This window comes from Exiguobacterium sp. s101 (assembly GCF_018617835.1).
Taxonomy (GTDB): Bacteria; Bacillota; Bacilli; order Exiguobacteriales; family Exiguobacteriaceae; genus Exiguobacterium; species Exiguobacterium marinum.
Genome location: NZ_JACSKX010000016.1, coordinates 1 through 53,521, shown reverse-complemented (window position 1 = coordinate 53,521; position 53,521 = coordinate 1). Strand labels below are relative to the sequence as shown.

Sequence of the window (53,521 nt, the reverse complement as noted above, 5' to 3'; positions counted from 1 at the left end):
CGTCCTGAGCCAGGATCAAACTCTCCAAAGAATTTGATATAGCTCTTAAATTGACGAAGCTTGCGCTTCATTCAAAAATTGTAAAACTTTTTTTGCCTCATCGTTCAGTTTTCAAAGACCAAATCGTTGTCGTGTTAGCGACTTTTTAATAATAGCGATTTGACTTATGAAAGTCAACCACTTTTTATTATTTTTTTACTCCCTGATGTTTTTCTGCGTGAACAACATCAGCGACGTTTATTAATATATCAGTATCCTAAAAAATCGTCAACAATTTTTCTAAAAAAACTTTATTTTTTTTGCATCCACTTAATCAAAACACAAAATCGGTCGCTGAATCGCTCCAAATGACAAAGAACGATCCACGACCGATTAAATTTTATGATGACTTAGACGGCATCTGTTTTTTCGTTTTTTTCTTCGCCACTTCAGACGAAGCCGGTTCAGTAACTTGCCCCGTCTGTTGAAAGCGATGAAGCATCAATACTTGATAGGCATTCGCGAACACTAATGTTGCAAGGGCCGGCCAGAGTAATGGAATTTCATCCGTTGTTTGAAGGGCCGGAATCCATTCAATCAAAGTAATGACGGTCATTAAGAAAAGTGTCGGGATGAAAGCACTCATATTCGTTTGTTTCGCTTTACTCGCAGCAACTACCCAAGCGACAATTAATAACACAAGCATCTCGCCGATATAACGCCACATGTGATCATTTCCAAATGCGAGCATCCGTAAATAGACGGCATCAAAGATCGCAAAGGCGATTAACAACACCTGGACGCGATTCCATAGACGTGGCCCTCGGAATAAATCAAGACCGACCCGATGGATGATCAAATAGGCGAAGAAGCCCATCATACTGATCCCGGTCCATGTGCTCGAGTAACTAAGCGCAGTGACAATTGCCTCCCAAGACTGACTGACTAAATAACCCGGGTTCGCTAACAAGTTCATAAGGAACCCGAACAACGTCCCAAAAACGAGCGTTGTCCAAAACAAACGTAAAAATCCTTGTACTTTCATCTCTCACCGATTCACCCTTCTATTTGTTTAATGACTGCTTGCGCTAACTCGTCATACGTATGCTCAAATGGATGACCATCCCGATAGACAGAAGGTGCGAAGTCCTCTTCATTATCATACGGTTGGCCAAGCGGAATTTGAGCAAGCAACTTACTCTTCAGTGCTTCTGATAGTTTTTCTCCACCACCATAACCGAATACGTATTCTTTTTCGCCTGTCAGTTTACTTTCGAAATAAGCCATGTTCTCAATGATACCTAGTAGTTTATGGTTCGTTTTAATCGCCATTGCCCCAGCACGAGCAGCAACGAAAGCAGCTGTCGCGTGAGGTGTCGTCACAATCAACTCCTGGCATGATGGGAGCATCGAATGGATATCAAGTGCGACATCCCCCGTTCCTGGCGGTAAGTCGAGCAATAGATAGTCTAGGTCGCCCCACTCGACGTCATTGAAGAAGTTATTTAACATTTTTCCGAGCATCGGTCCACGCCAGATAACGGGTGCATTGTCTTCAACGAAAAAGCCCATTGAAATGACCTTCACACCGAAACGCTCGACTGGAATGATCTTTTCGCCGCGAACAACTGGTCGTTCTTCGATGCCAAGCATATCCGGAACACTAAATCCGTAAATGTCCGCATCGATCAATCCAACCTTCTTGCCCGCTCGCGCAAGCGCGACCGCTAAGTTGACAGACACTGTAGATTTCCCTACGCCACCCTTACCTGAAGCGATGGCGATAAATGTCGTCCCTGAATTCTCACGAAGAATCGCCGGCTTTGTCGCTTCCTTCAAACTTTCGTCGTTCAATGCTTCAAAGCGAAGTCCAACCGTCTTAAAGCCTTTCCCCTTGAGCAATGTGACAATCTCTTGTTGTAATTGAAGCTGTTCCCCGCTCCCTGTTTGTCCGAGTGCCACTTTTACACTGACATAATCTTCTTTAATGCGGATGTCTTTTACCCCCGCTGTATCTCCAAGCGTTCGGTTGATCGTTGGATCAACGAGCCCCGCCAATTCCTCGCGTACTTGCTCTACTGTAAGCATATCGCTTCCCCCTTCTAACTGTTTCGATATCAGTATATCAAAAAAAGCGTTTTCTTGACGGCTTCGGAATCGACTATTTCAAACAAAAAACTCTCCACCCGAAAGGATGGAGAGTTCGAACCACACCGCGAAGATTAACGCTTCGAGAATTGTGGTGCGCGACGTGCTGCTTTAAGACCGTATTTTTTACGTTCTTTCATACGAGCGTCACGAGTTAAGAAGCCTTTTTCTTTGAGGCTTGGACGGAATTCTGGGTCCGCTTGAAGAAGCGCACGTGATACACCGTGGCGAATCGCTCCAGCTTGTCCAGTATATCCACCACCGTTAACGTTAACGATTACATCGTATTTTCCTTCTGTTTCAGTCAATACGAGTGGTGATTTAGCCATCATGATCAAAGTCTCATGACCGAAGTATTCTGAGATATCGCGGCCATTTACAACAACTTTACCGTCACCTGCAACGAGGTGAACGCGAGCCACCGAGTGTTTGCGGCGGCCTGTTCCGTAGTAACGTACATCTGCCATCGTTTAGTTCCTCCCTGTGTCTCGATTAACCGCGAAGTTCGTAAACTTCTGGTTTTTGTGCTTCATGCTTGTGTTCAGTTCCAGCGTAAACGTGGAGTTTGTTGAATTGTTGACGACCGAGTGATCCTTTTGGAAGCATCCCTTTGATCGCGAGTTCAAGCATACGCTCTGGACGTTTTGCGAGAAGCTCTTTTGCAGTTTGTGATTTCAAGCCGCCTGGATGACCTGAATGACGGTAGTAGATCTTGTCATTCAACTTGTTACCAGTCAATTTGATTTTCTCAGCGTTGATGATGATGACGTGGTCTCCGCAATCAACGTGTGGTGTGAAAGTCGGCTTGTGCTTACCGCGAAGAAGTGAAGCTACTTCACTAGTCAAACGACCAAGTGTTTTGCCTTCTGCGTCGATAAGGAGCCATTTGCGTTCTACTTCAGATGCTTTAGCCATGAATGTTGTGCGCATGTGGAATACCTCCTAGAAATGTCTGTTCACTTAATTTTTTGATGCTTTATCATAATCCTAGTTTACGGGGCTAAGATTGTGGTTCATCTCTAAATTTGAAAATGAAATGCCAATGAATATAATACGATTTTATAGAAGGAATGTCAATCTACTTTTTCATAATTCACATTCCACAAATATAAACCATGCGGGGGCGCGGTTATTCCCGCCATACGGCGGTCTCTCGCCTCCAACATTTGTGCGATGTCGGCAGGCTCATACTTGCCTCGCCCTATCTCGATGACTGTCCCTACCATAATTCGCACTTGATTGTACAAAAAGCCAGAACCCACGAAACGAAATATGATCTCATCATCTACTTCTAACACTTCCGTTTCATAGATAGTACGAACACGATCCTCGACTTCCGCCTTCGTCACTGAGAACGAAGTGAAGTCATGTGTTCCTACTAACAGCTTCATTGCTTGACGCATCGACTCTAGGTTTAGCGTGTAAGTAACGGTCGCAGCATAGTGTCGTCGAAACGGGTCCTCGGTCTTACGAATATAGTAGCGATATTCTTTTCGCTTGGCCCCGTAGCGAGCATGGAACATAGCATCAGCCTCTTCAGCCTGTTTGACATGGATATCATCCGGCAACATCGCGTTTAGCGCTTTGACGAATCGTTCCGCAGGCATCTGTAGCGACGTATCAAAGTGAATCACTTGTCCTAAGGCATGGACGCCGGCATCTGTACGACCTGAAGCGACGATTTTTACCGGTTGACGATGCATGCGTGCTAACACCGTCTCAATCTCAGCCTGAACCGTATTGCCGTTCGGTTGTACTTGATATCCCGCATAGTTGGTCCCGTCATAGGCAACTGTCAATTTAATTCGTCTCATCCAATCCCTCTCAATCCAAACAATATGAGTGTCAGTAAGACAAAGATAAACAACACCATCGTGTCACGCGTATGCCACTCCATCTCGCGCAATCTCGTCCGTCCTTCACCCCCACGGTAGCCACGCGCTTCCATAGCTGTAGCGAGGTCCTCAGCACGCTTAAACGCTGAGATGAATAATGGGATTAGTAACGGAATAACTCCTTTCAATCGAGACTTCCATGGACCGCTCGTCAAATCGACGCCCCGTGCTTGTTGCGCTTTCATAATGCGGTCCGTCTCGTCCGCAAGAGTCGGTAGGAAACGGAGCGAGATGGAGAGCATTAATGCAATCTCATGGGCAGGCACACGAATCCGTTCGAATGGCCGGAGACCTGCTTCAATCGAGTCGGTTAATTCCATCGGTGTCGTCGTCAATGTCACGAGCGTCGTCAACATGACGAGATAGAAGAATCGGAGCGAGACGATCAGGCCCATGCGAACCCCTTCCGAATAAATTGCAACCGGTCCGAATTCGAAGAGGAGGGTGCCGTCACGATTGAATAACAACTGCAAGACCAATGTGAAGACGATTAAAAATAAAATCATGCGTAGCCCGTTCCATAAGTAGCGCCACGATAACTGCGATAGTTTGACCACAAACAACGTGAAAGACAGCAGAAACAAGTTCGTCCATAAATTATCTGCTAAAAAGACGACCGGGATGAACCCTAAAATGAAGAGCGTCTTCGCACGTGCATCGAGTGAGTGGAGCCACGAATGTCCCGGTATATATTGACCGATAATCATGTCGCTCCCCCTTTCAACCGTTCCGCGACCCAATCCGCCAGTTCGCTCTCAGTGCGTACGAGTGGAATTACAGTTTCTCCAAAAGCCGGTGCCATATCGCGGGCGAATCGTAAAACGTGCGGGATGTCGAGCTGGAGACGTCGCACGAGCGTCTCGTCTTGGAACAGGTCAAACGGATCTCCGTCAAACGCCACCTCGCCGCGCTCCATCACCACGACGCGTTCCGCATAGGCGAGCACATCATCCATATCGTGCGAAACGAGAATAAGTGTCAGATTCAATTCTTCTCGTAACCGTTTGAATAAGGCAAGCATATCCCGTCTTCCAATCGGATCGAGACCTGCTGTCGGTTCATCGACGATAAGGACGTCAGGACGACTCGCCAAGACCCCTGCAATCGCAACACGGCGCATTTGTCCGCCCGAGAGATCAAATGGGGAACGTTCCCAAAGTGATTCATCCAAACCAACGAGGCGAAGGGCTTCATGGGCACGTTCTTTCGCTTCGGCATCTGTCGCGCCAAAATTGCGCGGACCGAACATGACGTCGCGTTCGACCGTCTCTTCAAACAATTGATGTTCGGGATATTGAAAGACGAGCCCAACGCGACGCCGAAGCGGCAAGAGATTTTGCTTTTTATCACGACGCGAACGAATCGGTGTGACGGTGATGTCATCGACTACCACACGCCCGTCTGTCGGTCGTAATAATCCGTTCATATGTTGAACAAGCGTCGATTTCCCTGAGCCTGTATGCCCAAGAAACGCAACAAGCGCTCCCGACGGAATGGTTACATTCACATCGCGCAGCGCGGTTCGTTCAAACGGAGTATTGATTTGATATTGATATGTTACTTCTTCAATGCGTATCGGCATAGATGGTTCACCAACTCCGAATGTTGTAGCATCAAACGATCGAGTGGAATGCCACGCTCCTTCAGTTCGAGTTGCATCCGAACGATAAACGGGACATCTAATTGGATGTCACGAAGCGCATCTGGATGTTGAAACACGTCTTCAGGTGTACCGGTCATCGCAATCTTACCTTTCGATAATGCAATGATACGGTCGGCAAACAACACTTCGTCGAGCTCGTGTGTAATAGCGACAACCGTCATCCCTTCCGAGACGAGCTGTCGTACCGTTTGTAATACCTCTTGTCGCCCGATTGGGTCGAGCATCGAGGTCGCTTCATCGAGCACGAGGACACGCGGGCGCATTGCGAGAGCCGCAGCTATCGCAACGCGCTGCTTTTGTCCACCGGATAACTGATGCGGTTCACGGTCCGCTAGTTCCGATAATCCAACGCGCGCTAGACTGTCATCAATTCGACGAACCATTTCTTGACGTGGAAGTCCCATGTTTTCGAGAGAAAATGCCACATCATCGCGCACGGTCGCCCCAACAAATTGATTGTCGGGATTTTGAAAGACGACCCCAATCCGCGTCCGAACGTCCCACACGTCTGCGGCGTTCGACGGATCGAGTGTCTCGACGTGGACTTCCCCCTGTTCAGGAATGAGAAGTCCGTTCCACAATTTCGTTAGTGTCGACTTGCCAGAACCATTATGGCCGACAATCGCAAGCCATTCCCCTTTGTACACATCGAGCGATAGGCCGTTAAGTGCCGGCTCAGATTGTCCAGGGTAATGAAATACGACATCCCGTACCATAATTTGTGCTTCCATAGGTCGACTCCTTTCTTATGTGGAAACAGGGCACTACGTCACCGCATGCCCTGTCGACTGCCTAATGAATTAGACGAGTTCGATGATTACAACTTCTGCACCATCACCGCGGCGTGGGCCGACTTTCATGATGCGCGTGTATCCACCTTGACGTTCAGCGTAGCGTGGTGCCACGTCTTCGAACAATTTTTGGATAGCGTCTTTTTCTCCAGCGTTCTCTTTACGAACGAATGAAGCTACTTGACGACGGGCATGAAGATCGCCACGTTTCCCAAGAGTAATCAATTTTTCAACGACTGGGCGAAGTTCTTTCGCTTTTTGTTCAGTTGTTTGAATGCGCTCGTTGATGATTAGGTCAGTTGCAAGATCACGCAAAAGCGCCTTGCGTTGCGAGCTTGTACGGCCAAGTTTCGAATAAGCCATTACATTTCCCTCCTTCGGTTGAACTTAGTCTTCTTTACGCAAGCCCAAACCGAGTTCGTCCAACTTGTGTTGAACTTCTTCGAGTGATTTACGTCCGAGGTTACGAACTTTCATCATCTCTTCCTCTGATTTGTTTGCGAGTTCTTGAACAGTGTTGATGCCAGCGCGCTTCAAGCAGTTGTACGAACGAACTGAGAGATCGAGTTCTTCAATCGTCATTTCGAGTACTTTTTCTTTTTGGTCTTCTTCTTTCTCGACCATAATTTCTGCATTGAGAGCTTCATCTGTCAAACCAACGAAGATGTTCAAGTGTTCCGTCAAAATTTTAGCCCCTAATGATACAGCTTCTTCCGGACGAATTGAACCATCTGTCCACACGTCTAATAAAAGCTTATCGAAGCTAGCGTCTTGACCGACACGTGTTTTGTCTACTTCGTAGTTCACGCGTTGAATCGGTGTATAGATCGAATCGATTGGAATGACACCAATCGGCATATCATCACGTTTGTTATCTTCTGCCTGGACGTAACCACGACCACGGCGAGCAGTCAAACGCATGCGAAGCGTCGCATTGTCAGCGAGAGTCGCGATGTAGAGCTCAGGATTCAAGATTTCAACGTCGCTATCATGGGTAATGTCTGCCGCAGTGACAGCACCGGCACTTGAAACGTTAATCTCAAGCGTTTTCTCTTCTTCCGAGTACACTTTTAGTGCTAACTTCTTGAGGTTTAGTACGATTTGAGTGACGTCTTCGACGACACCGTCAATCGTAGAGAACTCGTGAAGCACGCCATCGATTTGAACCGCTGTTACCGCTGCACCTGGGAGCGATGACAATAGAATTCGACGTAGTGAGTTACCGAGAGTAGTGCCATATCCACGTTCAAGCGGTTCTACTACGAATTTACCAAACGTAGCGTCCTCGCTGATTTCGACCGTTTCGATCTTTGGTTTTTCAATCTCGATCATCTGAACCCCTCCTTGAGTATATCCTGCCGTGCAGTTTGAACTGCTAAAGTATATGCTGTCGTGCTAGGTAAACCCTTCACACGTTCAAGCGATTATACGCGGCGACGTTTCGGAGGGCGGCAACCGTTGTGCGGAACTGGAGTTACGTCACGGATTGCAGTAACTTCAAGACCAGTAGCTTGGAGTGCACGGATAGCCGCTTCACGTCCAGCACCAGGACCTTTAACGTTAACTTCTACTGTACGCATACCGTTGTCCATTGCAACTTTCGCTGCAGTTTCAGCAGCCAATTGTGCTGCGAATGGAGTCGATTTACGTGATCCTTTAAATCCAAGGTTACCAGAAGTAGCCCATGAGATCGCGTTACCTTGCGTGTCAGTGATTGTGATGATTGTGTTGTTGAATGTAGAACGGATGTGTACCACACCGACTTCAACATGTTTTTTAACTTTACGTTTAGAACGTACGTTTTGCTTACGTTTCGCCATTGTTCAATTCCCTCCTTTACTTCTTCTTGTTCGCTACTGTACGGCGTGGGCCTTTACGAGTACGCGAGTTGTTCTTCGTGTTTTGACCGCGAACAGGGAGACTACGGCGATGACGGATACCGCGGTATGCGCCGATCTCGATCAAACGTTTGATGTTAAGTGAAACTTCACGACGAAGGTCACCTTCAACTTTGATTCCGTCAATTGCTTCACGGATACGGTTGAGTTCATCTTCAGTAAGGTCGCGTGTGCGTGTCTCTTCAGAAACGTTAGCTGCCTTCAAAATTTCTTGTGCTTTTGTTTTACCAATACCATAGATGTATGTGAGCGAAATAACGATACGTTTTTCGCGTGGAATATCTACACCAGCAATACGTGCCATGTGTGCACCTCCTCTGAAATTAACCTTGTTTTTGTTTGTGTTTCGGGTTTTCGCAAATTACCATTACTTTACCCTTACGACGAATGACTTTACATTTTTCGCAAATCGGTTTTACCGACGGTCTTACTTTCATGAGTATACCCTCCTCCTGGAAAAATCGGAGTTACTTATAACGGTACGTAATCCGCCCGCGAGTCAAGTCGTATGGAGACAACTCAACAGTTACGCGGTCACCTGGAAGGATCCGAATGTAGTGCATCCGAATTTTCCCTGAGACGTGCGCGAGCACCGTGTGGCCGTTTTCTAACTCCACTTTAAACATTGCGTTCGGAAGTGGTTCGACAACAGTGCCTTCCACTTCAATGACATCTTGTTTCGCCATCATTTATTCCCCTTTCTATATGAAAATCTTTAGGAGCACAGACGATCTATTGCCATCTACTGTGAGAGAAGGATCCTTGACGGATCAGTATGGAACAATAGAGCCTCATTCACCGGAATCGAGTGTCGTTAAAATCTCGTATCCATCGTCTGTGATGGCGATGGTGTGCTCAAAGTGGGCGCACATGCTACCGTCCACTGTGACAACTGTCCAGTTATCAGTCAGTGTTCGAACATAGCGTTGACCAGCGTTCACCATTGGTTCAATGGCTAACGTCATCCCAGTCTTCAGGCGCGGCCCTTTCCCCGGTGGACCATAGTGTGGAATTTGCGGCTCTTCATGCAAATCTTGTCCAACACCATGACCGACGTATTCGCGGACGACAGAGAAATCATTTGATTCAACATATGCTTGAATCGCATGCGAAATATCTGTCAATCGCCCTCCAGCCTTGGCGTGCTCCAATCCTTTATACAGACTTTCTTCGGTTACGTCAAGTAGCCGCTGTGTCTCTTCTGAGATTGTTCCCACTGGATAAGTCCAAGCGGAATCTCCATGATATCCATTGTAGTAGGCACCGATATCGATTGAGATGATATCTCCATCTTTCAATACCCGTTTTCCTGGAATGCCATGAACAAGCTCTTCGTTCACCGAAGCACAAACACTACCGGTAAAACCGTTGTAGCCTTTGAACGATGGTGTCGCACCTTGGCTGCGAATGTAATCTTCCGCAATCCGGTCGAGCTCAAGCGTCGTGATTCCTGGTTTAATGTGCTGTTTGAGCACCTGGTGCGTTCGAGCAACAATTTGCCCAGCCTCACGCATAATCGCAATTTCACGAGGCGTCTTCGTGATGATCATTCAGTATCACCAAGTAATGCTTTGACATCGGCATACACGACATCGATTGGACGATCTCCATCCAATGTACGAAGATACCCTTTTTCAGCGTAAAAGTCAATGAGTGGTTTCGATTGCTCGATGTTGACGTCAAGGCGACGGCGAACCGTTTCCTCTTTATCGTCTTCACGTTGCATAAGAGCCGACCCATCCACATCACAGATGCCTTCCACTTTTGGTGGGTTGAAGATCACATGATATGTCGCGCCACACGTTGGGCAGATCCAACGACCTGTCAAGCGTGGAACGAGAATTTCCGCATCCACATCGATGTTGACGACGTGGTCAATCTGTTTCCCCAAATCTTTAAGCAAACTTTCGAGTGCCTCTGCTTGAGCAACAGTACGCGGGAATCCATCGAGTAAGAAACCTTTTTCTGTGTCATCTTGACTAAGACGTTCCCGTACGATTCCGATTGTTACCTCATCCGGTACGAGTTCACCTTTATCCATGAATGACTTAGCTTCTTTACCGAGTGGCGTTCCGCCTTTGATTGCCGCACGAAACATGTCGCCTGTCGAAATGTGAGGGATTTGGTACTCTTCTACAATTTTAGCAGCTTGAGTCCCTTTCCCAGCACCCGGTAAGCCCATGAGTACTAGATTCATCTCGGTTAGCCTCCAGTTTTGATTTTCACGAAGATCTCGTAAACACGACAGGAAGGAAGGGTTGACCCTTCCTTCCGCTTTAACGGATAAAGCCTTTATAGTGTCGTTTTACAAGTTGACTCTCGATTTGTTTCATCGTTTCGAGGGCTACCCCGATGACGATCAATAAGCTCGTTCCTCCGATTTGAACGGAAGTTGGAAGACCGGCAAGCTTAATGAAGATTGTCGGCATGATCGCCACGAACGATAAGAAAATCGCTCCGAAGAAAGTCAATCGATACAGCAACTTCGTGATGTACTGTTCTGTTTGCGCCCCAGGACGAATCCCAGGAATATAACCACCTTGCTTCTGCAAGTTTTCTGCCATCTGCTCTGGATTCACCTGAACAAATGTATAGAAGTAAGAGAACGCAATGATTAACGCAACATAAATCGACATTCCGATTGGCGCCGTCGTGTCAAAGTACGTTTGTAATTTTTGCGTTGTCTCTGGAGAAGCAATGAAGCTTGCAACAGTTGGCGGTGTTACCATGAAGGAAATCGCGAAGATTACCGGGATAACACCTGCTGCGTTTAGCTTGATTGGCAAGTGCGTCGACTGTCCGCCCACTGGGGTACGGTTTGCCGTGCGTTTTGCATATTGGATTGGGATTTTGCGTGCCGCTTGTTGAACATAAATGATCCCAACCGTCACGGCCAAAATCACAAGGGCCAATATAACCAAGTAAACGATATTAATGAACAATGCATCTCCAGCGTTTTGGAGTTTTGTTTCATAAACCTGCGTAAAGATTCTTGGGAACCCGGCGACGATACCCGCGAAGATGATGATGGAAATACCATTCCCAACACCTTTCTCCGTTGTCATTTCACCAAGGAACATCAAGAACGCTGTACCCGCAGTGAGTACAATCGCGATCACAAAGTAAGTTGCCGTTCCCCATGTCTCATTGACGAGACCTGGGTACAGGCGGTTAAATCCAAACGACAATGATGTCGCTTGAACAAAGCCTAAGATGATCGTCCCATAGCGCGTGACCGTCGCTAACTTTTTACGGCCCGCCTCTCCTTGTTTGGCCCATTCGGCAAACTTTGGAACGACGTCCATTTGTAAAAGTTGCACAACGATCGATGCCGTGATGTACGGCATGATCCCCATTGCGAACAAGGAGAAGTTCTGTAAAGCATTTCCTCCAAACAAGTTCAAGAAGTCAAGAAGACCTCCTGAGTCAAAACGCAACACATCCGTATTCACCATCGGCACCGGGATATGAGCCCCGATGCGGAAAATGATGATGATTGCGAGTGTGAAGAGAATACGCTGTCGAATATCTTTCACGCGCCACATATTGGAGATCGTCTGAAACATCAGATCACCTCAACTGTACCGCCAGCTGCTTCGATCGCTTCTTTCGCTGCACCCGAGAACTTGTTGGCTTTTACAGTCAATTTAGTTTCAAGCTTGCCGTTGGCAAGAACTTTGATTCCGTCTTTAGCAGAGCTGACAACACCAGTCTCAATTAAGAGTTCTGGAGTAACTTCAGTACCTGCTTCGAAACGGTTAAGCGTGTCTAGGGAAACAACCGCATACTCTTTACGAGTTGGGTTGTTGAAACCGCGTTTTGGAAGACGACGGTAAAGTGGATTTTGTCCACCTTCAAATCCTGGACGAACGCCACCGCCCGAACGAGCTTTTTGACCTTTGTGTCCACGACCAGAAGTTTTACCGTTACCAGTCGCCATTCCGCGACCGACACGGTTACGTTCGTGACGTGAACCTGGAGTTGGCTTCAATTCATGGAGTTTCATAGTGGCACCTCCTTATTTATTAAAATCTTTATTATTCGTTGATTTCTTTTACAGTCACAAGGTGCGACACTTTGTTGATCATACCGCGCATCGCGACGTTGTCAGGGACAACGACCGTTTGATGCATTTTACGAAGACCGAGTGTACGTACAGTAACACGCTGACCTTCCGGACGACCAATAGTGCTGCGTGTGAGGGTGATTGCGAGTTTCGCCATGTCTAGTTCCCTCCCTTAGTTAAGAAGTTCTTCTACGCTTTTACCACGTAGTTTAGCAACTTCCTCTGCTTTTTTGAGCTCTGTCAAGCCTTGAACCGTCGCACGGACGATGTTGATCGGTGTGTTTGAACCTAACGATTTCGAAAGGATGTCACCTACACCTGCAAGTTCGAGCACCGCACGAACTGGACCACCAGCGATAACCCCAGTACCTTCAGAAGCTGGTTTCATGAATACACGACCTGCTCCGAATACTCCTGTGATTTCGTGTGGAATTGTTGTACCAACCATAGGTACTTGTACCATGTTTTTCTTAGCGGCTTCAATAGCCTTGCGAATCGCTTCTGGCACCTCTTGTGCCTTACCTGTACCGAAACCGACGTGACCATTTTTGTCACCTACGACTACGAGAGCAGCAAAACGGAAGCGGCGGCCACCTTTTACGACTTTCGCGACGCGGTTTACGGTAACAACGCGTTCTTCAAGTTGTTCCATGTTAACGTCTAACTGGCGCATCGAGTGTCCCCTCCTTTTTATTAGAATTTAAGACCTGCTTCACGAGCTGCTTCTGCAACAGCTTTGACGCGGCCATGATAGAGGTATCCACCACGGTCGAACACAACTGTGTCGATACCTTTCTCGAGTGCACGTTCTGCAGCAAGTTTACCAACAGCTTTCGCTGCTTCAACGTTACCGCCATTTGTAAGATCGAGAGCTTTATCTTTCGAAGATGCAGACACAAGCGTTGTTTGTGCCGCGTCATCGATAAGTTGAACGTAAATGTGTTTGCTCGAACGGAATACGTTCAAACGTGGACGAGCTGCCGTCCCCGTGATCGTACGACGTACGCGAGCATGACGCTTTTTACGAACTGCATTTTTATCTGCTTTTGTGATCATTTATGCCACTCCTTTCCGTTCATTTCGTGACGAATTACTTACCAGTCTTACCTTCTTTACGGCGAATACGTTCATCAGAGTAACGAACACCTTTACCTTTGTAAGGTTCTGGAGCACGGTACGAGCGGATTTGAGCAGCAACGTGACCGACGCGCTCTTTGTTAATCCCTTTTACGATGATTTGCGTGTTTGAAGGAACTTCGATTTCGATACCTTCCTCAGCAACGTACTCGATTGGGTGCGAGTAACCGAGGTTGAGGACGAGTTTGTTACCTTGCTTCGTAGCACGGTAACCAACCCCCGAGATCTCAAGTGTTTTTTGGAATCCGTTCGACACACCTTGTACCATGTTGGCAATAAGGGCACGTGTCGTACCGTGAATTGTACGGCTTTCTTTCGATTCGTCTGGACGAACAACCGTCAATTCGTTCTCTTCAATTTTGATTTCCAATGCCGGGTTAGCTGAAAGCGAAAGTTCACCTTTAGCACCTTTTACTGTGACCGTGTTGTCATTAGCAACTGTTACAGTAACGCCAGCAGGAATCGTAACTGGTTTTTTACCAATACGTGACATTGATTACACCTCCGTTCTTGTTAGAAAAGTGACTTACCAGATGTAGGCGAGCACTTCGCCGCCGACTTGTTGTTGGCGAGCTTCTTTATCAGTCATAAGACCTTTAGATGTCGAAAGAACTGCGATTCCGAGTCCTCCGAGTACTTTTGGTACTTCATCAGCTTTTGCGTATACACGAAGACCTGGTTTCGAAATACGTTTGAGACCAGTGATTACACGTTCGTTGCTTGCTCCATATTTAAGGAAAAGACGAAGTGTACCTTGTTTAGCGTCCTCGATATATTCAACATCGCGAATGAAACCTTCACGCTTAAGGATTTCAGCGATCTCACGTTTAATGTTCGAAGCTGGGAGCTCCATTTTTTCATGGCGAACCATGTTAGCGTTACGGATACGTGTAAGCATATCTGCAATAGGGTCTGTCATTACCATGCGATGTACCTCCTTTCACACTGTTAGTGGATTACCAGCTTGCTTTTTTAACACCAGGGATTTGACCTTTGTATGCAAGATCACGGAACTTGATACGGCTGATCCCGAATTTACCCATGTAACCATGCGGACGACCTGTGATGCTGCAACGGTTGTGCAAGCGTACAGGTGACGAGTTACGTGGCAATTTGCTGAGTCCGATATAATCGCCTTCAGCTTTCAACTTCGCACGCTTTTCAGCGTACTGGGCAACGAGTTTCTCGCGTTTAAGTTCGCGATTCACCATTGACTTTTTAGCCATGTTGTCGACCTCCCTTTAGATTATTTTTGGAATGGCATACCGAGAAGTGTGAGTAATTCACGTGCTTCTTCGTCTGTGTTTGCTGTTGTAACAACAACGATGTCCATACCGCGTACTTTAGATACTTTATCGTAATCGATCTCAGGGAAAATAAGTTGCTCTTTCACGCCAAGCGTGTAGTTACCGCGTCCGTCGAATGCTTTCTTCGATACACCGCGGAAGTCACGTACACGTGGAAGTGAAACAGTTACCAATTTGTCGAGGAAATCGTACATACGCTCGCCACGAAGTGTAACCTTCGCACCGATTGGCATACCTTCACGAAGCTTGAAACCAGCGATTGATTTCTTCGCTTTCGTTACGAGTGGTTTTTGACCAGAAAGAATTGATAATTCTTCCACTGCCATGTCAAGTGCTTTCGAGTTCGAAACAGCATCACCTACACCCATGTTGATGACGATCTTTTCGATTTTCGGTACTTGCATGACTGAGTCATAGTTGAATTTATCCATCATCGCTTTCACGATGTCGCTTTTATACTTCTCTTGCAAACGGTTCATAGTCGAATGGACCTCCTTTCGTCACGTTCTTCTTATTTATCGAGTACTTCGCCCGATTTCGCGACACGAACTTTTTTACCATCGACTACTTTGAAACCAACACGAGTTGGTTTGCCAGTTTTAGGGTCGAGTGGCATTACGTTCGAGACGTGAATTGGTGCTTCGATCTCAAGGATCCCGCCTTGTGGATTCGCTTGTGATGGTTTCGCGTGTTTTTTCATCACGTTTACACCTTCAACCAATACGCGGTTCTTGCTTGGCATAGCTTTGAGGATAACCCCTTGCTTGCCTTTATCTTTACCAGACATTACCTGGACTGTATCGCCTTTTTTAACATGCATCGTTTGCGCACCTCCTTATAGGATTGAAATTGGAAATTAAAGTACTTCCGGTGCCAACGAAACGATCTTCATGAATTCTTTTTCACGAAGTTCACGTGCAACTGGCCCGAAGATCCGTGTGCCGCGTGGGCTCTTGTCATCTTTGATAATGACTGCTGCGTTCTCATCGAAACGGATGTACGAACCATCTTTACGACGAGCGCCGCGTTTTGTACGAACGACAACTGCTCTGACAACGTCACCTTTTTTAACAACGCCACCTGGTGTTGCTTGTTTTACCGTTGCGACGATAACGTCACCGATGTTTGCAGTCTTACGACCAGAACCACCGAGAACCTTAATTGTCAACAGTTCACGCGCGCCAGAGTTGTCTGCTACTTTCAAGCGAGATTCTTGTTGAATCATGCGAGTGTACCTCCCTCCGGATGTTTAATAAATCCGAACTGTTATTAGATGATTACTGATTCTTCTACTACTGTTACAAGACGGAAACGTTTGTCTTTAGAAAGAGGACGTGTTTCCGCGATGCGAACGATATCGCCCACTTTAGCGACGTTGTTCTCATCGTGTGCTTTATATTTTTTCGTGTAGTTTACACGTTTGCCATAAAGTTTATGACGAACCTTTGTTTCTACTGCGACGACGATCGTTTTGTCCATTTTGTCAGACACGACGCGACCAGTGAACACTTTACGGTTGTTGCGTTCCATGAGTGTTACCTCCTCTCAAGAATCCGATGTAATTAGGCGTTGTTGATGCCGAGTTCGCGTTCACGAAGAATCGTTTTAGCACGCGCAATCGACTTGCGTACTTCACGGATACGAGCAGGATTCTCAAGCTGACCTGTAGCAAGTTGGAAGCGCAGGTTAAAGAGTTCTTCTTTCCACTCGCCCACTTTACCGTTGAGCTCTTCAGTTGTTGATTGACGGAGATCAGTTGCTTTCATTCGTATCACCACCATTTTCTTCACGTTTCACGAACTTACATTTCACTGGAAGTTTGTGCGATGCAAGACGAAGTGCCTCACGTGCCACTTCCTCAGATACACCTGCGATTTCGAACATTACTTTGCCAGGCTTAACTACAGCTACCCAGCCTTCTGGAGCACCTTTACCCGAACCCATTCGGACTTCGAGAGGCTTTTTAGTGTAAGGTTTGTGTGGGAAGATCTTGATCCACACTTTACCACCACGTTTCATATAACGTGTCATTGCAATACGTGCTGATTCGATTTGACGGTTTGTAATCCAGCTCGCTTCGAGAGCTTGGAGACCGAACTCACCGAAGTGTACAGTTGTGCCGCGTTTAGCGTTCCCGCGCATTTTACCACGGTGTACACGACGATATTTCACGCGTTTAGGTAACAACATAGTGTGTTGCCTCCTTCCTGAAAGAGTGTTTATTATTCAGCGTTTTTCGCTGTGTTGTTTTTTGTTGGAAGAACTTCACCGTGGTATAACCAAACTTTTACGCCGATTTTACCGTAAGTTGTGTCAGCTTCAGCTGTTCCGTAGTCGATGTCGGCACGGAGTGTGTGAAGTGGAACTGTTCCTTCCGAGTATTTCTCTGAACGAGCGATATCAGCGCCACCAAGACGACCAGAAACTTCTGTTTTGATCCCTTTGATGCCTGTGCGCATCGAACGTTGAATTGATTGTTTCATTGCACGACGGAATGATACACGACCTTCCAATTGACGAGCAATGTTTTCTGCTACAAGCTTCGCTACAGCGTCAGCATTTTTCACTTCAACAACGTTGATGTGAACGCGTTTTCCGTCAGCGAGTTTTGTGATGTGTTTACGGAGTGATTCAATTTCAGAACCACCTTTACCGATTACCATACCTGGCTTCGCAGTGTGAAGCGAAATGTTCACGCGGTTTGCAGCGCGTTCGATTTCAACTTTAGAAACACTAGCATCCTTCATTTTGTTTTCGATGTATTCACGAATAACGAAGTCTTCATGAAGGAGATCAGCGTAGTCTTTCTCAGCGTACCAACGCGAATCCCAGTCTTTGATAACACCAACGCGAAGACCGTGCGGATTTACCTTTTGACCCACTACATATCCCTCCTTATTTCTCAGTTACCACGATGTGGATGTGGCTTGTGCGTTTGTTAATGCGGCTTGCGCGACCCATCGCACGTGGGCGGAAGCGTTTGAGTGTTGGACCTTCGTTGACAAAAGCTTCTGTTACAACAAGGTTCTCAATGTTCATATCGTAGTTGTGCTCTGCGTTAGCAATCGCTGATTTTAATACTTTCTCAACGACTGGCGATGCTGCCTTGTTTGTGTGAGCAAGGACAGAGAGCGCTTCGCCGACTTGTTTCCCGCGAATTAAGTCTACAACGAGACGTGCTTTGCGAGGAGCAAGACGGACCATATTAGCTGATGCTTTAGCTTGCATGGATTTGACCTCCCCTCAAATTACCGTTTCGTTTTCTTGTCTGATCCGTGACCTTTGTACGTGCGTGTTGGAGCGAATTCACCAAGTTTGTGACCAACCATGTCTTCTGTCACGAATACTGGTACGTGTTTACGACCATCGTGTACACCGAACGTGTGACCCATGAATTCTGGGAAGATCGTCGAGCGACGTGACCAAGTTTTGATGACTTGCTTCTCACCAGATTCGTTGATTTTATCAACTTTAGCGAGCAAGTGGTGATCTGCGAATGGACCTTTTTTCAAGCTGCGACCCATGTTAGAACCTCCCTTTGGAATGATTCGGGAACGGCCCTTTCGAACCGCCCGAGAATCATGTAGTAATTATTTCTTACGGCGACGAAGGATGTACATGTCGCTCGATTTGTTTTTCTTACGAGTTTTAAGACCAAGAGCTGGTTTACCCCAAGGAGTAAGTGGGCCCGTACGACCGATTGGCGCACGACCTTCACCACCACCGTGTGGGTGATCAACCGGGTTCATTACAGAACCACGTACTGTTGGGCGTTTGCCTAACCAACGTGAACGTCCTGCTTTACCGATGTTTACGAGTTCGTGTTCTTCGTTACCAACTGAACCGATTGTCGCGCGGCAAGTGCCGAGGAACAAACGTGATTCACCTGATTGAAGACGAACGATGACGTACTTGCCGTCACGTCCTTGGATTTGTGCCGATGCACCAGCCGCACGAACTAGCTGACCGCCTTTACCAGGCTTAAGCTCGATGTTGTGGATTGTTGTACCGACAGGGATGTTTACGAGTGGAAGAGCGTTCCCCACTTTGATATCCGCTTCAGGACCAGACATGATTTCCATGCCCACTTTGATGCCCTTAGGAGCGAGGATGTAACGTTTCTCACCATCTACATAGTTGATGAGTGCGATGTTAGCTGAACGGTTTGGATCGTATTCGATCGTTGACACACGTCCTGCAACGCCATCTTTGTTACGTTTGAAATCGATGATACGGTATTTACGCTTGTGACCGCCACCTTGGTGACGAACAGTCAAGCGACCTTGGTTGTTACGTCCGCCTTTTTTCGAAAGCTTTTCAGTTAACGATTTTTCAGGGCGATTCGTTGTAATCTCTGCAAAATCAAGAGATGTCATGTTACGACGACCGTTAGTGGTCGGCTTAAACTTTTTGATTGCCATCGAGGATTCCCTCCTTTTCTTCTAAGGTAGTTAATTAACCGAGGAAGTCGATTGTGTTGCCTTCAGCAAGAGTTACAATCGCTTTTTTACGGCGAGCTGTGTAACCAGCGTGACGACCGACACGTTTCGCTTTCGGTTTGTAGTTCATTGTGTTTACCGAAGCAACTTTCACGTTGAAGATTGTTTCGATAGCGTGTTTTACTTGCGATTTAGTCGCTTTTACGTCGATTTCGAAAACGTATTTGTTAGCTTCCATGAGGCTAACTGAACGTTCAGTAATGATCGGACGTTTGATGATATCGTATGCTTGTGCCATTATGCAAGCACCTCCTCTACCTTCGCAACCGCATCTTTAGTGAAGATGACTTTGTCGTTAGCAACGAGGTCAAGAACGTTTACGCCTGCTGCGTCGATCACAGTCACTCCTGGGATGTTACGAGCTGCGAGAGCGATAGTCTCATTGTAGTCCGCTGTGACTACAAGAGCCTTACGTTCTACTGATAAGCTGTTGAGTACAGCAGCCATATCTTTTGTTTTTGGTGCATCGAAAGCAAGGCCTTCGAGGACGATGAATTCGTTGTTTTGTACTTTCGACGAAAGTGCCGAGAGAAGTGCTAAACGACGAACTTTCTTAGGAAGTTTGTAAGAGTATGAACGTGGTGTTGGACCGAAGACTGTACCACCACCAACCCATTGTGGTGAGCGGATAGAACCTTGGCGCGCACGACCAGTTCCCTTTTGTTTCCATGGTTTACGGCCGCCACCGCGTACTTCCGAGCGACCTTTCGTATCGTGAGTACCTTGACGGCGTGATGCTTGTTGCATGACGATTGCGTCGTAAAGTACTGATTCGTTTGGCTCGATTCCGAAGATGGCTTCTGCCAATTCGATTTCGCCAACTTGTGAACCTGTTTGGTTAAGCAAAGCTACTTTAGGCATTCGTAATTCCTCCTTTCCGTGCAGTTAATTAGTTACCTTTGACCGCTGTTTTGATGATAACGTTCGATTTACGAGCGCCTGGAATAGCACCTTTCACGAGGAGAAGGCCGCGTTCCACATCAACTTTAACGATTTCAAGGTTTTGAATTGTTTTACGCTCTCCACCCATTTGACCAGGAAGAAGTTTCCCTTTGAATACGCGGTTAGGAGCGACAGGACCCATCGAACCAGGACGACGGTGGTAGCGCGAACCGTGAGCCATTGGTCCACGTGATTGTCCGTGACGCTTGATCGCACCTTGGAATCCTTTACCTTTCGATGTACCTGTAACGTCTACTAATTCACCTGCAGCGAAAATGTCTGCCTTAATCTCTTGACCGATTTCGTATCCTTCTACTGAAGTACGAACTTCTTTGATGAAGCGCTTAGGTGTCGCGTTTGCTTTCGCAGCGTGACCTTTTGATGGTTTGTTTTGACGTGATTCTTTGATGTCTCCGAAACCAAGTTGAACTGCTTCGTAACCGTCTGTATCAACTGTTTTAAGTTGAAGAACGACGTTACCTTCGACAGCAACTACTGTTACCGGTACAACTTCGCCTGCTTCGTTGAAGATTTGAGTCATACCAAGTTTTGTTCCTAAGATTCCTTTAGCCATGAGATACACCTCCTGTTAATAATTAATTGTCTCTTCTGGCTAGTATCTACTATATGAAGAATTAAAGTTTGATTTCGATGTCTACACCTGATGGTAACTCGAGACGCATAAGCGAATCGACTGTTTTCGGTGTTGGGTTTACGATGTCGATCAAGCGTTTGTGTGTACGCATTTCGAACTGCTCACGAGCATCTTTGTACTTGTGGACCGCACGAAGGATCGTGTAAATCGATTTTTCAGTTGGGAGCGGGATTGGACCCGATACCTTTGCACCTGAACGCTTCGCAGTTTCAACGATTTTCTCAGCTGATTGATCGAGAACGCGATGGTCATATGCTTTTAAACGAATACGAATTTTTTCATTTGCCATGTTTATTTCCCTCCTTTGTCGCCTACTTTAAAAATAGACAATTCTCCGCGGAAATTTCCACACCGGCCATGGCAATGCTGCCTGGCGTGTCATAACCTCCCGCTTCAACGCAGCGTGCTTGTGTCAGCAGAGGCATCCGATCATTGCAAATCAACGATTGGACCCATGTTCTGCTGTAAAGTCTCTCACCACTCGCACAAACACTTAATCATTATATCTAATCTGGTCATGGAATGCAAGATTAGATTTTTGAAGTCGCCGGTTGTCTGATGAGTTGCTCAACGTTCCCTAATGTAACAAGATTTACGAGCTTTTGCAAGTAAAAATTCATTCTTTTATTGAACTATTTTTTAAACGAACTCCTATGTCAACTCTACCTAGCGTTTCATTAACTCGCCAAACCGCTCTGTTACCTCTTCTATGACCGATTGCGGGGCTCGTTTCAAACAGTCTTTGACAATTCCTTCATTAATAGAGTTTATCTTGAAATAGCTGACCAATGACGCTAGTTTATCCTCACGCCCGATGACCGTGTAAAGGACGACCCACTCCTCTAGGTGCATCCATTGCCCATCTGGTTCAATGAAAGGATGCGTATAGATTCCGTCTGTGCACTTCATCCGGAAACTAGAGATGACGTCCACATCCGTTCTCTCGAATACGTACTCTCCAAAGTAGGTGGTTACGTATGTCTCGTGTGGGTCAGAGACTTTCTTCTCCCCGGCGCGACTTAGTATGCAATCGATCTTTTCAAACTGATCCGGTTCAACAAAGACATCGATGTCATTCGTTACCTCGACGATGCCATGGTGCTTTAACAGATGTGAGCCACCGATGCGATACTCAATCCCATTCAGGCGACAAATTGTCTCCAATTGTTTCAGCATGACGTCACTCCTTTCTCATATGCCTCATCTTACCATGTCATCATGAAAACACAAAAAAGCAGCCCGCATATTGCGGACTGCTTGAAGTTGTTCAGATGAGTCAATCGATTACTCGATGATTTCTGTTACTGAACCAGCACCTACAGTACGGCCACCCTCACGGATAGAGAAACGTGTACCGTCTTCGATCGCGATTGTAGAAATCAATTCGACCGTCAACTCGATGTTGTCTCCTGGCATTACCATTTCAGTACCTTCTGGAAGGTGAACGATACCTGTTACGTCAGTTGTACGGAAGTAGAACTGCGGGCGGTAGTTCGCGAAGAATGGCGTGTGACGGCCACCCTCTTCTTTAGAAAGAACATAGATTGATGCTTTGAATTTAGAGTGTGGTGTGATTGAACCTGGCTTAGCAAGTACTTGTCCACGCTCGATGTCCTCACGTGATACACCACGGAGAAGTGCACCGATGTTGTCGCCAGCTTCAGCGTAGTCGAGAAGCTTACGGAACATCTCTACACCAGTACATACAGTTTTCTTAGTTTCTTCTGTAAGACCAACGATTTCAACTTCGTCGTTGACGCGGAGAACACCACGCTCAACACGACCAGTCGCTACAGTACCACGACCAGTGATTGAGAATACGTCCTCAACAGGCATCATGAAGTCTTTATCAGTGTCACGAACTGGTTCTGGGATGTACTCATCAACAGCGTTCATGAGTTCCATAACTTTTTCTTCCCACTGAGCTTCACCGTTAAGTGCGCCAAGTGCAGAACCTTTGATTACAGGGAGGTCGTCGCCTGGGAAGTCATATTCAGAAAGAAGTTCACGGATTTCCATTTCAACGAGTTCGAGGAGCTCTTCATCGTCTACCATGTCAACTTTGTTCATGAAGACTACGATGTAAGGAACACCTACTTGACGTGAAAGAAGGATGTGCTCACGTGTTTGTGGCATTGGGCCATCTGTTGCAGATACAACAAGGATTGCTCCGTCCATTTGAGCAGCACCAGTGATCATGTTTTTAACATAGTCAGCGTGTCCTGGGCAGTCAACGTGTGCGTAGTGACGCTTTTCAGTTTCGTACTCAATGTGAGCTGTTGCGATTGTGATACCGCGTTCGCGCTCTTCCGGAGCACCATCGATTTGGTCAAACTTAGTAGCTGTTTTACCTTGTGCACGTGAAAGTACAGCAGAGATTGCTGCAGTCAAAGTTGTTTTACCGTGGTCAACGTGGCCAATTGTACCAATGTTAACGTGCGGCTTAGAACGGTCGAATTTTTCTTTACCCATTCTAGATTCCTCCTCTATTAAACGATTAGTTTTATTTAACTAGGAAGACGTAGGTTACTTTTAACATACGTCCTCCTTAGCTTACAACAATCAATCTAGCGATACAACCGTTATTAGCCGTTCGCTTTTTTGACGATTTCTTCAGCAATTGATTTCGGTACTTCTTCGTAATGATCGAAGTGCATCGAGTACGTTCCACGTCCTTGCGTACGTGAACGAAGTGATGTTGCGTAACCGAACATTTCAGAAAGTGGAATCATCGCTTTAACGACTTGAGCGTTACCGCGAGCTTCCATACCTTCTACGCGTCCACGGCGTGACGTAACGTCACCCATGATGTCACCCATGTATTCTTCTGGGATAACAACTTCAACACGCATCATTGGCTCAAGGATAACAGCTTTCGCTTGGTCCTTAAGTTGTTTAACCGCCATCGAAGCAGCAACTTTAAACGCCATCTCGTTCGAGTCGACATCGTGGTACGATCCGAATACGAGACGAGCTTTAACGTCTACTACTGGGTAACCAGCGAGGATACCGTTTTCGAGAGCTTCTTCAATCCCGTTTTGAACAGCTGGGACGTATTCACGTGGTACAACACCACCGACGATCTTGTTCACGAACTCGAATCCAGCGCCTTCTTCGTTCGGCTCGAATTCTACGACAACGTGACCGTACTGACCGCGTCCACCAGACTGACGAACGAATTTCGAATCGATCTTCGCAGCGCCACGGATTGTTTCACGGTAAGCAACTTGTGGTGCACCAACGTTAGCTTCTACTTTGAATTCGCGACGCATACGGTCAACGAGGATGTCAAGGTGAAGCTCACCCATACCAGAGATGATCGTTTGACCAGTCTCAGGGTTTGTTTCAGTGCGGAATGTTGGATCTTCTTCTGCGAGTTTCGCAAGAGCTTGACCCATTTTATCTTGGTCTGCTTTCGATTTAGGCTCGATTGCAACCGAGATAACTGGTTCTGGGAACGTCATTGACTCGAGAACGATGTTATCTTTCTCAGTACAAAGCGTGTCACCAGTAGTCGTGTCTTTGAAACCAACAGCAGCGGCGATGTCACCAGCGAATACCATTGGAATCTCTTCACGGCTGTTTGCGTGCATTTGAAGGATACGACCGAGACGCTCACGCTTCCCTTTAGTCGAGTTCTTCACGTATGATCCTGCTTCAGCTGTACCAGAGTACACGCGGAAGAACGTCAATTTACCGACGTAAGGGTCAGTCATAACTTTGAACGCAAGTGCTGAGAATGGAGCTTCATCAGAAGGCTCACGTGTGATTTCTTCTTCTGTATCGAGGTTGATCCCTTTGATTGACTCGACATCAACTGGTGATGGGAGGTAATCAACAACGGCGTTAAGCATAAGCTGAACACCTTTGTTCTTGAAGGCAGAACCAACGAGTACAGGGTAGAATTCAACGCTAAGTGTCGCTTGACGGATCGCAGCTTTCAATTCTTCAATTGAAATTTCTTCACCTTCAAGGTACTTCATCATCAATTCTTCGTTGAAGTCAGCAACACCTTCGATCAATTGACCGCGAAGTTCTTCAGCTTGGTCAGCCATGTCAGCTGGGAAGCCATCAATCACTTCGATGTCAGTACCGAGGTCGTTGTTGTACATGTAAGTCTTCATTTCAACGAGATCGATGATCCCTTTGAAGTTGTCCTCTGCTCCGATTGGGAGTTGAATCGCGTATGCGTTCGCATTAAGGCGCTCATGAAGCGTCTTCACAGAGTACAAGAAGTCTGCGCCGATTTTATCCATCTTGTTGACGAATACGACACGTGGTACACCATATGTCGTCGCTTGACGCCATACAGTTTCTGTTTGTGGTTCTACACCTGACTGAGCGTCAAGTACAGCAACAGCACCATCAAGTACGCGAAGTGAACGTTCAACTTCTACTGTGAAGTCTACGTGTCCAGGTGTATCGATGATGTTTACACGGTGACCATTCCACTGTGCAGTTGTCGCAGCCGAAGTGATCGTGATACCACGCTCTTGCTCCTGCTCCATCCAGTCCATTTGTGAAGCACCTTCGTGCGTTTCACCAATTTTATGGATACGACCTGTGTAATAAAGAATACGTTCAGTTGTTGTCGTTTTACCGGCATCGATGTGAGCCATGATCCCGATGTTACGAGTATTCTTTAGGGAGAATTCTCTTGCCATACTGGGTATTCTCCTTCCGCATATTTGATTTTCGTGTGTTGGCACACGATATGATTATACCCGAAAGCCACTCCGTTAAGCCACGCTTGGCGGAGTGGACTTTACGATTAAATTACCAACGATAGTGAGCAAACGCTTTGTTTGCCTCTGCCATCTTATGCATGTCTTCGCGTCTCTTAACAGATGCACCAGTGTTGTTGGCTGCATCCATGATTTCGTTCGCGATACGTTGCTCCATCGTCTTTTCGTTGCGGAGACGAGCGTAGTTCACGAGGTAACGAAGACCAAGTGTTGTACGGCGCTCTGGACGAACTTCAACAGGAACCTGGTAGTTAGCTCCACCTACGCGGCGTGCCTTAACTTCAAGTACAGGCATGATGTTGTTCATTGCTTCTTCGAACACTTCCATAGGCTCTTTGCCTGAGCGTTCAGCGATGAGGCCAAATGCGTTGTAAATGATAGTTTGAGCTGTACCTTTTTTACCGTCTAACATGACACGGTTAATGAGGCGAGTTACCAATTTCGAGTTGTAGATCGGATCTGCGATAACGTCACGACGTTCTGCACGGTTTTTACGCATCCGAGTACCCTCCTTTCAAGATTTCAATTGTATTTTTAGTTGGCGAGAATTACTTCTTCGCAGCTTTCGGACGTTTCGTACCGTATTTAGAACGGCCTTGCATACGTCCGTCCACACCTGCAGTGTCAAGCGCACCACGAACGATGTGGTAACGTACCCCTGGTAAGTCTTTTACACGTCCTCCACGGATAAGAACAACGCTGTGCTCTTGAAGGTTGTGGCCAATACCTGGGATGTACGCAGTCACTTCGATTTGGTTAGTCAAACGAACACGAGCATACTTACGAAGCGCCGAGTTCGGTTTCTTCGGAGTCATTGTACCAACACGTGTACAAACACCACGCTTTTGTGGTGAGCTCACGTTTGTTTGTGACTTGATGAAACTGTTGTAACCTTTGTTAAGTGCTGGAGAGTCAGATTTAACGACTTTCGATTTACGTCCTTTACGGACTAACTGGTTAATAGTAGGCATCTTTGAAGATCCTCCCTTCCTGAATGTTGCTATTTTCTAGTCCCACCGACCCGGGTGGTTCATTTAAGGTCATAACGAAACGTTTTTACGAGGCGTAGGCATTCCATGACCTCGCAAAAACGTGAGTTATACCTTGAAAGTGGCAATTGTAGCAGCCAAACCTTCCCGTAGAAAGTTCGGATGGACGTCCAAGTAGCTTGCCGACTGCTGGACACCGTTGTCATCGACAACAACCGATTGGCGGCACTAAATCATAGTAGCACCGCCAACCTGCGCTGTCAAGACGTATTTTATTCGACCGTTGTATCTTCGAGAGCAACTGGTGCCTCATCTTCTTCAAGTTTCACATCACGGTAGACAGCCATTCCAGTACCAGCCGGAACGAGTTTACCGATAATAACGTTCTCTTTGAGTCCAAGGAGGTAGTCGCGCTTCCCTTTGATTGCCGCATCAGTCAAGACACGAGTCGTTTCTTGGAACGAAGCTGCTGAGAGGAACGAATCTGTCTCAAGCGAGGCTTTCGTGATTCCAAGTAGGACCGGTTTTGCAGTCGCCGGGTGTTTCCCGTCACGAATCGCACCTTTACACGCTTCTTTGAAGACGCTGATGTCGACAAGTGATCCAGGGAGAAGTGGCGTGTCACCAGACTCGATGACTTTAACACGACGAAGCATTTGGCGAACCATAACCTCAACGTGCTTATCACCAATTTCTACTCCTTGCATCCGATAAACTTTTTGAACTTCTTGGAGAAGATAGTTTTGAACACCAGATACACCACGGACGTTCAGCAATTCTTTCGGATCGATCGAACCTTCCGTGAAGACTTCACCGGCTTCAACTGTATCACCAATTTGGACGCGGAGACGAGCTCCGAATGGAATCGTGTATGAACGTGTCTCACTGAATCCTTCGACCGTGAGCTCACGCTTGTCACGTGATTCAGTGAAGTCGATGACCGTACCAGAGATTTCCGAGATGACCGCTTGACCTTTCGGGTTACGGGCTTCGAATACCTCTTGGATACGTGGAAGACCTTGTGTGATATCGTCTCCGGCAACCCCACCAGTGTGGAAGGTACGCATTGTAAGCTGCGTTCCTGGCTCACCGATCGATTGCGCGGCGATGATACCGACGGCTTCTCCGACTTCAACGTTTGATCCAGTCGCCAAGTTGCGTCCGTAACATTTCTTACATACGCCGTGTGACGTGTTACATGTGAAGGCTGTACGAATTTCAACTTGTTCAACACCCGCATCAACGATGATGCGTGCGATATCTTCTGTAATCAATTCGTTCTTATCGATCAACACTTCGCCCGTTTCAGGGTGTGTGACCGTTTCGAACGATGTACGTCCGACGAGTCGGTCGTACAAGCTTTCGATTTCTTCCGTACCTTCGCGGAGTGCAGACACACGGATTCCGCGGTCTGTTCCACAGTCTTCTTCACGGATGATGACATCTTGCGCCACGTCAACAAGACGGCGCGTCAAGTAACCTGAATCGGCTGTCTTCAAGGCTGTATCGGCAAGACCTTTACGAGCCCCGTGAGTCGAGATGAAGTACTCTTGAACCGTCAGACCTTCACGGAACGACGATTTGATTGGAAGTTCGATGATGCGACCAGATGGAGCGGCCATCAAACCACGCATACCCGCAAGCTGCGTAAAGTTAGATGCGTTACCACGGGCACCAGAGTCAGACATCATGAAGATCGGGTTCAAGCGGTTGAGGGATTTCATCAATCGAGATTGAATTTCATCCTTCGCTTCGTTCCAAGCACGTACTACGCGCTCGTAACGCTCATCTTCTGTGATGAGACCGCGACGGAACGACTTCATGATTTGGTCGACTTGAGTTTGTGCCTCATCCAAGATTTCCTGTTTGTCAGGAAGTACGATGATATCAGCAATCCCAACCGTTACACCCGCTTTTGTCGAGTGCTTAAAGCCAAGATCTTTCATCCGGTCAAGCATGCGGCTTGTTTCAGTCGTTTCAAACTTCTGGAACACTTCCGCGATGACTTTCCCGAGGAATCCTTTTTTGAACGGATCGATGATTGGACGTGATGCGATTTCTTCCGCAACGTTCGTCCCTTTGTCGATGAAGTACTTGTCAGGCGTTGCTTCCTGCAAGTTTTCCATCGTTGGCTCGTTCAAGTAAGGGAACGTATTTGGCAAGATTTCGTTAAAGATCATCTTCCCAACTGTCGTAATGAGCAATTTCTCGTTCTGTTCGTCTGTGAACGTCGGATTGTTGAGCGTACGTGCCGGAAGAGCCACACGCGAGTGCAAGTGGACATATCCGTTTTGGTAAGCAATCAACGCTTCGTTGACGTTCGAGAACACTTTTCCTTCACCGACAGCATCTTCACGTTCAAGTGAGATGTAGTAGTTACCGAGGACCATATCCTGCGATGGTGTAACAACCGGTTTACCGTCTTTCGGGTTCAAAATGTTCTGTGCAGCGAGCATGAGAAGGCGTGCTTCCGCTTGTGCTTCTGCAGAAAGTGGAACGTGGACAGCCATTTGGTCACCATCGAAGTCGGCGTTATAAGCCGTACATACGAGTGGGTGAAGGCGAATCGCACGACCTTCAACAAGAATCGGTTCGAATGCTTGAATACCAAGGCGGTGAAGTGTCGGGGCACGGTTCAAGAGAACCGGATGCTCACGGATGACTTCTTCAAGGACGCCCCAGATTTCAGGTTGCATCTTCTCGATTTTACGTTTTGCGTTCTTAATGTTTGAAGCGATGCCGCGACCGACAAGTTCTTTCATTACGAACGGTTTGAAGAGCTCAAGTGCCATCTCTTTTGGAAGACCACACTGATACATCTTCAAGTTTGGTCCTACGACGATAACCGAACGTCCTGAGTAGTCGACCCGTTTACCGAGAAGGTTTTGACGGAAACGACCTTGTTTCCCTTTCAACATATGTGAAAGCGATTTGAGCGGACGGTTACCAGGACCTGTTACCGGACGACCACGACGACCGTTGTCGATGAGAGCATCAACCGCTTCTTGAAGCATACGCTTCTCGTTTTGCACGATGATATTCGGCGCGCCGAGGTCGAGCAAACGTTTGAGACGGTTGTTCCGGTTGATGACTCGACGATACAAATCGTTCAAGTCAGATGTTGCAAAGCGTCCTCCGTCGAGCTGAACCATTGGGCGAAGCTCTGGCGGGATGACAGGAAGTACTTCAAGGATCATCCAGTCTGGATTGTTTCCTGAAGTGAAAAACGCGTCAAGAACTTCCAAGCGCTTGATCGCACGAGTACGACGCTGACCTTGGACAGTTTTCAACTCTTCACGAAGCTCACCCACTTCTTTTTCAAGATTGACGTCTTGAAGAAGTGTACGGATTGCTTCAGCACCCATGTCTGCTTTGAAGTCGCTACCGTATTTTTCACGATAGAGACGGAATTCTTTTTCCGAGAGAAGTTGTTTCTTCTCAAGCGGTGTGTCACCTGGTTCTGTTACCACGTAAGATGCGAAGTAAATGACTTCTTCAAGTGCACGTGGTGACATATCGAGAACAAGCCCCATGCGGCTTGGAATCCCTTTAAAGTACCAGATGTGCGAAACTGGTGCCGCGAGCTCGATATGGCCCATTCGCTCGCGACGCACTTTCGCTTTCGTCACTTCAACGCCACAGCGGTCACAAATGACTCCTTTATAACGGATTCGTTTGTATTTCCCGCAGTAACATTCCCAGTCTTTCGTAGGACCGAAGATTCGTTCACAGAACAATCCGTCCTTCTCTGGTTTAAGTGTACGATAGTTGATCGTTTCCGGCTTTTTGACTTCACCGTAAGACCACGAACGGATCTTCTCTGATGAAGCCAAGCCGATTTTCATATATTCAAATCGATTAACATCTACCAAGGGGCCGACCTCCCTTTTCGCCTTATTCCTCTTCCGTAACAGTCGGTTGAACGACTTGTTCTAACGCCGATGTTGCGTTCGGGATGTTGTCGTCATCTTCATCTTTCATTTCGACTTCTTCATCATCCGCTGACATCATCTTGACTTCCATACCGAGCGCTTGAAGCTCTTTGATCAAGACGCGGAATGATTCAGGAACGCCCGCTTTTGGAACGCTCTCGCCTTTCACGATGGCCTCATATGCTTTCACACGACCGACCGTGTCATCCGACTTGATTGTCAAGATTTCTTGGAGCGTGTAGGCTGCACCGTACGCTTCAAGAGCCCAAACTTCCATCTCTCCGAAGCGCTGACCACCGAACTGTGCTTTACCACCGAGCGGTTGTTGCGTAACGAGTGAGTATGGTCCTGTCGAACGAGCGTGAAGTTTATCATCAACCATGTGCGCGAGTTTGATCATGTACATGACACCGACAGAGACGCGGTTATCGAACGGTTCACCCGTACGACCATCATAGAGACGCGTTTTCGCATCTTTATCCATACCAGCCTCTTCAATCGTTGCCCATACGTCTTCCTCACGCGCTCCATCGAATACAGGTGTTGCCACTTTGATGCCGAGCTTCTTCGCTGCCATTCCAAGGTGGAGTTCAAGTACTTGACCGATGTTCATACGCGATGGTACCCCAAGCGGGTTGAGCATGATGTCAACCGGTGTACCGTCTGGCATGTATGGCATATCTTCTTCAGGGAGGATCCGCGAGATAACACCTTTGTTACCGTGACGTCCCGCCATCTTATCCCCTTCGTGAATCTTACGTTTTTGAACGATATAGACACGTACCATTTGGTTGACGCCTGGAGACAACTCGTCGCCGTTTTCACGGTCGAACACTTTGACATCCAAGATGATTCCATCTCCACCGTTTGGTACACGAAGTGACGTATCACGTACTTCACGTGCCTTCTCACCGAAGATTGCGTGCAAGAGACGTTCTTCCGCCGTCAATTCCGTAACGCCCTTAGGTGTTACTTTACCGACGAGGATATCGCCATCCTTAACTTCAGCTCCGATACGGATAATTCCGCGATCGTCCAAGTTACGAAGTGCGTCATCTCCGACGTTTGGAATATCACGTGTGATTTCCTCTGGTCCAAGTTTCGTGTCGCGTGACTCTGACTCGTACTCTTCGATATGAATCGACGTGTACACGTCATCTTTCACGAGACGCTCACTCATGATGATCGCATCCTCATAGTTGTAACCATCCCATGTCATGAAGGCAACGACAACGTTACGGCCAAGCGCGAGCTCACCCATATCCATCGACGGACCGTCCGCAAGGATTTCTCCTTTTTCGACACGATCGCCAGCTGCGATGATTGGTTTTTGGTTATAGCATGTTCCTTGGTTAGAACGGACATATTTTTGAAGTTTGTAACGGTCCAAATCACCTGAAACCTCAGAACCGTTTACGTCAGACATACGACGGATCAAGATTTCACGCGCTGTGACGCGTTCAACGATACCTGGGTATTTCGCAACAATTGCTGCACCAGAGTCTTTCGCAGACACATACTCCATTCCAGTACCGACAATCGGCGAATCTGGTTGAAGAAGTGGTACTGCTTGACGTTGCATGTTCGCTCCCATGAGGGCACGGTTCGAGTCATCGTTCTCAAGGAACGGGATACATGCTGTCGCAGCAGAAACAACCTGTTTCGGCGATACGTCCATGTAATCCACTCGGCTTGGCTCGACTGACAAGTTTTGTCCGCGGAAACGGCAAAGAACTTGTTCGTCTGCAAAGTAACCATCCTCTGTGAGCGGCATGTTTGCCTGTGCGACGACGTAGAGATCTTCCTCATCGGCCGTCATATATTGAATTTCACTTGTGACAAGACCTGTTTCCGGGTCGACACGGCGATATGGTGCTTCGATGAAACCGTACTCGTTCACTTTCGCATAAGACGAAAGTGAGTTGATGAGTCCGATGTTCGGGCCCTCTGGCGTTTCGATTGGACACATCCGACCGTAGTGGGAATAGTGAACGTCTCGAACTTCGAAACCAGCACGCTCACGTGTCAAACCACCCGGTCCAAGTGCAGAGAGACGACGTTTGTGCGTAAGCTCTGCGAGCGGGTTCGTTTGGTCCATGAACTGTGACAATTGCGAGCTACCGAAGAACTCTTTAAGCGATGCGATAACCGGGCGGATGTTAATGAGCGCCTGAGGTGTAATCGCATTTTGATCTTGAATCGACATACGTTCTTTTACAACACGTTCCATACGAGAAAGCCCGATCCGGAATTGATTTTGGAGAAGTTCTCCGACTGAACGAAGACGACGGTTTCCTAAATGGTCGATGTCATCTGTTGTTCCGACTTCGTGAAGTAAGTTAAAGAAGTAGTTGATTGAAGCGATAATATCAGCCGGCGTAACATGTTTGATACTGCGGTCGATATTGCCATTTCCGATGATGTTCAAGATACGCTCTCCATCTGGGTCATCTGGTGAGATGACTTTGATTGATTGAAGACCGAACGGTTCGCCTTCAGCGACGCCGCCAGTCGGTTCCGCATCGACATAACCGAGGCCGCTCTCCAAATGTGGGAGGATACGATCTAAGTTGCGACGGTCGAGGACTGTTCCAGCTTCAGCGAGTACTTCGCCTGTTTCCGGGTCCACGAGCGTTTCCGCTAATTTTTGACCGAACAAACGGTTCTTAAGATGAAGTTTCTTGTTCATCTTATAGCGACCAACGTTCGCTAAGTCATAACGTTTCGGGTCGAAGAAACGTGATACGAGAAGTGATTTCGCGTTTTCTACAGTTGGTGGTTCACCAGGGCGTAGACGCTCGTAAATCTCGATCAACGCTTTCTCTGTAGACTCTGTATTATCTTTTTCAAGGGTGTTACGAAGATATTCATCATCACCGAGAAGGTCGATAATTTCTTGGTCCGTACCGAATCCGAGGGCACGCAACAACACCGTTACCGGAATTTTGCGGGTACGGTCGATACGAACATAAACGATATCTTTGGCATCTGTTTCAAGTTCGAGCCAAGCACCACGGTTCGGGATGACGGTTGCGCCAAATCCACGTTTACCATTTTTATCAAGTTTAGCGTTGTAATACACGCTCGGTGAACGGACAAGCTGGGAAACGATGACGCGTTCTGCACCATTAATAATAAATGTTCCCGATTCTGTCATGAGCGGGAAATCTCCCATGAACACTTCTTGTTCTTTGAGCTCACCTGTCTCTTTGTTTTGGAGACGTACTTTTACGCGAAGTGGCGCAGAATAAGTAACGTCGCGCTCCTTCGATTCATCGATCGAATACTTCGGCTCGCTGAGCGAGTAATCGATGAACTCCAACACGAGGTTTCCTGTGAAGTCGGAAATCGGTGAAATGTCTGTGAACATTTCCTTCAATCCTTCACGCAAGAACCACTCGTAAGAAGCAGTTTGAATTTCAATCAAATTCGGAAGCTCTAAAACCTCACTGATACGGGCAAAGCTTCTTCTCTGACGGTGACGACCGTACTGAACAAGTTGACCAGTCAACTGATTCACCTCTCAGACCCCCAATTCTTTAGCGAATTTTTCGGGCGTAATAATCGAACATTGTCATTGAATGTCGCTCGTTTTCCGTCTCTAAAAAGCAGCAGACACGGCAGTTTCAAGCGAATTCCATTCCAATGGCATTTTATAATGTTAGCATATACGTTATAGCGAGTCAACAAGACTTCACCGTTTGTCAAGACCGAATTGCTCGGAAAATAAAGTAACCCTTCTCTTTCGCGACCGTTTCGACTTGACTAAACACCTCTTCTAATAACTTTTTAGCAGAAGGCGCTCCTTGTTTCTTTTGAATGACGACATAAATTGCTCCTCCATCGACCAAATGCGCATGTGCTTCACGCAAGATCGTATGGACGACTTGTTTTCCCGCACGAATCGGCGGATTGGTGACAATGGCGGCAAACCGTTCTCCCCCCACCGCGTCATACGCGTGAGAAAGCCGTGTTTCGACCGTCACTCCATTACGGGCGGCGTTTTGCTCAGAGAGCGCCAGCGCACGCTCATTTACATCAATGAGCAATGCTTCACGCCCAGAGGCATCGGCAAGCGAGATCCCCATCGGACCATAGCCGCAGCCTACGTCCAAAATGCGTCCTGACACCTCAGGTACTTCAAACGATTCAATTAAAAGACGTGACCCAAAATCGACCGATCCTTTCGAGAACACACCGCGGTCCGAAGTGAAATGATACTGTTTCCCTCGTAACTCATACGTCCATGTCTCCGGGGCACTTTCCGAACGTGGATCGTTCGTATAGTAATGATCTCCCATGCGTCGAACCTCCTAACCCATTCTTCAAGGAAATAAAAGAAGCTCGCCATGGCGAGCTTCTATAGGTTGTGAAGTTGAATTACTTAACTTCAACAGATGCGCCAGCTTCTTCAAGCTTAGCTTTGATTGAATCAGCGTCTTCTTTAGAAACGCCTTCTTTGACTGGAGCCGGAGTTCCGTCAACGAGTCCTTTTGCTTCTTTAAGACCGAGGCCTGTGATTTCACGAACAGCTTTGATGACGTTGATTTTACCAGCGCCAGCGTTTGTGAGGATTACGTCGAATTCAGTTTGCTCTTCAGCTGCTGCGCCTGCGCCAGCACCTGCAACTGCTACTGGAGCTGCTGCTGATACGCCGAATTCTTCTTCGATTGTTTTTACAAGTTCGTTAAGTTCGAGAACCGTCATTGATTTGAGGTCTTCGATGAATTGCTCTTTGTTGAAAGCCATTATGGTTTTCCTCCTTTGATGTTGTAAAAAGTTTTTAAGTTACGCTACGCGACAAAAATTAAGCTGATTGCTCTTCTTTTTGTTCTGCGATTGCATTTGTTGCGACTGCGAGCCCGCGGATTGGAGCTTGAAGTACGCTGAGAAGCATCGAGAGAAGACCATCGCGTGATGGAAGTTCTGCAAGGGCTTTGATTTCTTCGAGTGAAGTCACTTTGCCTTCAATGATTCCGCCTTTAAGTTCGAGCGCTTTGTGCTCTTTCGAGAAGTCATTCAAGATCTTCGCTGGAGCAATAACGTCTTCGTTTGAGAAGGCGATTGCTGTAGGACCAGTAAAGACTTCGTCAAGACCTTCGAAGTTCGACTGAATAGCTGCGCGGCGAAGAAGACCGTTCTTGTAAACTTTGAACTCAATTCCAGCGTCACGGAGTGATTTACGGAGTGTAGTCACTTCTTCAACTGTAAGTCCGCGGTAGTCAACAACAACTGTTCCCACGCTCGCTTGCATTTTTTCAGCGATTTCATCGACAAGTGCCGATTTCTGAGCTACGATTTTTTCGTTTGCCATGTGTTTGCACCTCCTAGTCAATTCTTATACCGGACGAGAGGCTGCTCTCCAAAAGAAATCCCTCGTATGAAGACATACGAGGGCGTAATTGTTTGAAAGTAAACCTGTGACAACAGGCTCAAGTTCGAGCAAAGACACCTCGGAAGGGTTTACGGACCGATGTCCACCTTCTGTCTACGGTAATCCAACATATTCGGTTGAACGTGTATTACTTTATCAGCGGTGTCACACGTTGTCAACAATTTATTTCAACAAAATTACTTAAGGAAATCCGCAGTCGCTACACGGATCCCAGGACCCATTGTAGATGAAAGCGCGATGTTTTTAAGGTAAGTTCCTTTTGCAGTAGCAGGCTTCACTTTCATGAGTGTTTCGAGAATTGTCTCGATGTTCTCAGAGAGTTTAGATGCTTCAAATGATTTCTTACCAACTGGAACGTGGATGTTACCAGCTTTATCAACACGGTATTCAACTTTACCAGCTTTGATGTCCGCGATTGCTTTTTCCACATCAAAAGTAACTGTTCCTGTTTTCGGGTTAGGCATGAGGCCTTTAGGTCCGAGAACACGACCGAGTTTACCAACTTCACCCATCATGTCAGGTGTCGCAACGATGACATCGAAGTCGAACCATCCTTGTTGGATTTTGTTGATGTACTCAGCGTCACCAACGTAGTCTGCTCCAGCAGCTTCCGCTTCTTTCACTTTCTCACCTTTAGCGAAGACGAGAACTTTTTGTGTTTTACCAGTACCGTGTGGAAGTACAACGGCACCACGGATTTGTTGGTCTGCTTTCTTCGGATCTACGCCGAGACGGACAGCAACTTCGATTGTTTCATCGAATTTAGCAGTAGCTGTTTTTTGAACGAGCTCGACAGCTTTGGCGAGGTCGTATGACTTCGTGCGGTCAACAAGCTTAGCTACTTCTTGGTGTTTTTTACCCATGATCTTTTCCTCCTTGTGGTTAGCGGAATTTCCTCCCACATAATGAAGGGATTGAAGGTGAGCAGTATTCACCGACAACCCCAGAGACTATCAATTAGTCTTCGATTACAATACCCATACTACGTGCAGTACCTTCAACCATAAGCATCGCTGTTTCTACAGATGATGCGTTAAGGTCAGGCATTTTAAGTTCAGCGATTTCGCGAACTTTGTCACGCTTAACCGTTGCTACTTTCTTACGGTTTGGTTCACCAGAACCACTCTCGATACCAGCAGCTTTCTTCAAGAGAACTGCAGCTGGTGGAGTTTTCGTAATGAATGTAAACGAACGATCTTCGTATACCGTGATGACTACAGGAATAATCAATCCGGCTTGGTCTTGTGTACGAGCGTTGAACTCTTTACAGAATCCCATGATGTTAACACCTGCTTGTCCAAGTGCTGGACCTACTGGTGGAGCTGGGTTAGCTTTACCAGCTGGGATTTGAAGTTTAACGAGTTTAGAAACTTTTTTCGCCACGAGACACACCTCCTTAAGTCTAAAATGTGGTTTCTTGGACGTTGTGCGCCCTCCCACTCAATCTATTAGGTCGAGTTTGTACCGAAATAAAGCACAACATCAAACATTTCCGATTGTACCATCCGTTTTACGGATTAGCAAGTGGGTTTAGTTAATTTTCTGAACTTGTTCGAAATCAAGCTCAATTTTTGTTTCGCGACCGAACATATCGACCACGACTTTGAGCTTCTCTTTGTCAGCTTCGATTTCGTCAATCGTACCTTCAAAGTTCTCGAACGCGCCTTCTTTCACGCGGACAAGGTCACCGAGTTCGTAATTGTAACGATCTTTCTTCTCGATGAGTCCCATTTGCGACAAGACATTTGTCACTTCATCCGGTTGAAGCGGGATCGGCTTGGCCCCACCGCCGGTTGAACCGAGGAAGCCAGTGACGTTAGGCGTGTTGCGGACAACATACCATGAATCGTCAGTCATGACCATCTCTACGAACACATAGCCCGGGAAGTTTTTGACTTCACGCTCTTTGATTTTCTTCTCGCCACTCTTTAATGTGACTTCTTCTTGTGTCGTTTCAGTCGGGACGAGGACGCGGAAAATTTTATCTTCCATGTTCATCGAACCGATTCGACGTTCTAGGTTTTCTTTGACGTTATTCTCAAAACCTGAGTACGTCTGGACAACAAACCATTGTTTCTCCACGGCTTTCACCTCTTCCTTAGTTAATCAATAAATTGACGAGATAGCTGACTCCAGTATCTACGCCGAACACGAACAGGCCAATCACGACAACGGTCGCGATGACGGTAATGGTATATTTCGTGAGTTCTTTACGAGTAGGCCAACTCGTTTTCTTCAACTCTTTCCATACGTCGCGCAAAAAGTTCATGGTAGCTTCCTCCTACATTGAATGCCAATCTACGTTACTTTGATTCCCGATGCATCGTATGCGCATTACAGCGGCGACAAAACTTTTTCATTTCAAGTCGTGTCGACACACCATCTTTCTTTGTCGTCGAATACTCTCGAGACCCGCATTCTGAACAAGCGAGACTTACTTTCTTTGCCATTCATAAGCGCCCCTTTCGACTACTCTCTCTTAAAAAAGAGCGAAAAAAAAACGCCTCCTGTAAATGGCGTCTACGGACAAGGCGCTACTTTTAAAGTATCACATAGGAGGCACGCGGTCAATAATCGGTTAGCTTGTAAGCGTCCGAACATCGACATGGCGTTCAAATTTCTTCTTCACACGCTGTAACGCATTATCAATTGATTTTACATGACGATCCAAGTCGTCTGAAATCTCTTGATAAGAACGTCCGTCTAAATAAAGACGCAAGACTTTCCGCTCCAAGTCACTTAAAATTTCTTCCATCTTCTCTTCCATGAACGTTTGCTCTTCCTGTGTCACAATCAATTCCTGAGGGTCGGTAGGATGTGGAGGCAAGATAACATCAAGCAATGTTCGATCGGATTCTTCATCAAAAATCGGTTTATCGAGCGAAACGTATGAATTGAGCGGAATGTGCTTTTGACGTGTCGCCGTCTTGATCGCAGTAATCATCTGACGTGTGATGCACATTTCAGCAAAGCTTTTGAATGACGCGAGCCGTTCGTCTTTGTAGTCACGCACCCCTTTGTAAAGACCGATCATGCCTTCTTGGACGATGTCCTCATGATCTGCCCCAATCAAAAAGTATGAGCGCGCCTTCGCCCGCACAAAATACCGGTATCGTTCAATCAAAAACTCAAGCGCATCGCTATTTCCTTCGTTTCGCGCCAATAAGACCAACTCTTCGTCTGACATTTTTTCAAACTGTTCATACGGCCATCCGTTCATGCTCGTTCCCCCCCGGCGATTGATCCTGACCTATGTAAGGTTTTGTCCCATTATAGGACTCCCTACTCCTATGCGTCAAACAAATTTCTAAAGATTCCGTCAATTAAATGATGTGTAACTCATATATGTAATAGTATACAACATTCCTTTGCAAAAAAATGTCAAAATCGAAACAAAGACGAGTCCATTCTATGAACTCGCCCGTGATTTCAGTCACCTTTTGATTTACGTCGTCGCATTTCTTCAAAGCGCGCTTGAATGTGCGGAGGAATATCGATTGTCTTTCGATTGGATTGTTCCTTTTCTAACGACATCCGTTGCTGCTCAATCAGTGTTTTCGCATGCTTCCAATCTTTTAACAGCTCGGTCGCAGGAACGCGTAATGCACCTTGACCAAAAATAACCCATTGCTCGGTGAAATCGTTTGTCGCAACGAATAATGTCACGAGTCGGTCATCGACCAATTCATGCGCTCGTCGCTCAATCCATTCGTCAGCTGTCTCATTTTCTTTCGTATAAATGACATCGACACGACTGCGCTTCTCTTTTGCTTCACGACCATACCGCATATGAGCATCAAACACGATTGTGACCTCTTTGCCGGATACAGCTTGATATTCTGCCATCGCTTCAATCAAGAGGTTGCGCGCCTGATCAAAATCTACATCGCGCAAACTTCTTAAATGTGGCCACGCTCCGATAATGTTATATCCATCTACAAGAAGGAGCTCGCGTTTTAGAATACTCATGCTAACGGGTGGCGTGAGCGATGCACTTCGTACAGAAGGAGCGCTGCTGCAACAGATGCGTTGAGTGACGTGACATGACCGACCATCGGTAAATGGACGAGGAAGTCACACGATTCACGCACGAGTCGGCTCATCCCCTTGCCTTCACTTCCGATGACCACGACAAGCGGCATATTTCCATCTAATCGACGATAGTCCTGACTCTCTTTCGCATCGGTCCCGACGACCCATAGTCCTTTTTCCTTCAATTCTTCAAGCGTTCGCGTCAAATTCGTCACGCGCGCAACTGGAATATACTCAATCGCCCCAGTCGACGCTTTGGCAACCGTTTGGGTCAAACCAACCGAACGGCGTTTTGGAATAATGATTCCGTGTGCCCCGATTGCATCTGCCGTCCGTAAAATCGAACCTAGATTATGCGGGTCCTCTAGCTCATCCAACAGGATGATGAGCGGTGTTTCCTCTTTTGAAGCAGCGAGTGCAAACATATCCTCAATCGTTTTGTATTCATAAGCCGCTACGGCTGCAACGACACCTTGGTGATGCTCACTGCCTGCCATCTTCTCGAGTTTCGTTTTGGGTACGAAAGAAACTTGAACTGATGCTTCATTCGCCATCGCAATGATTTGGGCGAGCGGGCCTTTTTGTTGCCCTTCCATAATAAACACTTTGTTCATGTCACGGCCGCTTCGAAGTGCTTCGAGTACGGGATTTCGGCCATAAAGGAAGTCAATCCCTTCCTCCATCACGTCCACTTCTTTATAATCCGGACGCTCGGCTTTCTGGCGACGTGCACGTTCTGGTCGTTCACCACGAGGGCGGTCAAATGTTCGTTTCTCCGCTCCCCGCTTTCCGTCACGTCGATTCGAACGATTCGGCTTCGAGTCGTTCGAACGCTTGTTTGATGAGTTCTTCAAGACGATCCCTTCTTTCTGTCAAATAGATATATCCAATCAACGCCTCGAACGCTGTGGAGTAGCGATAAGTGTGAACATCAACCCGCTTCGGGATTGATCCTGACTTCGCATTCTTACCACGTCTGACGATGGCTTGTTCTTCTTCCGTCAATAAGTCCATTTCTAGCCAATGGGTCACGACGCTCGCCTGTGCCCGTGCATTGACGTAGCGGACCGCGCCCCGGTGTAAATCGTTCGGGCGCGTCAATCCTTTCTCGAGCAACCGTTTCCGTACGGCCAATTCATATACCACGTCCCCCATGTAGGCTAGGGCGAGGGCATTCATTTGTTTCGGTTGCATCATAACCGCTTCCACCGAACCCCTTGGGCCGTGTCTTCGAGTTGGATGTTTTGTTCTTTTAGTAAATCACGAATCTCGTCGGCTCGGGCAAAATTACGTGCCGCCCGCGCATCGTTTCGTTCTTGAATCAATCGGTCAATCTCGACATCCAGTAGTTCTTTTTCTTCTGCCAACGTCAAACCGAGCACACCCGTCAATTCATCGAATAGTGAAAGAACCTGTTCGAGTGTCGCTTTTGCCACATGGTCCGCTTTCGCATAAATGTTTGCTTCTCGTGCTAAGTCAAATAAGACCGTCACAGCGTTTGCTGTATTGATGTCATCATCCATCGACTCAATGAAAGCCGTCTTGATCGATTCAAGTTTCCGTTCCATCGACTCGCTCGGTTCCCCGAGTCCGGCTGTTACCGATAAGCGGTATTCAATATTTTGATACGCTTCTTTAATTCGGTCCCACCCGTTCGCCGCTTGTTCGATCAATTCACGGCTATAGTTGATGGGATGACGGTAATGAACAGACAACATGAAGAAACGTAGTACCATCGGATCGACTTCCTTCAGTGCTTCATGGACGAGGAGGAAGTTTCCGAGTGACTTAGACATCTTCTCGTTTTCAATATTGATGAACCCGTTATGCAACCAATAGTTGGCGAACTTCGCATGATTGCACGCTTCCGATTGGGCAATCTCGTTCTCGTGGTGTGGGAATTTTAAATCATGCCCACCCGCATGGATGTCGATCGTTGCCCCGAGATGTTTTTTCGCCATCGCCGAGCATTCGATATGCCAGCCCGGACGACCTTTGCCCCATGGACTATCCCATGATGGTTCATCCGGCTTAGCCGCTTTCCACAAGACAAAGTCGAGCGGGTCTTCTTTCTTTTCCCCGACATCGACGCGTGAGCCTGCCCGCAAATCTTCAATCGATTGCTGACTTAGTTTCCCGTATGTTTCAAACTTCTTCGTCCGGAAATAGACATCGCCTTCGGATTCATAAGCGAACCCTTCCGTCTCTAACTGACGAATGAACTCGATAATCTCTTCCATTGTATCGGTCACACGTGGATGTACGTCCGCAGGTTGCACGTTCAATGCTCCCGTATCCGCTAAATAAGCTTCAATGTAACGATTCGTCAACGTTTCGGTGTCTTCATCTAATTCGTTGGCGGTGCGAATGATTTTGTCGTCCACATCCGTGAAGTTCAAGACGTATTTCACCTCATACCCACGATACGTCAAATAGCGACGAACTGTATCGAAGGCAATCGCCGGACGGGCATTGCCGACATGGATATAGTTATAGACAGTTGGTCCACAAACATACATCGATACTTTACCCGGAACAAGCGGGACAAACGGTTCTTTTTTATTCGTGAGACTGTTGTACAGCTGAATCATGTGTCTTCTCCTCCATTCGCTTTTCAAGCGTCTCTAATTTATGTTGAAGTTCTGCCACAGCATTTTCAAGACGTTCTTGGCATTCGCGGTCCGGATCAGGCAGGCGGTGATCTAAGTCGTGTTGTTTCACACGTTTGCCGTTTCGAATAACGACCCGACCCGGAATCCCGACCACAGTCGAATCAGACGGTACATCATTCAAGACGACGGAACTTGCCCCGATTTTGACGCAATCGCCAATCGTGATGTTTCCAAGCACTTTTGCCCCGGCTGAAATGAGGACGTCACTTCCAATCGTCGGGTGTCGCTTCCCTTTTTCTTTCCCGGTTCCACCGAGTGTGACACCTTGATAAATCGTCACGTCATTTCCGATAATGGCTGTCTCTCCGATGACGACGCCGAAACCGTGATCGATAAATACCCGGTTACCGACAACTGCGCCAGGATGAATTTCAATCCCGGTCACCCAGCGACTGAACTGGGCTAATAACTTAGCCACTAGCTTCACGTTTCGTTTCCATAATTCGTGTGCGATGCGATGTGCCCAAATAGCATGCAATCCTGGATACGTCATTGCGACCTCCACTTTTGATCGAGCGGCAGGGTCTAGTTCCAGGACAGTCCGCAAGTCTTCGCGTACACTGCTCCAAAATCCCATAATCGATATCTCCTTTTCTTATACAAAAACAAAGACGCCCCTGTGCCAAGGCACAGAGACGCCGTAAGCGCGGTTCCACTCTGTTTGGGAAAAGTGTTCCCCTCTCAAATCCCGTTAACGCCGAGTCACGGCCTCGACTACATATCGCCGAGACGGCTCCGAGGTGCACTTCTTCGGGGGACACATCTAGAACTCCCAGCCTAGGTCCTAGTCTCTGCAACGTGTCGTACCGCTTACTTTCCTCATCGATGCCTTTATTACGCTAATAAAGTTGTCAGACGCTTCAATACACGCTCTTTTCCAATTAATGAAATGGCGTTCGGGAGTTCTGGCCCATGTGTTTGTCCTGTCGTGGCGACACGGATCGGCATGAACAAGTTCTTTCCTTTTTGACCAGTAGCTTTTTGAGTCGCTTTCGTCGCCGCTTTAATCGCTTCCGGTGTGAAGTCTTCGATTCCTTCGAGTTGCTGTTTGAACTCTGCAAGAACAGCAGGTACCGTTTCACCTGAAAGGACAACATTCGCTTCCTCGTCATACTCGATTTCATCTTTGAAGAACAAGTCTGTCAACGCGACAATCTCTGCCCCGTGCGTCATTTGTTCTTTATACAATGCGATCAAGTTTGTCGCCCAATCCGCTTCCTCGACAGATACCGCCTCGGGTAATCGCCCTACTTCTTGTAAGAATGGTAAACTGAGTGCCACCACTTCGTCAAGCGTGGCCTTCTTCATGTATACACTGTTGATCCAAGAAAGTTTTTGTTGGTCAAACACAGCCGGACTCTTCGACAATCGGTTTGCATCAAACATTTGAATGAACTCTTCTTTTGAGAAAATTTCATCTTCCCCGACTGGTGACCAGCCAAGAAGAGAAATGAAGTTGAAGAGCGCCTCAGGCAAGTAACCGAGATCGGCATACTGTTCGATGAACTGGATAATCGATTCGTCACGTTTTGACAACTTCTTGTGTTGGTCGTTATAGATGAGGGTCATGTGACCAAACTCCGGATACTCCCAACCGAGCGCATCATATACCATCATCTGTTTTGGTGTGTTTGCGATGTGGTCATCCCCACGCAATACGTGACTGATGTTCATCAAATGATCATCTACGACAACAGCGAAGTTGTATGTTGGAATCCCATCTTGTTTCACGATGACCCAATCTCCAAAGTCTTTCGATTCAAAGGAGACGTCTCCTTTAACGACATCCGTCCACTTATACGTCACGCCTTCTGGCACCCGAATTCGAATCGATGGCTTGCGGCCTTCCGCTTCAAATGCTTCACGTTCTTCGGCAGTGAGGTTACGGTGCGCACCCGAGTAACGCGGTGCCTCTCCACGAGCGATTTGAGCTTCACGCTCCGCTTCGAGCTCTTCAGATGTCATGTAACATTTATAAGCAAGACCTTTGCTCATCAACTCATTGACATATTTCTCATAAATCGCAAGACGCTCCATTTGGTAATATGGACCGTAGTCGCCGTCACGACCTGGACCTTCATCCCAGTCGATGCCAAGCCATTCTAAGTACTTCATTTGACTTTCGACACCGTTCAACACGTTCCGTTTTTGGTCAGTATCTTCAATTCGAAGAATCAATTTCCCGCCTGCATGGCGAGCATATAAGTAGTTAAACAACGCAGTCCGCGCATTTCCGATATGGAGATGCCCCGTCGGACTAGGCGCATAGCGTACACGCACTTCACTCATAATAGTTCCACCTTTCTTCTCTTCTGCCCAAATAGTATACCATTTCTGTCAAGCCCGGTTGAGTAAGATGACCGCCTGTGCTGCGATTCCTTCTTCTCGTCCAGTGAAGCCGAGCTTCTCCGTCGTCGTCGCTTTCACGTTTACCTGTTCAATATCCGCTTCAAGAAGATCTGCGATGACCGCGCGCATCTCATCAATGTAGGGGCGCAATTTCGGACGTTGTGCCATGACCGTCGCATCCACATTTCCGAGGACATATCCTTGGTCTTTCACAAGTTGCCATACGTGGCGAAGTAACACTTTCGAATCCGCATCTTTGAATTCAGGATCTGTATCAGGAAAATGCTTCCCGATATCGCCTGCCGCAATCGCTCCGAGCGCCGCATCGGCAATCGTATGGAGCAACACATCCGCATCAGAATGACCGAGAAGTCCACGCTCATGTGGGATTTCGATTCCACCTAATATTAACGGACGTCCTTCCGCAAATGCATGTACATCAAAGCCTTGACCAATTCTCATTGTAAATCCCCCTTCGCTAAAATCGCATCGCCAAACAGTAAATCCTCTGGTGTCGTCATCTTAATATTATGGTAATCTCCAGGGACCACTCGTACCGTTTCACCGAGCCATTCGAATAAACTGGCATCATCCGTTCCTAGCACCTGTCGTTCTACTGCTTTTTCATGCGCTGATAAAATCGCCTTGGCCTGAAAAGCTTGCGGTGTTTGTGCCAACCACAAGTTTTCACGGGGCACGGTTTGTTCGATTTGGTGACGCTCCACTTGTTTGACCGTATCCTTGACCGGTACCGCTAAAATAGCTCCACCTTGTAACGCAGCTTCCGCCACTTGATGTAGCTGTTCGCGTTTCACAAACGGACGAGCGCCATCATGAATCATCACAATCGTGTCCGTTTCCACAACAAGCAGTCCTGCGTAGACACTCTGTTGTCGTTCTTCTCCGCCAATTACATATGTAATCGGCGTATCGATATGTGCCATCATCGCTTCAAACCAGTCACGTTCCTCTGGACGAATCGCTAAAACGATATGTTCACACCATGGATCGGTATCAAACGCTTGTAACGTCCATGCGATAATCGGCTTGCCTCGTAACGACAACATGAGTTTGTTCGCATCTGCTCCCATCCGCTTCCCTCTTCCCGCAGCCGGGATGACGACTGTATAAGCTACCATGTAAACACCTCTCTTCGTGAAAAAAGAGAGCGCTCCCGCGTCTCTTTTTTGTTCATTATTCCGGACGTGCAAAAATCATTCGACCTGCAGACGTCTGTAAGACACTCGTCACGACGACAGGAAGCGTCTTCGAAATCAGCTTCCGTCCACCTTCCACGACAACCATCGTCCCATCTTCAAGATAGGCGACGCCTTGATTTTGCTCTTTTCCTTCTTTAATGACTGTCACGACCATCTCTTCGCCAGGAATGACGATTTGTTTGACGGCATTCGCTAAGTCATTGATATTCAATACCGGGACATTCCGTACTTCACACACTTTGTTTAAGTTATAGTCATTCGTGACAACAATACCATTTTTAAGTTCAGCCAATTTGATTAATTTGATATCGACTTCCGGTACATCTTCAAAGTCGCCATCATAAATTTCAACTTGGATGCGCTTGTTCTCCTGCAGTTCTTTTAAAATGTCGAGGCCACGACGACCACGATTTCGTTTTAATGTATCCGAAGAGTCGGCGATGTATTGGAGCTCTCCGATCACAAATTGCGGAACAATCAATGTCCCTTCCACGAATCCAGTCGTCGCAATATCCGCGATCCGACCGTCGATGATGACGCTCGTATCCAAGATTTTATCGTTAGAACGTTGAACCGGTTCAGCCGCTGGCTTCTCCCGTTCGCTCTTCACAAATAGTTTAATCCATTCGTTACGCTTCCGATAGCCGACCGCGAAACCAAAGTAACCAAACAGTGCCGTGACAAAAATCGGGACGATTTTACTCAGTAAGAAAATATTCGTGACTTCAAGCGATACACTGATCAAAAAGGCGATCAAGAGCCCGATGATAAGACCGATCGAACCGAATAAGATATCTCCCACCGGTAAACGGACGAGCCGTTCTTCGACAAAACGAATAAATGCAACAACACCATCTGTTAAGAATAAACTAAGAATGAAGAAGATAAGTCCACCAATCAAACTTGCTACGTATGGAATCGTTAACCACTCCGGCACATTCATGCCAAGGTCTGCTAATAAAAGCGTCGCTTCGATGATTCCGAACCAACCCACGACGAGTCCAATCAAAATAAATCCGATTCGTACAGCAATCTTCACTCATTCCACCTCCTTTTATATGAAATAAAATTTCAAAAAATAACACTTTCATTGTAACACGATTTTTTAATCACGTTCGTTACAAAGCGTTACAAACTGCCAGTGGCGACCCATCAAAATGGGATCGCCAACTGGAGTGCTTCGTCCACTGTTCCGACACCGACCACCTCAATCCCTGCCGGAGCGGTCCATCCACCCATATTATTTTTTGGGATGATGGCCCTTGTAAATCCTAACTTTGCCGCCTCGGCAACACGTTGTTCGATTCGTGATACGCGCCGCACTTCTCCCGTCAATCCGACTTCTCCGATGCAGACATCCGTCGGCCGGGTCGGGCGATCGCGAAAACTAGAGGCGATCGAGATACAAATCGCAAGGTCAATCGCCGGTTCATCCAATTTGACACCACCGGCCGCTTTCAAATAAGCATCCTGTGTTTGAAGCAGAAGACCGGATCGTTTCTCGAGCACGGCCATAAGAAGCGCGACCCGATTTTGATCGATTCCCGTCGCCATTCGTCTCGGGTTCCCGAATGAGGTAGGGGAGATAAGTGCCTGCAGTTCGACGAGCACCGTCCGTGTCCCTTCCATCGAAGCAACGACCGTAGAGCCGGATACCCCTGCGGTTCGCTCTTCTAAAAAGATTTCGGACGGGTTAAGGACTTCTTCTAACCCACTCTCTTTCATCTCGAAAATTCCAATTTCATTCGTTGAACCAAACCGATTCTTCACCGCCCGCAAAATACGGAATGTATGATGACGTTCGCCTTCAAAGTAAAGCACCGCATCTACCATGTGTTCGAGTAAGCGCGGTCCTGCAATCGACCCTTGTTTCGTCACGTGTCCGACAATGAAGACAGCAATCCCTCGCGTCTTCGCAATCTTCATGAGCGCCGCCGTACATTCTCGTACTTGTGACACACTGCCCGGAGCAGATTGAATCTCATCCATATACACCGTCTGAATCGAGTCGATGATGACAAACCCCGGCTGTTCTTCATCGATGACCCGTTCAATCATCAGCATGTCTGTCTCCGCGAGCACGAACAAGTCTTCGGTCGGTAAGCCGAGTCGTTCCGCGCGCAGTTTCGTCTGTTTGAGCGACTCCTCACCCGAAATATATAACACTTTTTTGCCGCTATGGGCTAAATGGGCACTGACTTGTAGCAAAATCGTCGACTTCCCGATTCCCGGGTCACCCCCGACTAAGACAAGGGAACCCGGGACGATTCCTCCACCGAGCACACGGTCAAATTCACGACTATTCGTGTGCACACGCGTCTCTTCTTGTGAGACGACGTTTGATAGACGTTCCGGTTTCAATTGTCGAGACGAACTATGGACAAATGCTGCACCGCGTTTGGCTTTCTTTTCTTCCACAAATTCTTCCACAAGCGTATTCCATTCATTACAACCTGGGCAACGCCCCATCCACTTCGCTGATTCATATCCACACGATTGGCAGACGTATTTCGTTTTAATTTTGGCCATAAGCTTCCTTCCTGTCTAAAAAAAGCTCCCTCATGAACAGTGAGGGAGCTGAATGATTTACTGAACGACACCTTCGTTACGAACGACAAACTCTCCATCTTGTACGTCGAGCGCAACTTTACTACCTTTGGTAATCGTACCGCCGAGCATTGCTTCTGAGAGACGGTCTTCCACTTCTCGCTGAAGAGCACGACGGAGGGGACGGGCCCCGTATTCCGGATCGTAGCCGACTTCGGCAATCTTCTCGAGCGCCGCATCTGTCATGCTGAAATCAACACCCTGTTCGGCGAGACGTTTCTTAAGTGTCTCAGCCATAAGTTTGATGATTTCTTGGATGTGCTCTTTTTGAAGTGAATGGAAGACTGTGATTTCGTCAATTCGGTTCAAGAACTCAGGTCGGAACGCTTTTTTCAATTCCTCGAGCACTTTGTCTTTCATTTCCGTATACTCACGTTTCACATCATCTTCGACTGTGAATCCAACATATTTATTTCGTTGAAGCGCTGCTGCCCCGACGTTTGACGTCATGATGATGACGGTATTTCGGAAGTCGACCGTGCGACCTTTTGAGTCCGTCAAGCGACCGTCGTCTAGCACTTGAAGTAAGATGTTAAATACTTCAGGGTGTGCTTTCTCAATCTCGTCAAGAAGAATGACCGAATATGGTTTCCGGCGTACTTTCTCAGTTAATTGACCACCTTCTTCGTAACCAACATAGCCCGGAGGCGAACCGACGAGACGACTTGTCGCATGTTTCTCCATGTACTCTGACATGTCGATTCGAATAATCGCATCTTCATCGCCAAACATCGCTTCGGCAACTGCGCGGGCAAGCTCGGTTTTCCCGACTCCGGTCGGTCCGAGGAAGATGAACGAACCGATTGGACGTTTCGGATCTTTCAATCCGGCACGGGCACGACGGATAGCACGAGAAATCGATTTCACTGCATCGTCTTGACCGATGACACGATTGTGAAGAATCGATTCGAGTTTGAGGAGACGGTCCGTCTCTTCTTCGGCAATCTTTGTGACCGGTACTCCTGTCCAGTTTGCGACAACTTGAGCGATATCTTCTTTCGTCACTTCAAGTTTTTCGTTCCCTTGCTTATTCTGCCATTCTGCTTTCAATTCTTCTAATTCATCACGTAATTTTTGCTCCGTATCGCGAAGGGACGCTGCTTTTTCAAACTCTTGGCTTTGAACAGCAGAGTCTTTTTCTTTACGAATCGACTCGAGGCGCGATTCCAACTCTTTCAAGTTCGGCGGCGCTGTGAAAGAACGAAGTCGTACTTTTGATGCGGCTTCATCGACGAGGTCAATCGCCTTGTCCGGTAAGAAGCGATCCGAAATATAACGGTCAGAAAGGACGACCGCCTCATGAATGGCTGTGTCTGTAATCGTTACACGGTGGTGTGCCTCATAGCGGTCGCGTAAACCGAGAAGGATTTGCTCAGCCTCTTCTGCCGTCGGCTCGTTCACTTGAATTGGTTGGAAGCGTCGTTCAAGTGCTGCATCTTTCTCGATATACTTCCGGTACTCGTCGAGTGTTGTCGCCCCGATACATTGAAGTTCACCACGGGCCAGTGACGGTTTGAGGATGTTCGACGCATCAATCGCGCCTTCAGCGCCTCCTGCACCAATCAATGTATGCAATTCATCGATGAAGAGAATGACGTTTCCAGCCTGGCGAATCTCATCCATGACCTTTTTCAAACGATCTTCGAACTCACCACGATATTTTGTACCGGCCACGAGCGTACCCATGTCGAGTACCATGACTCGTTTGTTACGAAGTGTCTCAGGGACTTCGTTGTTGATGATTTGTTGAGCAAGGCCTTCGACTACCGCGGTCTTCCCGACACCCGGCTCACCAATAAGAACCGGGTTGTTCTTTGTCCGACGAGACAAGACTTCGATAACACGTTGAATCTCACCTGCGCGTCCAATCACCGGATCTAAACGTGATTCTCTGGCTTGTTGCGTCAAGTCGCGTGCCAACCCATCAAGCGTTGGTGTTGCAGCGCTTGCGCCTGGTTGCGAAGCATTTGAAGAAGACTCGGTATTCCCGAGGAGCTGCAGTACTTGTTGACGTGCTTTCGTCAAACTGATTCCTAGGTTATTGAGGACGCGCGCTGCGACACCTTCCCCCTCACGAATCAATCCGAGAAGGATGTGTTCCGTTCCGACGTATGAATGTCCTAATTTTCTTGCTTCATCCATCGAGAGTTCAATGACTTTTTTCGCACGTGGTGTGTAGTGAATCGTCGATCCGTTCTCAGAACCACGTCCAATCAATGACTCGACTTCTTGTTGAATCTTTTCAGATGTCAGTCCTAGTGCGAAGAGTGCTTTCGCCGCAATCCCTTCTCCTTCCCGAACCAATCCTAATAAAATATGTTCTGTACCAATATTATGATGGCCAAGACGTACGGCTTCCTCTTGTGCTAAAGCTAATACGCGCTGTGCTCGCTCTGTAAATCGTCCAAACATCATTGACAAAACCTCCTTATAGTTGGATCAAACTAAGCCTTGATCTAACGTTCGACGAACGAGTGTCGCTCGTTCTCGATCCCGCTCTTGCGTAGATAATGTTTTCCCGAAATGTTTTTGTAGAAAACCTGATTGTAACCGAACAATCAACTCGTGAAACTTCGGCGGGCTCCAATCAGACAAAATTCCAAGGTCACTTGCTAAATGTAAATCAGATAATCGTTCAACTGCTTCGGTGGAAGAGAGTAATTTAGCATATCGTAATATACCATATGACCGATAAAATCGATCTTCTAACTCTTCCTGTCGATTCGCAATGAGTTCTTCACGCGCATGCCGTTCTGCCTGAATCACTTGTTCTGTCACTTCCATAAAATCAGCCAACAGTTGTGATTCATGACTACCTAGTGTCCGTTGATTCGACAGCTGGAACAAGCGTCCGGCTGCATCGCTTCCTTCACCATACCGACCGCGAATCGTATAACCGAGTTTTCGAAGTTCCCGTAAAATCGGACCAATCCGACCCGTTAGCGTGAGTCCCGGTAAGTGTAACATGACCGAAGCTCGGAGTCCTGTTCCGATATTGCTTGGACATGTCGTCAAATAGCCTAACTGTTCATCAAAAGCATAAGAAAGTGACTCCGCGCATAATGCGTCTGCTTGTTTCGCTAATTCGAACGCCGCTTTCACTTGATAGCCGGGAAGCAACGTTTGAATTCGCAGATGGTCTTCCTCGTTGATTAGTACACTGATGGTTTCATCTTCACTTAAGAAGACCGCACTTTCTTCACTAGTAGCAACAGCCGGGCTAATCAAATGTTTCTCCATTAATGCTTGTCGTGTCACTTCATCATAATCACGCATATGAAGATATTCAAATCCCTTCAACCCGCGTAGACGTCCCTCTAAACGATCGCAAAGTTGACGTTCTCCTTCTTTAGAAAGGGCCGGTGAAAACACGGTGTCTTTGACGTTACGTGCCAGTCGGATTCTTGTGGAGACGACCAAATCATCAAGTTTGGCACGTTCTTTCATTTTTGGACCGAGTGGATGTGTTAGGAAAGGTTCCATTAGCCATCTCCCTGCCCTTCTAATTGCTTCATTTCTTTTTGAATACGTGCTGCCCGTTCATAATCTTCTTGTTCGACAGCACGGGTCAACTCCCCTGCTAACTTTTCAAGCCGCTCCTCAATCCGTTCATACGGTGTTCGTAGATGGTCAGGAATCGAACCGATATGACGATCGTGTCCTTGTTGATATTGACGGGTGATTTTTATCAGTTCATCCCGGAATACGGTATAACACGTAGCGCACCCTGCTTTTCTTACACGCAACAAGTCTTGGCGGGTCATCTGACAAGTCGGACAACGCTTCACGACCGGGACATAACCCGTCATGAGTTCTACCGTACATTGTCGACATAAGTGTCTTTTCACAGGTACATCTTGTTCCATGACAACGACTTCATTGACAGCCGGTCGCTGTTTACAACGTTCGCATAACATACGACTTATCCTCCATTACGGTAACGAAGTACTTTCATTAGTGCCAGTAACTGTTGACGTCGGATAAAGAAGCGATCGTCAACCTGTAAGTTTAACGCTTCATCTGATAAGAGATGATAAATCAACTGAGCTTCTTGCTCGTGCAACATTTGTTCTTCCACTAATCGAACAAGAACATTTTCGACGAGCTGTTCATTCAGACGTGGATGCTCAAGAATGACATCCATCAAACTAGAAAGGAGATCTTGCTTTTCATGCAAAGTGACGCGACGAATGCGAATATATCCGCCACCGCCACGTTTACTTTCTACTAAATATCCTTTTTCGACGGTAAAACGTGTGTTGATGACATAATTGATTTGGGATGGGACACATTCGAATCGTTGCGCGATATCTTGACGTTTAATTTCAATCGCATTCGCCTGACTTTCTTTCAACACTTGCTTCAAATACTGTTCAATGACATCCGAAATATTTCTCATCTCCACCACCCTCTGACCATCTTTGACTTTTGACTATATTTTATCATTGATTTAAAAAAAGGCAAATGAAAAGCGATGTTCTCCATGGAGAACATCGCTAATATACAAAAAGACGACCGAGCGTATGCTCGGTCGTCCTCTGCGTTGTTGCCTGGCAACGTCCTATCCTCACAGGGGGAGATCCCCCAACTACTTTCGGCG

68 protein-coding genes and 2 other annotated features are annotated in these 53,521 nt (G+C 47.1%); all 68 genes read right to left on the bottom strand.

What is annotated here, in order from left to right:
- Window positions 1-379: 379 nt before the first annotated feature.
- The 68 genes from KNO76_RS12440 to KNO76_RS12105 all read right to left on the bottom strand — a co-directional run bounded on the left by KNO76_RS12440 (window position 380) and on the right by KNO76_RS12105 (window position 53,320).
- Complete coding sequence (locus tag KNO76_RS12440; RefSeq protein WP_235181820.1) at window positions 380-1,000, bottom strand: KinB-signaling pathway activation protein; 621 nt, start codon at window positions 998-1,000, stop codon at window positions 380-382.
- A gap of 35 nt (window positions 1,001-1,035) precedes the next feature.
- Window positions 1,036-2,067: a P-loop NTPase gene (locus KNO76_RS12435; protein ID WP_026824853.1), complete on the bottom strand. Its 1,032-nt coding sequence runs from the start codon at window positions 2,065-2,067 to the stop codon at window positions 1,036-1,038.
- Between the two features lie 134 nt (window positions 2,068-2,201).
- On the bottom strand, window positions 2,202-2,594 hold the full coding sequence (gene rpsI / locus KNO76_RS12430) for a 30S ribosomal protein S9 (protein WP_012727644.1): 393 nt from the start codon (window positions 2,592-2,594) through the stop codon (window positions 2,202-2,204).
- Window positions 2,595-2,619: 25 nt separating this feature from the next.
- Window positions 2,620-3,057: a 50S ribosomal protein L13 gene (gene rplM, locus KNO76_RS12425; protein ID WP_026824852.1), complete on the bottom strand. Its 438-nt coding sequence runs from the start codon at window positions 3,055-3,057 to the stop codon at window positions 2,620-2,622.
- Window positions 3,058-3,200: 143 nt separating this feature from the next.
- Entirely contained in the window at window positions 3,201-3,941 is a 741-nt protein-coding gene (gene truA, locus KNO76_RS12420; protein ID WP_214704369.1) for a tRNA pseudouridine(38-40) synthase TruA, read from the bottom strand.
- Complete coding sequence (locus KNO76_RS12415) at window positions 3,938-4,729, bottom strand: energy-coupling factor transporter transmembrane component T family protein (RefSeq protein ID WP_214885734.1); 792 nt, start codon at window positions 4,727-4,729, stop codon at window positions 3,938-3,940. The genes truA and KNO76_RS12415 overlap by 4 nt, the downstream gene beginning before the upstream one ends.
- Window positions 4,726-5,604, bottom strand: coding sequence for an energy-coupling factor transporter ATPase (locus KNO76_RS12410; RefSeq protein WP_026824849.1), 879 nt, complete (start codon window positions 5,602-5,604; stop codon window positions 4,726-4,728). The genes KNO76_RS12415 and KNO76_RS12410 overlap by 4 nt, the downstream gene beginning before the upstream one ends.
- On the bottom strand, window positions 5,580-6,416 hold the full coding sequence (locus tag KNO76_RS12405) for an energy-coupling factor transporter ATPase (protein WP_214704372.1): 837 nt from the start codon (window positions 6,414-6,416) through the stop codon (window positions 5,580-5,582). Before KNO76_RS12405 ends, KNO76_RS12410 begins: the two co-directional genes overlap by 25 nt.
- A 69-nt stretch (window positions 6,417-6,485) precedes the next feature.
- Window positions 6,486-6,839, bottom strand: coding sequence for a 50S ribosomal protein L17 (gene rplQ / locus KNO76_RS12400; protein ID WP_012727650.1), 354 nt, complete (start codon window positions 6,837-6,839; stop codon window positions 6,486-6,488).
- Window positions 6,840-6,863: 24 nt separating this feature from the next.
- Window positions 6,864-7,808: a DNA-directed RNA polymerase subunit alpha gene (locus KNO76_RS12395; RefSeq protein ID WP_026824847.1), complete on the bottom strand. Its 945-nt coding sequence runs from the start codon at window positions 7,806-7,808 to the stop codon at window positions 6,864-6,866.
- Between the two features lie 92 nt (window positions 7,809-7,900).
- The gene (gene rpsK, locus KNO76_RS12390) at window positions 7,901-8,296 is read right to left on the bottom strand and encodes a 30S ribosomal protein S11 (protein ID WP_021066624.1); all 396 of its coding nucleotides are present in this window, start codon (window positions 8,294-8,296) and stop codon (window positions 7,901-7,903) included.
- 16 nt (window positions 8,297-8,312) lie between these two features.
- Window positions 8,313-8,678: a 30S ribosomal protein S13 gene (gene rpsM / locus KNO76_RS12385; protein WP_012727653.1), complete on the bottom strand. Its 366-nt coding sequence runs from the start codon at window positions 8,676-8,678 to the stop codon at window positions 8,313-8,315.
- A 19-nt stretch (window positions 8,679-8,697) separates the two neighbouring features.
- The gene (rpmJ, locus tag KNO76_RS12380; protein ID WP_003156543.1) at window positions 8,698-8,811 is read right to left on the bottom strand and encodes a 50S ribosomal protein L36; all 114 of its coding nucleotides are present in this window, start codon (window positions 8,809-8,811) and stop codon (window positions 8,698-8,700) included.
- A 30-nt stretch (window positions 8,812-8,841) separates the two neighbouring features.
- Complete coding sequence (gene infA, locus KNO76_RS12375) at window positions 8,842-9,060, bottom strand: translation initiation factor IF-1 (protein WP_021066622.1); 219 nt, start codon at window positions 9,058-9,060, stop codon at window positions 8,842-8,844.
- A gap of 105 nt (window positions 9,061-9,165) precedes the next feature.
- A complete protein-coding gene (gene map / locus KNO76_RS12370) occupies window positions 9,166-9,924 on the bottom strand; it encodes a type I methionyl aminopeptidase (protein WP_214885732.1) in 759 nt (252 codons plus the stop codon).
- Window positions 9,921-10,571, bottom strand: a complete 651-nt coding sequence (locus tag KNO76_RS12365; RefSeq protein WP_012727656.1) for an adenylate kinase — start codon at window positions 10,569-10,571, stop codon at window positions 9,921-9,923. The genes map and KNO76_RS12365 overlap by 4 nt, the downstream gene beginning before the upstream one ends.
- A 79-nt stretch (window positions 10,572-10,650) precedes the next feature.
- A complete protein-coding gene (gene secY / locus KNO76_RS12360; RefSeq protein ID WP_214885730.1) occupies window positions 10,651-11,940 on the bottom strand; it encodes a preprotein translocase subunit SecY in 1,290 nt (429 codons plus the stop codon).
- Window positions 11,940-12,380, bottom strand: a complete 441-nt coding sequence (rplO, locus tag KNO76_RS12355; RefSeq protein WP_012727658.1) for a 50S ribosomal protein L15 — start codon at window positions 12,378-12,380, stop codon at window positions 11,940-11,942. The genes secY and rplO overlap by 1 nt, the downstream gene beginning before the upstream one ends.
- Before the next feature lie 31 nt (window positions 12,381-12,411).
- Complete coding sequence (gene rpmD, locus KNO76_RS12350) at window positions 12,412-12,597, bottom strand: 50S ribosomal protein L30 (RefSeq protein WP_012727659.1); 186 nt, start codon at window positions 12,595-12,597, stop codon at window positions 12,412-12,414.
- A gap of 15 nt (window positions 12,598-12,612) precedes the next feature.
- Window positions 12,613-13,113, bottom strand: coding sequence for a 30S ribosomal protein S5 (gene rpsE, locus KNO76_RS12345; RefSeq protein WP_012727660.1), 501 nt, complete (start codon window positions 13,111-13,113; stop codon window positions 12,613-12,615).
- A gap of 20 nt (window positions 13,114-13,133) precedes the next feature.
- A complete protein-coding gene (gene rplR / locus KNO76_RS12340; protein WP_012727661.1) occupies window positions 13,134-13,496 on the bottom strand; it encodes a 50S ribosomal protein L18 in 363 nt (120 codons plus the stop codon).
- A gap of 34 nt (window positions 13,497-13,530) precedes the next feature.
- Window positions 13,531-14,070, bottom strand: a complete 540-nt coding sequence (gene rplF / locus KNO76_RS12335) for a 50S ribosomal protein L6 (protein ID WP_026824843.1) — start codon at window positions 14,068-14,070, stop codon at window positions 13,531-13,533.
- 33 nt (window positions 14,071-14,103) lie between these two features.
- Window positions 14,104-14,502 (bottom strand): 30S ribosomal protein S8, encoded by a 399-nt coding sequence (gene rpsH / locus KNO76_RS12330; protein ID WP_026824842.1) that lies wholly within the window; start codon window positions 14,500-14,502, stop codon window positions 14,104-14,106.
- A gap of 31 nt (window positions 14,503-14,533) precedes the next feature.
- Complete coding sequence (rpsN, locus tag KNO76_RS12325) at window positions 14,534-14,803, bottom strand: 30S ribosomal protein S14 (protein WP_012727664.1); 270 nt, start codon at window positions 14,801-14,803, stop codon at window positions 14,534-14,536.
- A gap of 20 nt (window positions 14,804-14,823) precedes the next feature.
- Window positions 14,824-15,363 (bottom strand): 50S ribosomal protein L5, encoded by a 540-nt coding sequence (gene rplE / locus KNO76_RS12320; protein WP_026824841.1) that lies wholly within the window; start codon window positions 15,361-15,363, stop codon window positions 14,824-14,826.
- Between the two features lie 32 nt (window positions 15,364-15,395).
- A complete protein-coding gene (gene rplX, locus KNO76_RS12315) occupies window positions 15,396-15,704 on the bottom strand; it encodes a 50S ribosomal protein L24 (RefSeq protein WP_026824840.1) in 309 nt (102 codons plus the stop codon).
- Between the two features lie 36 nt (window positions 15,705-15,740).
- Entirely contained in the window at window positions 15,741-16,109 is a 369-nt protein-coding gene (gene rplN, locus KNO76_RS12310; RefSeq protein ID WP_026824839.1) for a 50S ribosomal protein L14, read from the bottom strand.
- Window positions 16,110-16,153: 44 nt separating this feature from the next.
- The gene (rpsQ, locus tag KNO76_RS12305) at window positions 16,154-16,414 is read right to left on the bottom strand and encodes a 30S ribosomal protein S17 (protein ID WP_012727668.1); all 261 of its coding nucleotides are present in this window, start codon (window positions 16,412-16,414) and stop codon (window positions 16,154-16,156) included.
- 32 nt (window positions 16,415-16,446) lie between these two features.
- On the bottom strand, window positions 16,447-16,650 hold the full coding sequence (gene rpmC / locus KNO76_RS12300; RefSeq protein ID WP_026824838.1) for a 50S ribosomal protein L29: 204 nt from the start codon (window positions 16,648-16,650) through the stop codon (window positions 16,447-16,449).
- Entirely contained in the window at window positions 16,637-17,074 is a 438-nt protein-coding gene (gene rplP / locus KNO76_RS12295; protein WP_012727670.1) for a 50S ribosomal protein L16, read from the bottom strand. Before rplP ends, rpmC begins: the two co-directional genes overlap by 14 nt.
- A gap of 32 nt (window positions 17,075-17,106) precedes the next feature.
- Window positions 17,107-17,766, bottom strand: coding sequence for a 30S ribosomal protein S3 (gene rpsC, locus KNO76_RS12290; protein ID WP_026824837.1), 660 nt, complete (start codon window positions 17,764-17,766; stop codon window positions 17,107-17,109).
- A 13-nt stretch (window positions 17,767-17,779) separates the two neighbouring features.
- On the bottom strand, window positions 17,780-18,112 hold the full coding sequence (gene rplV / locus KNO76_RS12285) for a 50S ribosomal protein L22 (protein WP_024372186.1): 333 nt from the start codon (window positions 18,110-18,112) through the stop codon (window positions 17,780-17,782).
- 20 nt (window positions 18,113-18,132) lie between these two features.
- Window positions 18,133-18,408 carry a 30S ribosomal protein S19 gene (gene rpsS, locus KNO76_RS12280; RefSeq protein WP_026824836.1) on the bottom strand — a complete coding sequence of 92 codons (276 nt, stop codon included), beginning with the start codon at window positions 18,406-18,408 and terminating at the stop codon, window positions 18,133-18,135.
- A gap of 66 nt (window positions 18,409-18,474) precedes the next feature.
- Window positions 18,475-19,305, bottom strand: coding sequence for a 50S ribosomal protein L2 (rplB, locus tag KNO76_RS12275; protein WP_026824835.1), 831 nt, complete (start codon window positions 19,303-19,305; stop codon window positions 18,475-18,477).
- A gap of 34 nt (window positions 19,306-19,339) precedes the next feature.
- Window positions 19,340-19,621, bottom strand: a complete 282-nt coding sequence (gene rplW / locus KNO76_RS12270; protein WP_026824834.1) for a 50S ribosomal protein L23 — start codon at window positions 19,619-19,621, stop codon at window positions 19,340-19,342.
- Window positions 19,621-20,244, bottom strand: a complete 624-nt coding sequence (rplD, locus tag KNO76_RS12265; RefSeq protein WP_026824833.1) for a 50S ribosomal protein L4 — start codon at window positions 20,242-20,244, stop codon at window positions 19,621-19,623. Before rplD ends, rplW begins: the two co-directional genes overlap by 1 nt.
- A 28-nt stretch (window positions 20,245-20,272) precedes the next feature.
- Complete coding sequence (rplC, locus tag KNO76_RS12260) at window positions 20,273-20,899, bottom strand: 50S ribosomal protein L3 (RefSeq protein ID WP_026824832.1); 627 nt, start codon at window positions 20,897-20,899, stop codon at window positions 20,273-20,275.
- Between the two features lie 61 nt (window positions 20,900-20,960).
- Window positions 20,961-21,269, bottom strand: a complete 309-nt coding sequence (rpsJ, locus tag KNO76_RS12255; RefSeq protein WP_026824831.1) for a 30S ribosomal protein S10 — start codon at window positions 21,267-21,269, stop codon at window positions 20,961-20,963.
- Window positions 21,270-21,646: 377 nt separating this feature from the next.
- Window positions 21,647-22,156 (bottom strand): hypothetical protein, encoded by a 510-nt coding sequence (locus KNO76_RS12250; protein ID WP_214885728.1) that lies wholly within the window; start codon window positions 22,154-22,156, stop codon window positions 21,647-21,649.
- Window positions 22,157-22,264: 108 nt separating this feature from the next.
- On the bottom strand, window positions 22,265-23,452 hold the full coding sequence (gene tuf / locus KNO76_RS12245; RefSeq protein WP_026824829.1) for an elongation factor Tu: 1,188 nt from the start codon (window positions 23,450-23,452) through the stop codon (window positions 22,265-22,267).
- Window positions 23,453-23,565: 113 nt separating this feature from the next.
- Window positions 23,566-25,644 carry an elongation factor G gene (gene fusA, locus KNO76_RS12240; protein WP_214704375.1) on the bottom strand — a complete coding sequence of 693 codons (2,079 nt, stop codon included), beginning with the start codon at window positions 25,642-25,644 and terminating at the stop codon, window positions 23,566-23,568.
- Window positions 25,645-25,756: 112 nt separating this feature from the next.
- On the bottom strand, window positions 25,757-26,224 hold the full coding sequence (gene rpsG / locus KNO76_RS12235; protein WP_026824827.1) for a 30S ribosomal protein S7: 468 nt from the start codon (window positions 26,222-26,224) through the stop codon (window positions 25,757-25,759).
- A gap of 49 nt (window positions 26,225-26,273) precedes the next feature.
- On the bottom strand, window positions 26,274-26,696 hold the full coding sequence (gene rpsL, locus KNO76_RS12230; RefSeq protein WP_012727683.1) for a 30S ribosomal protein S12: 423 nt from the start codon (window positions 26,694-26,696) through the stop codon (window positions 26,274-26,276).
- A 290-nt stretch (window positions 26,697-26,986) separates the two neighbouring features.
- Window positions 26,987-30,586 (bottom strand): DNA-directed RNA polymerase subunit beta', encoded by a 3,600-nt coding sequence (gene rpoC / locus KNO76_RS12225; RefSeq protein ID WP_214704383.1) that lies wholly within the window; start codon window positions 30,584-30,586, stop codon window positions 26,987-26,989.
- 22 nt (window positions 30,587-30,608) lie between these two features.
- On the bottom strand, window positions 30,609-34,157 hold the full coding sequence (gene rpoB / locus KNO76_RS12220; RefSeq protein ID WP_214885736.1) for a DNA-directed RNA polymerase subunit beta: 3,549 nt from the start codon (window positions 34,155-34,157) through the stop codon (window positions 30,609-30,611).
- A 193-nt stretch (window positions 34,158-34,350) separates the two neighbouring features.
- The gene (locus KNO76_RS12215) at window positions 34,351-34,947 is read right to left on the bottom strand and encodes a class I SAM-dependent methyltransferase (protein WP_026824824.1); all 597 of its coding nucleotides are present in this window, start codon (window positions 34,945-34,947) and stop codon (window positions 34,351-34,353) included.
- Between the two features lie 79 nt (window positions 34,948-35,026).
- Window positions 35,027-35,395 (bottom strand): 50S ribosomal protein L7/L12, encoded by a 369-nt coding sequence (gene rplL / locus KNO76_RS12210; protein WP_026824823.1) that lies wholly within the window; start codon window positions 35,393-35,395, stop codon window positions 35,027-35,029.
- 58 nt (window positions 35,396-35,453) lie between these two features.
- A complete protein-coding gene (gene rplJ, locus KNO76_RS12205; protein WP_214885727.1) occupies window positions 35,454-35,960 on the bottom strand; it encodes a 50S ribosomal protein L10 in 507 nt (168 codons plus the stop codon).
- Between the two features lie 44 nt (window positions 35,961-36,004).
- Window positions 36,005-36,158: a sequence feature (ribosomal protein L10 leader region), on the bottom strand.
- A gap of 59 nt (window positions 36,159-36,217) precedes the next feature.
- A complete protein-coding gene (gene rplA, locus KNO76_RS12200; protein ID WP_214885726.1) occupies window positions 36,218-36,904 on the bottom strand; it encodes a 50S ribosomal protein L1 in 687 nt (228 codons plus the stop codon).
- A gap of 94 nt (window positions 36,905-36,998) precedes the next feature.
- The gene (gene rplK / locus KNO76_RS12195; RefSeq protein WP_012727690.1) at window positions 36,999-37,424 is read right to left on the bottom strand and encodes a 50S ribosomal protein L11; all 426 of its coding nucleotides are present in this window, start codon (window positions 37,422-37,424) and stop codon (window positions 36,999-37,001) included.
- 147 nt (window positions 37,425-37,571) lie between these two features.
- Complete coding sequence (gene nusG / locus KNO76_RS12190) at window positions 37,572-38,123, bottom strand: transcription termination/antitermination protein NusG (RefSeq protein WP_026824820.1); 552 nt, start codon at window positions 38,121-38,123, stop codon at window positions 37,572-37,574.
- Window positions 38,124-38,139: 16 nt separating this feature from the next.
- Window positions 38,140-38,310, bottom strand: coding sequence for a preprotein translocase subunit SecE (gene secE / locus KNO76_RS12185; protein ID WP_012727692.1), 171 nt, complete (start codon window positions 38,308-38,310; stop codon window positions 38,140-38,142).
- 34 nt (window positions 38,311-38,344) lie between these two features.
- Window positions 38,345-38,491, bottom strand: a complete 147-nt coding sequence (rpmG, locus tag KNO76_RS12180; RefSeq protein ID WP_026824819.1) for a 50S ribosomal protein L33 — start codon at window positions 38,489-38,491, stop codon at window positions 38,345-38,347.
- Between the two features lie 128 nt (window positions 38,492-38,619).
- Entirely contained in the window at window positions 38,620-39,261 is a 642-nt protein-coding gene (gene sigH, locus KNO76_RS12175) for an RNA polymerase sporulation sigma factor SigH (RefSeq protein WP_214885725.1), read from the bottom strand.
- A gap of 209 nt (window positions 39,262-39,470) precedes the next feature.
- A complete protein-coding gene (locus KNO76_RS12170) occupies window positions 39,471-40,010 on the bottom strand; it encodes an NYN domain-containing protein (protein WP_026824817.1) in 540 nt (179 codons plus the stop codon).
- Window positions 40,007-40,756, bottom strand: a complete 750-nt coding sequence (gene rlmB / locus KNO76_RS12165; protein WP_026824816.1) for a 23S rRNA (guanosine(2251)-2'-O)-methyltransferase RlmB — start codon at window positions 40,754-40,756, stop codon at window positions 40,007-40,009. The genes KNO76_RS12170 and rlmB overlap by 4 nt, the downstream gene beginning before the upstream one ends.
- A gap of 109 nt (window positions 40,757-40,865) precedes the next feature.
- Entirely contained in the window at window positions 40,866-41,270 is a 405-nt protein-coding gene (locus tag KNO76_RS12160; protein ID WP_026824815.1) for a Mini-ribonuclease 3, read from the bottom strand.
- Window positions 41,267-42,664 carry a cysteine--tRNA ligase gene (gene cysS / locus KNO76_RS12155; protein ID WP_214885724.1) on the bottom strand — a complete coding sequence of 466 codons (1,398 nt, stop codon included), beginning with the start codon at window positions 42,662-42,664 and terminating at the stop codon, window positions 41,267-41,269. Before cysS ends, KNO76_RS12160 begins: the two co-directional genes overlap by 4 nt.
- Window positions 42,633-43,322 (bottom strand): serine O-acetyltransferase, encoded by a 690-nt coding sequence (gene cysE / locus KNO76_RS12150; RefSeq protein ID WP_214885723.1) that lies wholly within the window; start codon window positions 43,320-43,322, stop codon window positions 42,633-42,635. Before cysE ends, cysS begins: the two co-directional genes overlap by 32 nt.
- Before the next feature lie 51 nt (window positions 43,323-43,373).
- Window positions 43,374-43,580: a binding site (T-box leader), on the bottom strand.
- A complete protein-coding gene (gltX, locus tag KNO76_RS12145) occupies window positions 43,580-45,037 on the bottom strand; it encodes a glutamate--tRNA ligase (protein WP_214885735.1) in 1,458 nt (485 codons plus the stop codon). Its footprint overlaps the feature before it by 1 nt.
- Before the next feature lie 45 nt (window positions 45,038-45,082).
- Window positions 45,083-45,556 (bottom strand): 2-C-methyl-D-erythritol 2,4-cyclodiphosphate synthase, encoded by a 474-nt coding sequence (gene ispF / locus KNO76_RS12140; RefSeq protein ID WP_214885721.1) that lies wholly within the window; start codon window positions 45,554-45,556, stop codon window positions 45,083-45,085.
- Window positions 45,553-46,233, bottom strand: coding sequence for a 2-C-methyl-D-erythritol 4-phosphate cytidylyltransferase (gene ispD / locus KNO76_RS12135; protein ID WP_214885719.1), 681 nt, complete (start codon window positions 46,231-46,233; stop codon window positions 45,553-45,555). The genes ispF and ispD overlap by 4 nt, the downstream gene beginning before the upstream one ends.
- Window positions 46,234-46,288: 55 nt before the next feature.
- On the bottom strand, window positions 46,289-47,353 hold the full coding sequence (locus KNO76_RS12130) for a PIN/TRAM domain-containing protein (protein ID WP_012727703.1): 1,065 nt from the start codon (window positions 47,351-47,353) through the stop codon (window positions 46,289-46,291).
- Between the two features lie 113 nt (window positions 47,354-47,466).
- Window positions 47,467-48,843, bottom strand: coding sequence for a DNA repair protein RadA (gene radA / locus KNO76_RS12125; protein ID WP_026824809.1), 1,377 nt, complete (start codon window positions 48,841-48,843; stop codon window positions 47,467-47,469).
- A gap of 57 nt (window positions 48,844-48,900) precedes the next feature.
- Window positions 48,901-51,336 carry an ATP-dependent Clp protease ATP-binding subunit gene (locus KNO76_RS12120; protein ID WP_026824808.1) on the bottom strand — a complete coding sequence of 812 codons (2,436 nt, stop codon included), beginning with the start codon at window positions 51,334-51,336 and terminating at the stop codon, window positions 48,901-48,903.
- Window positions 51,337-51,360: 24 nt separating this feature from the next.
- Window positions 51,361-52,404 carry a protein arginine kinase gene (locus KNO76_RS12115; protein WP_214885717.1) on the bottom strand — a complete coding sequence of 348 codons (1,044 nt, stop codon included), beginning with the start codon at window positions 52,402-52,404 and terminating at the stop codon, window positions 51,361-51,363.
- Entirely contained in the window at window positions 52,404-52,838 is a 435-nt protein-coding gene (locus KNO76_RS12110) for a UvrB/UvrC motif-containing protein (protein WP_026824806.1), read from the bottom strand. The genes KNO76_RS12115 and KNO76_RS12110 overlap by 1 nt, the downstream gene beginning before the upstream one ends.
- Window positions 52,839-52,843: 5 nt before the next feature.
- Window positions 52,844-53,320 (bottom strand): CtsR family transcriptional regulator, encoded by a 477-nt coding sequence (locus tag KNO76_RS12105; RefSeq protein ID WP_026824805.1) that lies wholly within the window; start codon window positions 53,318-53,320, stop codon window positions 52,844-52,846.
- Window positions 53,321-53,521 lie beyond the last annotated feature (201 nt).

Bases quoted from the DNA above. Each gene is read 5' to 3' on its own strand.
- KNO76_RS12435 (WP_026824853.1), bottom strand. From the start codon at position 2,067: ATGCTTACAGTAGAGCAAGTACGCGAGGAATTGGCGGGGCTCGTTGAT.
- rpsI (WP_012727644.1), bottom strand. From the start codon at position 2,594: ATGGCAGATGTACGTTACTACGGAACAGGCCGCCGCAAACACTCGGTG.
- rplM (WP_026824852.1), bottom strand. From the start codon at position 3,057: ATGCGCACAACATTCATGGCTAAAGCATCTGAAGTAGAACGCAAATGG.
- truA (WP_214704369.1), bottom strand. From the start codon at position 3,941: ATGAGACGAATTAAATTGACAGTTGCCTATGACGGGACCAACTATGCG.
- KNO76_RS12415 (WP_214885734.1), bottom strand. From the start codon at position 4,729: ATGATTATCGGTCAATATATACCGGGACATTCGTGGCTCCACTCACTC.
- KNO76_RS12410 (WP_026824849.1), bottom strand. From the start codon at position 5,604: ATGCCGATACGCATTGAAGAAGTAACATATCAATATCAAATCAATACT.
- KNO76_RS12405 (WP_214704372.1), bottom strand. From the start codon at position 6,416: ATGGAAGCACAAATTATGGTACGGGATGTCGTATTTCATTACCCTGGA.
- rplQ (WP_012727650.1), bottom strand. From the start codon at position 6,839: ATGGCTTATTCGAAACTTGGCCGTACAAGCTCGCAACGCAAGGCGCTT.
- KNO76_RS12395 (WP_026824847.1), bottom strand. From the start codon at position 7,808: ATGATCGAGATTGAAAAACCAAAGATCGAAACGGTCGAAATCAGCGAG.
- rpsK (WP_021066624.1), bottom strand. From the start codon at position 8,296: ATGGCGAAACGTAAGCAAAACGTACGTTCTAAACGTAAAGTTAAAAAA.
- rpsM (WP_012727653.1), bottom strand. From the start codon at position 8,678: ATGGCACGTATTGCTGGTGTAGATATTCCACGCGAAAAACGTATCGTT.
- rpmJ (WP_003156543.1), bottom strand. From the start codon at position 8,811: ATGAAAGTAAGACCGTCGGTAAAACCGATTTGCGAAAAATGTAAAGTC.
- infA (WP_021066622.1), bottom strand. From the start codon at position 9,060: ATGGCGAAACAAGATGTCATTGAAGTGGAAGGCACTGTTGTCGAACCA.
- map (WP_214885732.1), bottom strand. From the start codon at position 9,924: ATGATCATCACGAAGACGCCTCGTGAAATTGCGATTATGCGTGAGGCT.
- KNO76_RS12365 (WP_012727656.1), bottom strand. From the start codon at position 10,571: ATGAATCTAGTACTCATGGGCTTACCGGGTGCTGGGAAAGGGACTCAA.
- secY (WP_214885730.1), bottom strand. From the start codon at position 11,940: ATGTTTCAGACGATCTCCAATATGTGGCGCGTGAAAGATATTCGACAG.
- rplO (WP_012727658.1), bottom strand. From the start codon at position 12,380: ATGAAACTCCATGAATTGAAGCCAACTCCAGGTTCACGTCACGAACGT.
- rpmD (WP_012727659.1), bottom strand. From the start codon at position 12,597: ATGGCGAAACTCGCAATCACCCTCACACGCAGCACTATTGGTCGTCCG.
- rpsE (WP_012727660.1), bottom strand. From the start codon at position 13,113: ATGCGCCAGTTAGACGTTAACATGGAACAACTTGAAGAACGCGTTGTT.
- rplR (WP_012727661.1), bottom strand. From the start codon at position 13,496: ATGATCACAAAAGCAGATAAAAATGCAGTTCGTAAAAAGCGTCATGCT.
- rplF (WP_026824843.1), bottom strand. From the start codon at position 14,070: ATGTCACGTATTGGTAAAAAACCAGTTACGATTCCTGCTGGCGTTACT.
- rpsH (WP_026824842.1), bottom strand. From the start codon at position 14,502: ATGGTAATGACAGACCCTATTGCAGATATGCTTACACGTATCCGTAAC.
- rpsN (WP_012727664.1), bottom strand. From the start codon at position 14,803: ATGGCTAAAAAGTCAATGGTGAATCGCGAACTTAAACGCGAGAAACTC.
- rplE (WP_026824841.1), bottom strand. From the start codon at position 15,363: ATGAACCGTTTGCAAGAGAAGTATAAAAGCGACATCGTGAAAGCGATG.
- rplX (WP_026824840.1), bottom strand. From the start codon at position 15,704: ATGCATGTTAAAAAAGGCGATACAGTCCAGGTAATGTCTGGTAAAGAT.
- rplN (WP_026824839.1), bottom strand. From the start codon at position 16,109: ATGATTCAACAAGAATCTCGCTTGAAAGTAGCAGACAACTCTGGCGCG.
- rpsQ (WP_012727668.1), bottom strand. From the start codon at position 16,414: ATGGAACGCAACAACCGTAAAGTGTTCACTGGTCGCGTCGTGTCTGAC.
- rpmC (WP_026824838.1), bottom strand. From the start codon at position 16,650: ATGAAAGCAACTGATCTCCGTCAATCAACAACTGAAGAGCTCAACGGT.
- rplP (WP_012727670.1), bottom strand. From the start codon at position 17,074: ATGTTGTTACCTAAACGCGTGAAATATCGTCGTGTACACCGTGGTAAA.
- rplV (WP_024372186.1), bottom strand. From the start codon at position 18,112: ATGCAAGCTAAAGCATCAGCTAATATGGTCCGTCTTGCTCCTCGCAAA.
- rpsS (WP_026824836.1), bottom strand. From the start codon at position 18,408: ATGGGTCGCAGCTTGAAAAAAGGTCCATTCGCAGATCACCACTTGCTC.
- rplB (WP_026824835.1), bottom strand. From the start codon at position 19,305: ATGGCAATCAAAAAGTTTAAGCCGACCACTAACGGTCGTCGTAACATG.
- rplW (WP_026824834.1), bottom strand. From the start codon at position 19,621: ATGGCACAAGCATACGATATCATCAAACGTCCGATCATTACTGAACGT.
- rplD (WP_026824833.1), bottom strand. From the start codon at position 20,244: ATGCCTAAAGTAGCTTTGCTTAACCAAACAGGTTCACAAGTTGGCGAA.
- rplC (WP_026824832.1), bottom strand. From the start codon at position 20,899: ATGGCTAAAGGAATCTTAGGAACAAAACTTGGTATGACTCAAATCTTC.
- rpsJ (WP_026824831.1), bottom strand. From the start codon at position 21,269: ATGGCAAATGAAAAAATTCGTATTCGTTTAAAAGCATATGACCATCGC.
- KNO76_RS12250 (WP_214885728.1), bottom strand. From the start codon at position 22,156: ATGCTGAAACAATTGGAGACAATTTGTCGCCTGAATGGGATTGAGTAT.
- tuf (WP_026824829.1), bottom strand. From the start codon at position 23,452: ATGGGTAAAGAAAAATTCGACCGTTCTAAGCCGCACGTTAACATTGGT.
- fusA (WP_214704375.1), bottom strand. From the start codon at position 25,644: ATGGCAAGAGAATTCTCCCTAAAGAATACTCGTAACATCGGGATCATG.
- rpsG (WP_026824827.1), bottom strand. From the start codon at position 26,224: ATGCGTAAAAACCGTGCAGAACGTCGTGACGTTATCGCAGATCCGATC.
- rpsL (WP_012727683.1), bottom strand. From the start codon at position 26,696: ATGCCTACTATTAACCAGTTAGTCCGTAAAGGACGTAAATCGAAAGTC.
- KNO76_RS12215 (WP_026824824.1), bottom strand. From the start codon at position 34,947: ATGGGAGATCATTACTATACGAACGATCCACGTTCGGAAAGTGCCCCG.
- rplL (WP_026824823.1), bottom strand. From the start codon at position 35,395: ATGGCTTTCAACAAAGAGCAATTCATCGAAGACCTCAAATCAATGACG.
- rplJ (WP_214885727.1), bottom strand. From the start codon at position 35,960: ATGGCAAACGAAAAAATCGTAGCTCAGAAATCGGCACTTGTCGATGAA.
- rplA (WP_214885726.1), bottom strand. From the start codon at position 36,904: ATGGGTAAAAAACACCAAGAAGTAGCTAAGCTTGTTGACCGCACGAAG.
- secE (WP_012727692.1), bottom strand. From the start codon at position 38,310: ATGAACTTTTTGCGCGACGTATGGAAAGAGTTGAAGAAAACGAGTTGG.
- rpmG (WP_026824819.1), bottom strand. From the start codon at position 38,491: ATGGCAAAGAAAGTAAGTCTCGCTTGTTCAGAATGCGGGTCTCGAGAG.
- sigH (WP_214885725.1), bottom strand. From the start codon at position 39,261: ATGAACGGATGGCCGTATGAACAGTTTGAAAAAATGTCAGACGAAGAG.
- KNO76_RS12170 (WP_026824817.1), bottom strand. From the start codon at position 40,010: ATGAGTATTCTAAAACGCGAGCTCCTTCTTGTAGATGGATATAACATT.
- rlmB (WP_026824816.1), bottom strand. From the start codon at position 40,756: ATGGAGGAAGGGATTGACTTCCTTTATGGCCGAAATCCCGTACTCGAA.
- KNO76_RS12160 (WP_026824815.1), bottom strand. From the start codon at position 41,270: ATGATGCAACCGAAACAAATGAATGCCCTCGCCCTAGCCTACATGGGG.
- cysS (WP_214885724.1), bottom strand. From the start codon at position 42,664: ATGATTCAGCTGTACAACAGTCTCACGAATAAAAAAGAACCGTTTGTC.
- cysE (WP_214885723.1), bottom strand. From the start codon at position 43,322: ATGGGATTTTGGAGCAGTGTACGCGAAGACTTGCGGACTGTCCTGGAA.
- ispF (WP_214885721.1), bottom strand. From the start codon at position 45,556: ATGAGAATTGGTCAAGGCTTTGATGTACATGCATTTGCGGAAGGACGT.
- ispD (WP_214885719.1), bottom strand. From the start codon at position 46,233: ATGGTAGCTTATACAGTCGTCATCCCGGCTGCGGGAAGAGGGAAGCGG.
- radA (WP_026824809.1), bottom strand. From the start codon at position 48,843: ATGGCCAAAATTAAAACGAAATACGTCTGCCAATCGTGTGGATATGAA.
- KNO76_RS12120 (WP_026824808.1), bottom strand. From the start codon at position 51,336: ATGATGTTTGGACGATTTACAGAGCGAGCACAGCGCGTATTAGCTTTA.
- KNO76_RS12115 (WP_214885717.1), bottom strand. From the start codon at position 52,404: ATGGAACCTTTCCTAACACATCCACTCGGTCCAAAAATGAAAGAACGT.
- KNO76_RS12110 (WP_026824806.1), bottom strand. From the start codon at position 52,838: ATGTTATGCGAACGTTGTAAACAGCGACCGGCTGTCAATGAAGTCGTT.
- KNO76_RS12105 (WP_026824805.1), bottom strand. From the start codon at position 53,320: ATGAGAAATATTTCGGATGTCATTGAACAGTATTTGAAGCAAGTGTTG.